Below are 57134 nucleotides of genomic sequence, written 5' to 3'. Positions count from 1 at the left end.
GTATAGCTGGTGCTCCAGCTTTGGCTTCCAGTATAAGTTGATACAACCGAAGCACCTGACGGCCATTCACATGGCGGCCGCTGTCCGTATCCGCCCGATGCACGATGACTAGATCCTCTTTGGGAAGGATTGTAACGCATTGCCCGCCTACTCCTCTAGCCTCGTACATGCCAAGCTCGCGCCACTTGGCATCGAGGGGTATCCACCATAAGTAGCCGTATCCGGCGCCTAATGGTTCCATAATCGAATGGGGCGAAGTGCTTTCCCGAATCCAGTCATCAGGAATCAGCTGCTGATCGCCGAAGCGACCTCCTTGCAGGTAAAGAAGCCCGAAACGGGCTAAATCTCTGGCCGAGAGGCGATAATGCCTCGCGCCATGGATGGAGAACTGCCCCTGCTTAACCATTTGCGTATGCAGCGCGGGAGAGAAATCCTCCATGTGAAGCGGTATCGCAAGACGTTGTTCAAACTCTTCAAACACCGTGGAATCCACAGCCCGCTCGAATATCGACTCCAGAGCATTAAAATCCCAGTTGTTATAGTACCAGAACGTATCCGGAGCATGACTGCCTCTTGCTGGGCGGTTATTCTTCATTGCTGCCGTTTCGGAAGCCGCCTCATGATAAATACCGGAGCGTGCCTTCAATAAATGGACAACCTTGGCTTGCCTTTCTTGTTCGGTTAAAGGCGGTGCGTCGTCAATTCTGAGCTCAGACAATGTTCGGTTGATGTCTATATTACTCAGCTTCGTATGAATTCCGTACAAGGCGCTTAAAAGGCTTTTGCGAAGCGAGTGGCAGCGATAGGGAACCGTCACATTCCCCCAGGCAGCGGCAACAGCGCCTCGATCGACGATCAGAAGCGCAGCGGATCCTATTTCGTCGAATACCTGTTTGGCCTCTTGAAGCTTCTCCGCCGACCAACCGGCTTCAGCCGGATCGGCATAAGTGAGCCATGGTCCTCCCATCTGTGTACTACGGGCTTGTTTCCATATGGACATCCGATAACACGTCCTTCCAGTAATTTCCTTTATAATAACATAGTTAGGCCCAAGAGACGCATCCGTCTTAGCATGAAGAGCAGCTTTAACAATAAAAATACAAGGTGAAGGGTTGAAAATTTTACCAATATCCCTCATGATGAAAAGGGTTTCATTTTTTTATTGCATCATCCTTCTTTAAGCCACGATGTCCCGTTCGAAAAAAAAGTTCCAAATTGCTCATTCCATTTAGAGAAAGAGGTAGATCATCTATGGAGACAAAGCCAGTGAGATTCGGAATTATGGCCGACGTCCATCAGGACTTTATGTACAAGGCCGAGGATCGTTTGAGAACCTTTATCGAGCATATGAACCGGGAACGAGTCGATTTTATCATTCAGTTGGGTGATTTCTGCTATCCGCTTCCGGAGAATCGATCCTTTGTGAATACGTGGGAGCAATTCGAAGGGCCAAGATACCATGTGCTCGGCAATCATGACATGGACAAGTGCAGCAAAAGAACGATCATGGATTTCATCGGGATGGAACGGAGCTACTATTCGTTTGACAGCGGCGATTATCATTTCGTCGTGCTCGACGGGAATAACCTCTTTCTCGAAGGCAGGTACATCGACTATGAATTCTGCAACTACCATAGGCACCCGGAGGCAAACAATTATTTGACCCCTGAGCAGCTGGAATGGCTTCGCGGCGACCTGGCTGCAACGGATAAAACAACCGTTATTTTCAGTCATCAAAACCTGGAATCCAGCTACACGGACGTGAACTACGGCGTACATAACAGTGAGGATTTCCGGTCTATCGTGAAGGAAGCGAATAGGGCCGCCGGATTCAACAAAGTGATCGCTTGTATGAATGGTCATAACCATTTGGATGGCGTGAAGGTGATTGACGACCTGTATTTTATCCATATTAACAGCATGTCTTATTTTTGGATGGGCAAGCCCTATCAGCATACGGTGTATTCGGAGGAAATCTCCGAGCAGCATCCGATACTGACGATGTGTGCTCCTTATGAAGAGCCTTTGTATGCGATTGTTACTTTGGAGGATGGGAGGATCAAGATAGAAGGCAGGGAAACCGGCTTCGTTAGCGCATCTCCCTTGGAGTGCGGACACTCCAATTCATATGGTGGTCATATCGTGACGGCACGGATTGCCGATCGTGTATTGAAATATTAGCTTGACGACCAGAAGGAGAAACCGGCGGGCGGGTGCAGACGGCACTTGTCCTTTCTTCATTCAAACAGAGGAAGAGGTTTGGAGTATGTTTAAGCGAGTCGATGTAGCCATCGCGCTAATCCGGGACGATACAGGCGAACAGGTGGTTATGGTCAAAAATAAACACAACAGCGAGGCGTACTGGAGCTTGCCCGGAGGCGCCGTGGAGCCGGAAGAGACGCTGGAGCAGGCTGTCAAGCGGGAGACGAAAGAGGAGTCGGGTCTCGACATCCAAATCGAGGGCCTTTACTCGGTGAGGGAAGTGTTTTTTAAAGAGGCTGGAGATCATGCCTTGCTATTTACCTTTGAAGCGTCCATAGTCGGGGGAGAGCTACAGTCGTCCGACCCCGATGAGGAAATTATGGAGGTCAGGTGGGTGCCTGTGGAGACAGCCAATGAATGGTTTGCCAAGCTTCCGGTCCGGATGACGATAAGCCGGGAGCACGAGATGCCCAGATACTCCTTTCATGGAACCGTTTAATGAAATAAGCAGAATAATCCACCCTCGGACGAATCGGTCCTTCATTTTTATAAGCAATGGAAAATAGGATAAATCAAGGATAGACAACGCTTACATGGCCACCTTGTATGCATTTGTGAAAAACATAAATTTTTACAGCTGTCCGGCTTCCTGGCCGGGCATTTTTTATTGTACTGGCGCGGTTTTGAATTGACAATGAACAAGACAATTTCACTCTAATCGTAAAAAAACACAACCTTCCGTAATTAAGACCGTTGGGGCCAAAGTCGAAAATAAGTTAAGATAAGGGGGAAGTTAAAATAGAGATAAACATCAGGAGAGAAGGAATACTATGAAAAAAGCAGTAAGTATGGTCATGGTTACGGCGCTTGCGGCAGGTTCCATAGCAGGATGCTCTACCAAAGGGGAAGAAGCGAAAGATTCGGCAGGAAAATCCGGGGATAAGGGTCCATTAAAATTTTCTATCGCGTATCCGATCACTTCGGGCGACGGCTATGCGCAGCGTTCCCCTGATCTAAACAAGGACAAGTGGGTTCAAAGATTGAACAAGCTGACGAACACGGAATTGGACGTCCGTCTGATTCAGCGTGAAAAAATGAGCATGATGTTCGCCGGCAACGATCTTCCGGATGTGCTTGGAAGCTTGGATATGCCGACAGGCAAGGATATGTCAGGCTCTGTAGAAGCCGGCGTATTTATGCCGCTGGACGATCTGCTGAAGGAATATGCGCCTACGGTGTATAAAAAGGTCCCAAAAGCGGCATGGGATTCCGTATCGTATAAAGGCAAAATCTACGCGATTCCGAGCTATTTGACGAATCCGTCCCGCCGCGGTACATATATCCGCACCGATTTGCTGGAGAAGACAGGACTGCCGGTGCCGACTACCGTCGACGAGTTCTTGAATGTCCTGCGCGCCTTCAAAAAGCTGGGCGTAGAAAATCCTTACCAAATGCGCGAAAACTTCAAGTATGCCGACGTGATTCTGGGCGCATATGATGTGCTTCCTTACAAGGACCAGTTCGAAAAACAAGGCGACCAAATCGTGCCGAAGTTCTTTGATGTAGAGAATATGCAGAAGGCTCTGCAGGTATATAAAACGATGTATGACGAAGGCTTGATGCCTAAAGATTTTGCTACGATTTCCTCCACGGATTACAGCAAAAACATCAACGCCGGTAAATCGGGCATCTGGTCGGCGAATGTAGGTACCGGCTTGAAGGATTTCAGAACGAATCTGAAAGCGGTAGATCCTAATGCGAAGGTGGATGTCATTCCTTCTCCTAAAGGACCGGAAGGAAAAGGCGGGTACTTCCTGTACTCCCCAATGGTCAGCGCTTACTACATCAACAAAAACGTAGATAAAGAGAAAGCCATCGGCATCATGAAGTTTGTGGAATGGATGGCGAGCGATGAAGCGGACAAGTTCTTTAGCCTTGGTGTAGAAGGCGAGAACTACACGGTCGAGAACGGCAAAATCAACTACAAAGCTCCGACGAATAAAGAGGAGACTCAAGAAGAAGCATTCCGCACGACCTTGAGACTGGCGTCCGACTCTACTTATAACAAGCTGCAACTAAGTGTCAGCCAGGACGGGCAAGATATTTTGAAAGCCTTTGATACGGTCTTGTCCAAAGAAGGCTTGCCTGGTATCGGATTCAATCCGGACCTCAAAGCATTCTCCAAATATCCGGATTTGACGCCGCTTGGCGATACAGGTCCAAAGCTGATTATCGATCACATGGTGAAAATGATTTACGGCAAGGAGCCGATCTCCGATTGGCCGAAGGTTATCGAAGAGTACAAGGCTAAGGGCGGCAACGAAATCATCAAGGAAGCTACCGAAAGATACAACAACAAAGACGGCATCACTATTTTCAGCAATCAACAGCAATAAGACGGGAAAAAGCTTGGTTCAGTTATGTGAATCAGGCTTTTTGCGTCTTGTGAAGATAGTCGTAAAACAACAAAAACCACCGGCAGCGGTGGTTGATCTTATGTGATATAAGCAAATAAAAGCCTGTTTTTGACAGATTTTAAGCAAGGGGTGCTATCTCGAGTTCCTATAATAATAGTATAACTGATTCGAAAAGATAAGTCTATATTTTTCCTGCAAAACCTTATATTGTTATAGAAGCCGGCCGGCACAAATATGAAATGGCGAGAGGTAGAAGGATGGCGCTTTCCAAAATTAGAACGGCAGCAACAACATTACATTCTTATAGGAGGGTTGTAGTATGCAAATTTTGATGATACGTCATGGAGAATCGGAAGCGGATATACTGAAGGTACACGAAGGGCGGGCGGATTTCCCGCTAACCGAGCTGGGGCGCAGGCAGGTTCAGCTTATGGCGGAGAAAGTTAGTAAGCTGTATCCTCCTGAGTTTATCTGGGCGAGCACATTAAGAAGAGCGAGCGAAACGGCGGGGGTGTTAGCGAACACCGTTGGATGTCCGGTTCAATATGAGGATGAGCTCATGGAGTATAATAACGGCGTTTTAGCCGGGTTGTCTTATGAAGAGGGGAAAAAATATGCACGGCCAAAGGCAGCACATGAGCGGATTGAAAACGGAGAATCGGATATCGAGTTTCGAATGCGGATCGAGGTCATTTTTTCCAAAATTTTGAACTCCTCCCCGTACGAGAGAATCGCCATCGTAGCCCATGGCGGGGTTATCAACAATCTGCTGCGCTCGTTCTTAAAAATGCCGGTTACCAAAGAGTTCGGATTCAGCAATGGAGACACGGCCATTCATCTTGTGGAAATGACTGCCGGCAGCAGAAAAGTCCATTTCTTGAATGATACTTCACATCTTGATGGGCTGATGAAAAGCATCTGACCCGGTAACGGAGGGGTGCGTCGGGCACGCTAAAGCAGGCTTGTATCCTATGACTCGAAAAGTAAGCGTACCCATTATGAAAGTTTTGTAAAATGGTTATTTTGTGCGTGCAATAGGCTCGGAACTGTGCTACGATACCTTGAGTTTAATGGAACGGAACGAAAAAGAGAAGGTGACATCATGGATTCCATTCAAGGGAAACAGCACGGGGGAAGTACCGAGCAGTTCAATTTATTTTTTCTCACATGGCCGATATTTTTGGAAGTTTTTCTGTTTATGCTCATGGGGATCGCCGATACGTTTATGCTTAGCGCCATTTCGGATAATGCCGTTTCGGGAGTCGGGGCCGCGAATCAGTACTTAGGCATTGCCATCCTCATACTGGAGGTTATCGGGAACGGCGCCTCCATTGTAGTGGCGCAATATATTGGCTCCCGCAAGCTGATCGAAGCCGCCAAAATATCGGCTCATGCCGTAACGCTCAACCTGCTTGTAGGCTTGGTGATCAGCCTCGGGTTTATTCTGTTCAACGGCGCCATGCTTAAGACCTTGAATTTAAGCGGGGATATCCTGGTTCACGCGCAGAGCTATCTGCATATCGTGGGCGGCGGCATTTTCCTGCAGGCTATCATTAATTCATTGGCCGCGATCATTCGGGTTCACGGATTTACCAAGCAAGCGATGCTCGTATCACTCGGTATGAACCTGGTGCATATAGCCGGGAACTACACGCTGATTTTCGGTCATTTCGGGTTTCCGCAGCTGGGCGTTCAAGGCGCGGCTATTTCGTCCATAGGAAGCCGTGCGGTGGCGGTCCTCGTCTTTCTGTGGCTGCTCTACCGGGTGACGGAGGTACGGGTAGAATTGAAATATTATTTTACCCTATCGCTTCAATATATTCGGAATATATTGAAAATCGGGATTCCCTCCGCGATGGAGCAAGTAATGTATCACGGCTGCCAGACGATCTTTTTGTTTTATGCGACCTTCCTGGGGGCCGAAGCGTTAGCGGCTAGACAATACGCCTCCAATATCTCCATGTTTATTTACTTGTTCGCCATTGCTATCGGCATGGGTACATCGATTATCGTCGGCAGACTGGTAGGGGCGAACCGGCAGGATGAAGCCTACAAAAGGGTGCTGTCCAGCGCGCGTTGGGCAAGTGCGGCCACCCTGCTCATGGTAGCGCTAGTGATGGTGTTCCGGAAACCTCTGATGGGATTGTTCACGGTAGACCCGGAGATCATTCGTCTGGGTGCGAACGTACTGCTGCTGAGCATTGTATTGGAAACAGGGCGTACGATCAATATAGTGCTGATCAACTCGCTTCGCGCTGCGGGAGATGCCAAGTACCCTCTGTGGGTCGGGATCTTTACAATGGTGGGGATGAGCCTGTCGCTAGGCTATCTGTTCGTCTTCAAGCTGAATATGGGCTTGGCGGGCATTTGGCTGGCGATCGCCTCTGACGAATGGTCCCGCGCGATCATTATGTATTTTCGCTGGAAGAGCCGCGCTTGGGAGAAGCATGGGCTCGTACGGCATGAATATAAAGAGCAATCAGCCGGTGTCTAACCACCCGCTGCATGTAAAAAGGAGCCGCTTAGGCTCCTTTTTTGTTGAAAAATCCGATCATACGGAAAAGTGCAAAAGGTTATAGGTGGGGTATTCCCTTACTTACGAAGTAAGTTTTCTTTTGGAAAACTCTAAAGCGTTAGCCTTTGTTCTCGGGAAATTCCTGCACTAAAGTTTATAATCAAAGTTTCCCGAGAACAACAGCGACCAGAAGGGAATACCCCACCGGGGTACCAATGCAATTTTTCTGATTTTCAGGTTTTTCATCAAACTCAAGAGCCATTCAGGCTCCTTGTTACTCATAAACCATAACCCAATACTTCTCTTCTCCCGGAGCTCCTTCTTCCACAAGCTTCTTCCAGCCGTTGCGCTCGTAGAACTTCAATGCTTTCTCGTTTTTGGATACGCATTTTAGCTTCATGGGCCTTCCCAGGATTTCGGCAGCGGCCATCAGCAACTGACCTCCTGCGCCATGACCGGAACAATCGGGATGCACAAAAAGATTATGAATAAAATGATCCGGTAAGTACAACGATATAAATCCCATGATTCGATCATGACCTTCAGCTACCAGGATGAGCTCATCCTGCGTGCTTGTATCGAAGTCCTCCAAGCGCATAGCTTCGGTATGGTCCCACCAAAAGCTGCTTCGCCGCGCTTCCAGATACAGTGTTCTTAATTCAGGATAATCGGATTCATTCGCTGTACGAATATTCAATCGCTCACGCTCTCTTTCCTTTACTTTCATCTACAGTATACGATACTCCGTTTGATTTTTGCGAATGGGATTAGTCCTCGGCGCCCTTCGCTACGTTCGTCTGCAGTGAAGCTCCCTGCTTCTCGGCGCGATAAAGTAAGGAACAAATGATGGCGATAGCCGCAACAACCGTCATTCCCCAGAAAATATTGGTGTAAGCAAGGGGGAGAGGCAGGCTTTTTTGCATGGTGAGCGAGGTTCCTGTGACAGCAACGCTGAAGGCTCCGCTAAAAAATTGCAGCAGCTGGAACAGTCCCATTCCCGCGCCGATATGCTCTTTGGGCACGATACGCGATATTTCATTGGATACGCTGGTGGTCAGGGCCGAGAAGCTGACGCTGAGCAGCATGTAAGTCACTACGATGGCATAGACGGAATGAACGGCCAGCAGGGCGAACAATGCGGCCGCTGCGATGAGCAGCCAAGGAGCATAACGGAACAGCATGGAGTTGCCGAAGCGGTCGATCATTTTGCCAATCCAGGTAGAGGCCAGCATCGACAGCACCGCTCCCGGAAATAATACGAGACCGGATTGCCCTGGAGTCAAGGCATACAGATGAGCCAGAATTTGCGGCACTAAAAATAAAGTGACGAAGCTGCTCATATAGGCCATAATTCCGATGGCATTAAGATTCATAAAAGATTTGTTGCCGAACAGGGAGGGCTGAACGAATGGATTATTCGTACGGCGGATCCGCATCCAGAACAGTACCAGGGCGAGCACTCCCGCAGCCAGCATCCACCAGGAACGGTTGGTTAAGAACAGCAGAGAGCCTGTGGTACCGATAGCGATCAGCACGGCTCCCGCAATGTCGAAGGAGCCTCTTTGCGGCTGCTCATTGGGCAGCAGCTTGTAAAATACAGGGGTCAACAGCAGGGTGACTGCTGTAACGAGAAACAAATCGTTCCACCCCAAATATTGGGTAATGGAGCCGCCGATCACAGGGCCTAGACCCAGACCGAGCGAGCTCGCCGACATGACAATCGACATCGATTTGCCGCGTCTCGATAAAGGAATATAGCGGGTCAGCAGAACAATTCCTAACGCCGGTACGGAAGCAGCCCCGGAGGCTTGAATCAGGCGCGCCATAAGCAGCAGAACAAAATGATGGCTAAAGAAGCCTAACACAGAAGCGCCTCCAAGGGACAGCAGCCCTATCGTGAACAGCTTGCGGATGGGCACGAAATCGGATAACCGCGAATAAGTGATGGACGAAATGGCAAACACAATGGAGTATCCCGTGACAATCCAGGAAGCCGCAACAGGAGACAGGCTGAAATCGATGGTGATCTTGGGAAGAGCCAGATTGAACATCATCGTGTTCATGACAACGAGAATGACGGTAAAACCGAGAAGAGGGATGACCCAGCTTTCCTTGAAGCTGTTTCCCACTCCGGCATCGGAGCTTGCATGGGGAGTTGCAGATTGACTATTCATAAAGCCCTCCTTAGGGTAACGGAATGTTTGTTCAATATTTCGATTGTTATCGAACAATAGAAATATATCATGAGATGTGCTATAATTCAATAAGGTCAGTGTAAATTTTTTGAAAAATATAAGGGGGATTGTCTATGAAGATTTTATTTCATCCCGCCGTTGACGATATTCATTTGAGCTCCGTCTTATATGCATTAAGCGATCCGGTCCGTTTGAGTCTGGTCAGCATGGTCGCCCGGCAGGGCGCTCAGCCGTGCAGTTCATACGAGCTTCCTGTAGCCAAGTCTACGGCTTCTCACCATATTCGAACTCTGCGTGAAGCGGGGGTAGTTCGAGTGCAGGTTCAGGGTACTCAGCATATTGTAGATCTTCGGAGGGAAGATTTGGAGGTGCGGTTCCCCGGGCTGCTGGATGCGATCTTGAATGCGGCACATTAACAGATTGTCGTAGAGGAACACCCCTCTCCTGATAAAGGGGAGGGGTGTTTGGCGCGGCTGGAGCTTGGCTGGCCTTCCTGCTGCAGCCAGCTCTGCAGCTTGGCCCGATAGGAGGATAGGAGCAGCCTTGGGCGAAAAAATAGCAAGGTCCGGCTTTGCAGCTCCACAGCTTCTGTAAGGCGCGGGAAAAAGGTAATGGCTAAAGTCGTGAAGGGCTTTACTTTTTGAAAAGCCGGTGTATAATACTAGAAACATACACATTTTCCCGTAAGAGAGCAGGGGACGTCAAATCACTTAGGTGGTTTTGCGTCCCTTTTTGCCGTTCAAATTAAACAATAAGGGACGATACCTATGCTGTTTACCCCTGGAGATCGTTATGTCATTATTAACGCGGGTGATTTCGGAATATCCGATAGCGCCAATCAGGCTATTATGGAGATGTTTCACTCTGGGGCCATTACGTCCGCATCGATCATGATGACGGGAGAGAGGGCTCGGGCTGCCGCGGCATTTTGCAGAAGGCATCCGTCAGTTCGGGTCGGGATTATTAGACAAACCATCGAGCAGCAGCATTTGCGCTTGATTTCGTGGAAGGACATTCGGGATGGGCGGCGATTCGGGGAATAGTAAGGCGACTGTGGAAAACAAAAAAGACAGTCCGCTTTCAGCTTGCCTGCAGCGGCTGCCTGTCGATGCACTAATACCTTTGGCCATTTTTATAAAAAGCGGAGCATCGTTCTAACCTCATGAACGCACATAAAAACGCTTGCAGGATTGACGATGAACCATCCCAAGCCGGTAAGCAACACACATATACATGTTGTGCGGGTAAGACTAAGCAATGGGTCCATGATGCGCAAAGTTCTCCCCCTCCGTTCATCTTCAGCTGTTACAGCATATGCACGGCTTGAGAAGTTTGTCCGTGGAAAGGGGGACCTTTGGAATCAATTTTTTAAGCCGAATCAGCTGCCGGACCATAAGGCTTTTGCAAGCAAGGTGTAGGAATGAAGCCGCTTCTTGTAATCCTTGATCATAGTGACCACGATAAATTCATCAACGCCGTAGAGGTGTGACAGCTCCTCCAGCTGCATCTTGACTTTCTGCGGAGTACCGACCAGCCATTTTCGGACTGAGGATGACGAGGAGCCTTCTTCTCCATTGTTTTGCTGCCCAAAGGGAGCCATACCCGCAGCCGCTAGCTGCTCGGCATCTTCTTCGGTTTCGGCGCAGACGACCCCGATGGCCGCGATCGCTCGAGGAAGCGGGCTAAGACGCGACGGAACGAAAGCCTCGCGGTACGCGTCGAGCACCTCCTTGCCGTTCACATCGCTCATGAACTGCCCGAATACATATCCGGCTCCTATCTCAGCCGCATAAGCGGCGCTCTTACGGTTCGTTCCGAGCATCCACAGTTCGGGCGGCACTTGGGGAATAGGGCGCGCGGTAACCTTCTGCCCGTCCAGCTCGAAGCTGTCCTCAAGCAGCCTGACGAGCTCCTGCAATGTATCGGGCAGCTGCCGGACATGCTCGAGGAAGTTGCCGCTTAGCGCAATGCTGACATGAGCCGAACCGCCGGGTGCGCGGCCGATGCCTAGATCCACCCGCCCCGGGTAAAGGCTTGCGAGCAGGTGGAATGATTCCGCTACCTTGAGCGGCTTATAGTGAGGCAGCAGCAGGGCGCCCGAACCGATACGGATGCGCTCTGTCCGCGCCCCGACGTGGGCTAACAGCACCTCCGGCGAGGTGCAGGCCAGATGCGGCATATCGTGATGCTCCGCAACCCAATAGCGGGTATAGCCCAGCCGTTCGACTGTCTGAGCCAGCTCTACAGCTTGGGATAACGCATAGGCTGCGTCTGCTCCATCCAGAACAGGAACCAAATCCAATACACTGAGCTTCAAAGACTTCATACCTTCTCCTTTCCGTATCCTTTCCTTTATTCAATCGGAAATATTCATTCTTCACCGTAGCTTGATACCTGCTTCAACCAATTTAAGCCACTATGGATCGGTTTGCTCTCATTAACTTATCAGTCAACCCGGTAAATCCGAATGCTGCCCAGCCTCAACCCCTTCAGGCGGACCGAACAAGGTATCCATCAAGGATAGAAAACCCCCGGTAAGGAATGTAACGGAACCTTGCCCCTGCGTGAAGGATGCGGGCGGGTCAGAAATCGTCGGCAGCCGGGATGCTTTTTTTTCGACATAAAAAAAGCGAAAGGCCGTAAACAGGGTACCTTACAGGAGCGATAATAGCAGTGGCCGGAAGGGCCCCCCACCGGGTACCGAGGCAAACTTACAGATTTTCAATTTTCTCTTTAGATCAGCCTCTGTGTATCGGGTTATCCCATTGTATCATAACCATCCGTCATACTCATCAGAGATGCGCTTGGAGAGAAGAGGGGTTGACAAACAGGAAAATGTAACCTATTGTATTAAGTGTACTACACGTACTAATACACATAAATTTCGGTTGATTTGAAAAAGGGGTGAGAAACCTTGCCAATACATATCGATGAGCGCAGCACGACCCCCATTTGGGAACAGATCGTTCAGCAAGTTAAGGAGCTTATATTGAAAAAGGTGCTCCGTCCGAACGACAAGCTGATGTCCGTTCGCGAGCTTGCTTCCGCTCTGCTGATTAACCCGAATACGGTAAGCAAGGCGTATCAGGAGCTGGAACGGCAGAGTATTATTGAAACCCGAAGGGGAAAAGGAACTTTCGTCACGGAGGCTTTGTCCTCCGGTCAAGGAAATGAGCAGAAGATCAAGGAAATCCGGGAGTCGCTGAAGCTGCTTGTCATGGAGTCATCCTATATCGGCGTCAGCCGTGACACGCTCGTTCAATGGATTGACGGCTATTTGAAGGAATGGGGAGGCGAAGACGATGTTAACCGTCCGCAATCTAAGTAAACATATCGATGGCAAGCCCATTATTAGCGGGGTTCATTTTGAAATCAAGCAAGGGACGATTACAGGGCTGATCGGCCGTAACGGCGTAGGGAAGACGACTTTGCTAAGACTTTTGGCGGGTATTTTAGACCCGGATGAAGGGGAAGTGCTGCTGGATGGAGCTAACCTTACGGCCCATCCGGAGGTTAAACAATCCCTATACTATGTACCCGATTCCATGAGCATGTACAACAGCTACAATGTCAAGGAGTTGGTCCGTTTGCACCGCTATATGTACGATTCGTTCGACGAGCAGGCGTTGTATGGTTGGATGGATCGGTTTCAGCTGCCGGCGAACCGGTCGATACGCAGCTTTTCCAAAGGGATGAAAGCTCTGCTGTTCATGATCATAGCCTTGTCTACGCGAGCAAAGCTGATCTTGCTGGACGAGCCGACAAACGGCCTGGATGTTATCGTGAAGAAGCAGATTATGCAGCTGCTCATAGAGGAAGTATCCGAGCGGGAGACGGCTCTATTGATCTCCTCCCATCACTTGCAGGAGCTGGAGAAGGTAGCCGACGTCATTATGATGATGAAGGAGACGGAGATCGAATCCGTCATCCGAATCGGAGAGCTGAAGGAGACGTACAAAAAAGTCCAGGTCGCCTTTGCCGACACTATGCGTAATCCTCTCTCATCATTACCCGATGTGGAAGTATTGTCGCAGGTCGGACGGGTAGCTACGCTGCTGCTGAAGAACGATACGGCAGGAACAATGATGGCATTGAAGAACAGCGAGCCGCTGCTGCTTGATGAGCTGCCGGTAACTATAGAAGACTTATTCATTACGAAGCTGGGAGGGGATCGGCATGCTTCATAAGGGATTATGGTTTCAAAATTACAAGCAATCCAAATACATCCTTTTGGCGTTCTGGCTCACAGCCGTGTTGAGCGGCGTTCAATTTTACAATCATGCCGGTAATGTGGCATCGCACCTTCAATTTTACATGGAGATTGGGAAGAACCATCAGGATGAGTATCAATACAATTTCTATGCTAACGTGGAAATGATCTCCGCTATACAGCTGCTGCTGTGCGTCGGGCTAGCGGCAGTTTTGGTCGGCCTCGGCCGAACGAATCAGACGCTGGAGCTCGCCTATGCGATGCCTGTGAAAAGAGAGTATATATTCTTAACCAAATGGCTGCTTGGAGTGGTTCACATTATCGGAGCGACTACGGCTGGATTCTTGATCCAACTGGCCGTAATCCATACGACCGTTTTGAGCACATTTTTGCCGGATCGTTTGATGGGAATCTATTATTTGCACCAGCTTTTCACTCTTTGCGCGGTGTTCAGCCTGTCCCTATGGATCGGATTTGTCGGAGGGAACGTTATCTCTCAAATCGCTTTCTGTATCATCCTTCCGCTGGTTCCATACGGCTTATATGGTTGTATGAAGGGACTCGTTTCGATGCATTATTTTGCGATGGGCATTATGAGTACAAGGGAAGACTGGCTGTTCCTTCGGGAAATGAGCCTTCTGTTCGAGCACATTTCCTTTCCGATCAAGCTGCTGAATGTGAATTCGTTATTCGCGTTGGCGAACTTTACGGCCGGGAACGACGAATCCTATTTGCGGGAAGTACGCCAGCTGTACCTCGGGGTCCATTCCTTTATCGTCCCTGTACTGGTTACGGCGGCAAGTGTATGGGGAATGCAACGGATGGCGAGGACATCGAGAAACGAAAACAACGGAAAGCTGCTGTTAAACGAACGCTTGCGTCCCTATTTGGTAGCCGGTGGTATGGTATGCGTCTTCCTGTTCGGAGGGACGCTTCTGGAGGGAATGCTGGGTGATCACTATTATGGAAGGGAAGGCCAGCATGCACAGAAGTATGTGCAAAATTTAATCATTTTCTACACTTCCGGCGCCGTCTCGGCGGCCGTGGCAGCCTTTATTGTCCGCAAATGGCTCGGGGGTAAAGGACTGCCGGGCAGAAGACGGACCAGCGCAGGTTAAACAGATAACTGAGATATGAAAAGGGAGCATAAGGGACCTGCTGCGGCAGGTTCCTTATTGGTTATTATCGAAAAAACGCGGGTTCTTACCCGTCTGAAGCTTGCCGGTGCTGATCATCCACTCGAAGCCCTGCTCCACAATGCCTATCAAATATTCAGCGGCTTTGGGGTCATGTTCATGCAGCGCACGCAAGGATAGGGCGAGCTGCTCGATCCGGGCGCCTGCGTCATTTTCGATATACGGCTCGACCTCGTTGGTTTCGATCAGCTGAAATTCGTTTTGCAGCTTGTTGATGATTTCCAGCTGAAGCGTCCTTGTTTTGCCGGATTCAAGATTGCTTAAATAATCGGGAGATACACCGAGCTCCCTTGCAAAATCCATAATGTCCACGCCGCGCTGCTGCCGGATGGTTTTGATGTACAGGCCAATCTCATTCATCCCATCACCGCTCCTTCGTAAGGGTATATGTCCAGTATGGACCGGATAGCTGATGCATAACCGTTGGGATTCGTAGAGGTGCGGAGTAACAGCAGTATTCCGATTGCTGGTACTATGCTATTGACCTTCACGTTACGTTAAGCTTTATGATGATGGCGAACCGGTTCCACTACGATAAGGAGGATTCGATATGCCAAATCATTCTGTTATTTATGAGCAGCAAGCAGACCAGTACCACTTGATGATTTCCAAGCAAAAGCCGCTCCTTCCCACCATCGAAGAGCTGATCAGCCTGGAGGGCCTGGATATTCTGGATATGGGTGCAGGCTCCGGCAGATTTACGGTTGAATTGGCTGCCAAAGCCAAATCCATCGTTGCTGCCGATGCTTCGGAAGCTATGTTAAAGGTTGCAGCCGAACGTCTGAAGGAAGCGGGCTTCACTCATTGGAGAACGATCGCCGCAGATCACAGGCTGCTTCCGCTAGCGGACGACAGCGTCGATTTCATCATTGCAGGCTGGACGGTCTGCTACCTTACGAATGCCGATGTTCCCGATGCCATGGTCAATTTGAGGAAGATCCTAGCCGAGATGAGGCGGGTGCTGCGGCCTAACGGCACCATTCTTATCTTGGAAACGATGGGTACAGGGGAAGAACAGCCTAACCCGCCGGAGTTTTTGAAAGCATATTATGACGCGCTCGTTCAGGATTACGGATTTAACCACAAATGGATTCGGACGGATTATACCTTTGAGAATCTTCAGCAGGCGGAGCAGCTTGCGGGATTTTTCTTCGGGGATGCCATGGCGAAGCGGGTGGTTGAACGGAACTGGATTCAGCTGCCGGAATGTGCGGGAATGTGGTGGCTAAAAACTTAGCAATCCATAAGAAGCCTGGAAGAGATATGTATCCTATAATAAGCTTGTACCGATAAAGCTGAACTTTGAAAGGTGGAAGATATTGTGGGACAAGTGAGACCTTTTCTTTTATCTGAGGATGCAAGAGCGCAAGCGGAGTTTTACACCCATTCCCTTGGCGGGGAAATCGTATCGGTCATGACGCACGAACAAGCAACGGGGGCACAGCACGAGCATAAGGACAAGGTCATCCATTTATGTCTGGTTGTTGCCGGCGGAAGCTCTATTTTTATGGCCGATTCCTTGGAGCCTTTTACTAAGGGGGCGGGCATTTTACTCAATGTATCGTACAAAACAGAATCGGAAGCTGGTGAGGCATTTGCCAAGCTTGCAGCGGGCGGTCAAGTGAAGCAGCCTTTTGCGCTGCAGCCTTTCGGCCTGTATTACGGAGAGCTTACAGATCGATACGGCGTCGCGTGGATGGTTACATCCGAGCCTAACGAGTAACCATATTTATCTAACACCTTGCAATAACCCATATGGCCGCCGCCAAAAACGGCGGTCTTTTGGTTCTGTCGATCAGATGAACGGTTCATATTTGAAAAATGAAGGGTTCAAAGTCCAGCGCTTCAGCTGGATTTTTGAACCCCGTTTCTATGACATTATTAATTTCGGGACTATCGGAACGTCATAGCCATCCCGCTTTGCGGGGCATTTTATAGATGAGAGCCCCCGCTTGCGTCAATCAATTGACCGGTCACCCAGCGGCTGTCCGATGAGGCCAGGAAGGCGGCAATATTCGCGACATCCTCAGGCTCACCCCAACGGTTGAAGGTGGAGAGGCCGGCGGCAAACTTCTGTCCTTCGAGACTCTGCAAGGTATCGGCATTCATCTCTGTATTGATAAAACCAGGGAGGATGGCGTTCACTGTAATGAGGCGTTTTCCAAGCTGCTGAGCCAGGACGCTTGTCAAAGTATTGACCGCCCCCTTCGAGATGCTGTAGGCGAAGACATTAGGGAGAGCCATCTTAGTAACAAACGATGAAATATTAATGATTCGACCCTCATCCCTGAGACGCGGCAGGGCCTGCTGAATAACAAAAAGCGGTGCCTTTACATTAATGTTCATCACTTCATCGAAGGATTGCTCCGTCGTGTCTTCAATGGTTACCATTTGTCCGATTCCGGCATTATTGACAAGAATATCGAATCGATTCTCCCCTGTTCGCTTGTAAAGGGCTTCATCCATTGCGTCATATAAATCCGTTACGCCTTTAAGAGAATGAAAATCCGCGTGGACTGTAAATGCGGAGCCTCCATGATTTTGAATCTGGCGGACGACTTCCTCCGCTTGACTTTGTCTTTTTCCATAATGAACTGCGACTAATGCGCCTTCCTCTGCGAGACGTAACGCGATGCCGCGGCCGATTCCCCGGCTTGCACCGGTGACTAATGCGATTTTACCTTGTAGCTTACTCATGCTATCTCATCTCCTTGTTTGATTTCATGTTAGTTATATCACAAGGGGATGTTCGAAATGTTGCGCTCTCATTCAGGGTGCAGTTACATACAAGCAAATCAGAAATTATCGCGATAACACTTGAACCTTACGTAACGTAATGATTTATACTGAAATTACCCGCTGGAAGGCCATAATTCGAAAGGGAGGCATAAGTATGAGCATAGGTGAGAATGAAGCAGTGGCTTCACGCGAATATGATGTACCAAGGGAGCTGGTGTTTCGAGCTTGGACAACCCCGGATTTGTTAGCTCAATGGTGGGGGCCGGAAGGATTTACGAATACGTTTCACGAGTGTGATATTAGACCCGGGGGAACATGGAGGTTCACCATGCACGGCCCGAATGGAGCAGATTATCCCAATCATTGCGTCTTTGTTGAGATTGTGCCGTTCGAGCAGGTCGTGCTGGATCATGTATCCGGTCCTGAATTTCGGGTAACGGCTTCCTTTGAGGATCTGGGAGGCAGAACCAAGGTGACTTTTCGCCAGACTTTCAAGAAGGCGGAGGTGTTCGAACAGGTTAAGGCTTACTGTGTTGAGGGGAATGAACAGAACCTGGACCGGTTGGGCAGGGTGCTGACGGAAATAGCTTTTTAGTTTTACCAAGAAATGTCGTCGTTCATGCTCCTTGTAGGGGGTGACGGCGATATTTTTTTTTGATGCGGAGGGAAGCAGTGTGTGCAACAAGCCGCGGGATAGGGCGTTTATTAGGCGAATGGGTTTGCATAAATGAAACTTCGTGTTATCATTTCCGTAAATATCAGGTGACTTATACATAAAGAAGTGAGGATGAAAGCTTTGAAATTCATGAAGTCTATTTTGTTTGTATTCCTAAGCTGTTTGCTGCTTCTGGCCGGATGCGGAGTGAGCAAGGAAACACCGCAATCAGAGGATTATACGACGTTTGCAAGTGTCGCCAAGTACATTCAAGCCCATAACAAATTGCCGGATAATTTTATTACCAAGAACGAAGCGACCAAGCGGGGCTGGGATCCTCAGAAAGGGAACTTGAATAAAGTCGCGCCTGGTAAAAGCATAGGCGGCGATGTCTTCCAAAACCGTGAAAATAAATTGCCCTCGAAAAAGGGGAGAATATGGTACGAAGCCGATATCAATTACAAATCAGGCCACAGGGGAAAAGACCGCATCCTATTTTCCAACGACGGCTTAATCTATAAGACCGAGGATCATTACGAAACGTTTCAGCAAATCAAGTAAACACAGGGGGGATAGCCTTGCGCGAAATCATACTGGATGGCCGGAAATTTGATTCTAAAGACCAGCTGCATGCTGTCTTAAAAGAAGCCCTGTCGCTGCCGCACTATTACGGCAACAATTTGGACGCCTTATGGGATTGTCTGACCGGATGGGTTGAACTGCCGCTAACGCTTCGCTGGCAGCATTTTCAGGAGAGCGAGAAGAAGCTTGGGGAGTATACTGGGCTTTTGCTGCAGGTATTTCAAGATGCGGAGAAGGAGCTTGAAGGTTTTCATTTGCGGATCGAGTAAAAGCTTAATGAATAAGACGGAGGGGTATATCATAGACATGAGAGAGCCTCTATCGAGGCCTTTCTAAGACGTGCGACCGCGTCTAGAGGTAGGTTTTATCGCCAAATAAAATTTTCACATCCGATGACCTCGGAGTCTTATAAATTCTGTGGTAAAAAAAGGACAAGAGCAGAAGCTGCACTTGTCCTTTTATTAATTTAGAGCTTGTGTGGAAGCTGCAATAGACTGCACCGGTCAAAATTAGCTTACAATGATATCTGAGAATTTTGAACATACTGGATGTCATCCCTTTTGGTATAATAAGGAAGAAGACGTGAGAGATGAAAAGGTGAAAACCATGAGCTATGCCGATTCTGTGCAAAGGGCGATCGACTATATCGAGGATCGTCTGGACCAGGAGCTGGATCTTACCTGCATTGCCGAGGAAGCTTATCTGTCGGTCGCTCAGCTGTACCGGGTGTTTTATGCGCTTACCGGACATCCCGTCAAGGACTATATTCGCAAACGAAGAATAAGCGTTGCCGCCCATCAGTTGAGAAATACGAACCGGACGGTCGAGGAGCTCGCATGGGAGAGCGGATTCGAATCCTACCATTCATTTGCCAAGGTATTCAAAAAGATCGTAGGGTTGACTCCCGCCAGCTATCGAAAGGCCGAGCTGTTCTTCAGCTTCGAACCGATCAGGCTGCATGAACAAATCTCGTACACGGAGGATAGGGAGCAAACGGAGCGGTTCCCCGATGTCAAAGTGATTCGATTGCTGCCAGGTAAAATGTACAGCTATCTGCATATAGCCGATCATGAGGAGGGAATGGAAAACGAGGCGTTCCGGATCGTTGGACGGCAGCTGAGCGCCAATGAGGTAACGAGAGACGTCAAGTCGAAGCTTCGCATTTTCGGTCACAATGTAGAGCTTACCGGCAAAGGACCGCGAAAATACGGCTACAAGGTGTTGATAGCGGATACAGCCAAACAGATTATAGATGATGCGTTTACCGTGGAGCCCTTCGCCGGAGGCTTGTACGCCGTCAGAAGGATTCCTGCTGCATGCCCGAAGACCGTTCAGGATGCGTGGGACAGATTATTGTCCGAATGGCTGCCGAAGAGCACGTTTGACATCGGTACACATCAATATATCGAGGAGTTCATTGCCTACAACGATAAAGTGACGAGAATGAACCTGTTCCTCCCCGTGCAGCGGAAGCTTCACCTTGAACCGATAGAGATCGTTGAGCTGGGAGAAATCAAAGCATTCTTTTGCAGGGGAGATGGGGCAGAAGCTCAAAAGGATGCGGAAATGCAGTTGATAGATTGGCATACTAACGTGTCCCATGCGCGCTGGCGGAAGGGCCATGGTAAATATTATATGTCCTATCATTATGGAGCCAAGGATTCAGAGGATTATTGGTGGGAGAACGGGATTTTGTCTGTTGGACCCGAAGCTCCGGCGCTGGAGGGACTAAAGGAAAAACGGCTGGGCTCCGGTACATATGCCTGCTGCGTGTCCAAGACGTACGGCTTGTTGACCGGGGTCTTGGATAAGATGCATCGTTGGATTATCGCCAATGACAGCTACAGATTGGATGAAGAGCGGCAATGGTTCGCCGAATATCATCTCATCGAGGGAAGCGATCTGGAGCGGGATACCGTGGTCAAAGTGTACATTCCCATCTCGAAAGGAGGGGGCTCGCTATGAAGCATTCAGCCAGGAATCCCGGGCGGCTGCAGCCCATGAATAGGATTCTGGAGGGCAGGCGCCCGGACAGCTATAAGCCGGAACGGGTTCCGGCGGCGCTTAGCATTGTGTATCGATCAACCCAAAGAGAGGTGTCAACCGAAGCGATGGAGGATATGAAGCCTTATATCGTTAAGCACGATGAATTGAAATTAATCGGCATTCCTTGCATAAGCCTGCAGGATATGAGCGGCAAATACCGCCATGCCAAAGAAGCGCTGTTATCTTCTGCAAAGCATCTGCCATCCGTCAAAAATCCTTCTGTCCATTATGGCATTTGGCCAAAGGCTTCTACACAGCAGCAGTCGGATATGCATGCCTATATTCTCTGTGTTGAGGTGGATTCCTTCGAGGATGTTCCGGAGTGGTATTTCCGGACCACATTGCCTCCTCAAACCTGCGTAGTCGTACCCAACCGAGACGGTGATTTTGACGCGGCGAGCCAGGCTGTGGAACACTATCTTAGTGAAGCCCGCCTGGAAACAGGCGCAGATGACCGGAAGTACATTATTTGTGAACGATACAGCTATGAAAAAGAGGGGTTCTCCCGGTACTCGCTTCCTATTCATTCAGGCCTGGAGGATTGATCATGAATACAAATCCAATGCGCAAGGAGCCGCCGGAAGGTTATCAGCCGGTGCGGGTTCCGCAAGCGTTAACTACGATTATTGGAGGGAAAACGATGAATCAACAGTACTCATCGGAAGCAGGTTCCGTACGTAATAGTCCGGTTAAGAACAAGGTCGGAAGCGTCTTTATCCCGGTCCGCGATATGGAAAGAGCCCGCAGCTGGTATTGTCGGGTTCTTGGGCTGAATGAGGCGGATTGTACGAGTATGGCCGGTCATTTATGCACCTTACCCATGCAAGGAACGGGCATTATTCTGGATACGATGCCCATGTGGGGAGGGAATCAGCCTGGTGGGGCGCCATCTATCGAGACTCCCGCTTTTATGCTGTTGACGGATGATTTGCAGGGCTCTTACGATTATATGAAAAAGCTCGGCGTCGAGCTTGTAACGGCAATCGAGCATAATCATTGGTTCGTCGTTAAGGACCCGGACGGCAATAAGCTGATGATCTGCCGGGAATAGGGCAATACACCGGCAATCTAAAGAGCAGACCGCGGGTTGCGCAGTCTGCTCTAAGATTTAATGCTGTTTATTCAGATAGATATCCCTTTTTAAACACTGTGTACCATTCCTCCAGCTTTTCACCCTCATACACGCCGAGCTTCTCCAGAATATGTCTGGAGAACTCCAAGGCAGCGGTTCCGTTGGCTGTTATGATATTGCCGTCGCTGACGGATTGGACTGTCTGATAATAGCTTTCGCCGCGGTAGTTGGGCGCTCCTTCCTTCAAGAAACCCAAAGTATTGCCGGTATGCTTGATATTGTCCAGGAATCCGTGGGTGGCCAGGAACGTCGTCGCATCACAAATGGCTGCCACCGGAATGTCTTTGTCGATGCAGTTCCGTACCAGCCGGGCGGCCTGTTGATTTTTGGCCTCTCTCCATCCAGTACCTCCCGGAATAATCAGCATCGCCAATTTGTCCTGAGATGGTTCATCGTTCAGCTCATAATCGGGCAGCACCCGAAGTCCCCCCATGGAAACCTTGGGGTCTTTGTCAATAGCGATCGTTCTTACCTGAAACCTATTTTCCGGATTATTCAATTCCGTTGAAACGTAGCTCGCCTCCCAATCGGCGAAGCCATCAGTAATAAATATCCACACTTCCTTCAATGCAGATCCCTCCTTGGATAGTTTTTACATCCTTATAATCTATTATAAAGCAGATATGCTGACAGAAACGGTCAGTGAAGTTGGTATAGTCTAGTGGAGAAAATTCAGTAGGGCTGATTGATTCATCTTGTTTTTATTGAAATCACCCTTGGGATAGTCAGCCTGAATCATGCAGAACCCCGCCTATTTTGTTATGATGGAAGAAAAACGAATAGCCCGTAAAGGTGGGACTATGATGCTGTCGCCGAATAATAAATTATGGTATGGAAGACCTGCAGATCCGTTTCACATCGAATTTTCGAATCGGACGGGATATGTCACCATGAATCGTTATCATATCCATCATCACTATGAAATTCTGTACTTGTTTTCGGGGGCCAGGGGATTCTTCATCAAGGATCGCTCCTACACGGTCCGGCAAGGTGATCTGGTGATCATTGGCTCCAACGAAATTCACAAATCATTTGACATCGGCGTTCCCGATTACGAAAGGGCCGTTGCCTACTATGATTCGCGATACTTCGAGAGCTTTAAGCGACAGGATGCCGCCCCGCTGCTGTCACTGTTTCGAGGCTACCCGGTCCTTCGGTTATCGATTCAGGAACGAATGCTGATGGAGGGCCTATTTAGCGAGTTCGCTCAGGAAATGACAAACAAGCCTCCCGCCTTCGAGTTGCGGCTTCAACAGCTATCTGCCGAGCTGCTGCTGCATGTGTTCCGGTTTATTGAAAAAAGAAACGCAACCCCCATCGAGCAAGACTCCACAATAAAGAAGAAGATCCTTGAGATTGTCCAATATATGAACAAGCATTACGATCAGCCGATCAGTTTAACGTCCGTGTCCGGGCAATTTTACATAAGTCCTAGCTATTTAAGTAAAATGTTCAAAAATGTAACCGGTTTCATGTTTACAGATTACGTCAATACCGTCAGAGTGAAGGAAGCGCAGCGGCTGCTGCGCGAAACGGATATGAAGATCATCGACATCTCTACCGCTGCCGGCTTTGGTAACGTATCCCATTTTGGCAAGGTGTTCAAGCAGATTGCCTCCGTATCCCCCCGTGATTATCGGCAAGGCTATCGCTAGAATAGTGATTCGTTCGGAGCCGGTGGTACATTGGAAAACCATGCGATTATAACCAACAAGCCTGAGGCCCCCTTGGGAAACCTCAGTCTGTTGAAAAAACCTGTTTTACGTGAAATATTCTCCATATGGAGGTGGAGGATGCTTTGGAGGAGTTTACGTCCGCCTTTGAAACCCGTGAAAATACCGCTTAATATAATCCGATTCGCGGGTTTCAACAGCGGCTGGACTGACAGTACTATGAAATGATCTTCAGTCCAACCGCTGCGGTAAGCACCATAGCTATGAACAGCATACGCTTCCACTCCCTGGATTCCCCATAAACGAACATCCCCAAAAGGGCGCTGCCTGCGGTTCCGATCCCTGTCCACACGGCATAGGCTGTCCCCATCGAGATAGTCTTCATGGAAAAGGACAGGAACAGGAAGCTTAACAGAAAGCCGCCGATAAGAATAAAGTAAGAGGCAATAGATTTGCTTTTGTGGATGCGGTTAATTCCCGACACCCCGATGATTTCGCAGCAGCCTGCCAAAATAAGTGCGATCCAATCCATCTTTATTGCACCTCCTCAGACTTTTTCCCCGCTGTTACCATCTTCAGTCCGACAACCCCGGCGATTAGCAGCAGGATAAGAAGCAGCTTGGTTATGCTGAACGGTTCCCCGAACACCAGCATCTCGGTAATGACGGTGCCCGTCGTCCCTATTCCGGTAAAGACCGCGTATGTCGTACCGACAGGCAGTTTCGACGAGGCTCGGATGAGCAAGTCCATGCTGATCAGGATGGCGATGATTGTACCGGTCCAGTCCCACAGATGGTGAGAGTGCTTCAAGCCGATAACCCATGCAATTTCGAATAATCCGGCAATAAAGACCATAGCCCAATTTCGATTCATGATAAACATCCTCCTTTTGAATGGTTTAGAGTGCGGCAGGAACAACAGGTTGATCCCCAGTCCCTGAATCAAACGACAAAAAGCCCGGGATGATATCGTCCATGATATCCTCCCGGGCTTTTATCCCTCCGTGTCCACAGGAAAGTCCTGTGTGTTTTCTCTCGGACCAGACCGAGCTTCTATGAAGAAGCCGCGGAACCCTAGAAAACCTCGGTTATTCGTTTGTCTGAGTCATTACGGCTTATCATAACGTATTCCCTGCTTTTTTTCAAGATACAAAACGTTCCGGAGACTGGATTATAGTGGAGGCGGGGCCGCCGCTGTCGGACAAAACCAGAAGTCTCTGCTATAATGGTAGCAGAATCTAGAATGAGGTGACTAGAATGATCAAGCTGGTAGCATTCGATGTGGACGGTACTTTGCGGGACCGCGATTATTTGCCAGAGTCTACCCGGGCGGCTTTATTGAAGCTGAAGGAACAAGGGATCGCGCTCGCATTATGTACAGGCCGCAGCGAATTCGAGATGGAATCGCTTCGCGAAGAACTGGGCATTGAATGGGCTGTCACATGTAATGGCAGTCATATCGGATATAAAGGAAAGACGGTATTCGGCAATCCTTTTCCTAAGGAAACCGTGCGGACGTGGCTTCAAGAGGCCGAGCGCAAAAGCCATACGCTGCTGCTGTACGGCTCGGAGCTGATGTTCATGAACCGCGAGAATGACGCGTATTTTCGCCAGGCGCAGCAGGAGATCGGCTTCATGGAACCGGTGCAGCTCCAATCGGTTGAGGAAGTCCCCGATATTTATCAATGCATCGTGTTCTGTAATGAGCAGGAGGAAGCCGCTTATATCGGTGAAGACCGGAGTCAGCTGTATATCCACCGGTGGAGACCGTGGGCTGTTGATATTAACCCGAACGGCATGAACAAAGCGGTAGGTCTTCGCAAGCTGATCGACCATCTAGGATTGACGACGGAGGAAGTCGCTGCATTCGGCGACGGCCACAATGACTTTGAGATGATCGAAGCGGTCGGCAGCGGTATCGCCATGGGGAATGCGACGGAAGAATTGAAGGTAAAGGCGCGCTATGTAACCAAGTCGTTGAACGAGGGCGGCATTGCTTATGCCGTGGACAAGTGGATTTTATCCGGTGTAAACTAATTTTTTTATAAAACAGGCTGCTGTGAAGCAGCCTGTTTTTGCTGTCCTTCTATTGCTCCTGCAAGCTGCTTAAAGCAACGGTCTGCTCATTCTCAGGCTGATCGAGCGGATAGATCCTCGCCGTTTCGTTCTGTTCATCCACATGCTGAATGTAGATGGGAACACCATCGCAGGTCACATGGACCATATCAGGCGAGCTCGCAATTTCTTGTGCACGTTGTTTGTTCACTGGATTATCCTCCACGTATCAGTGTGTAATTCCTGGTATTTATATGGACCAGAAGTTAGTATGCGTCGGTGAAGGGTGCGTTATACCGTCTTCGGAAAGAATAACCATAATGGTTTTTTCCGGTAACACCGTCCCGGGTCCATGATACAATGTGCAGGTGTCACAGGCTTAAGGGCATACAGATCATTAAGAGCGCATCAGGATACAGGAAGAACAAGGGTTGAAAAACAATGTTTGGATGAAGCAACCTTTTGTATTCCGATGACGTATAAGAGTATGCGTTAAGTGCAGCTTGTGCTTATTGGCTCCTGGCAGATGGTTTTTTAGTAAAGACTAGGGAAGGATGAGAAGATAGATGTCATCGGCTCCACAAGGTATGGGCGGGTTATTCCGCAACCGTTTCGTACAAGCGATTTTATTGTCCGGGTTGTTTTTGCAGATTGGAATATGGGTACGGAATTTTTCCGTTCTTTTGTTTGTTATGGATCAAACAGGTGGCGATTCATTTGCGGTCTCCATGATTTCGGTAGCGGAGTTTGCTCCGATCTTTATTTTTTCTTTCATCGGAGGGACGTTCGCTGACCGCTGGAAACCGAAGCGTACAATGGTTTGGTGTGACATTTTGAGCGCCATATCCGTATTTGCCGTGCTTTTGACGCTGGTATTCGCGACATGGAAGGCGGTATTTTTCGCAACGCTGGTCTCGGCTATTTTGTCCCAGTTCTCGCAGCCTTCAGGGATGCGCTTGTTCAAGATTCACGTTCCCGCCGAATTGATACAAGCAGGGATGTCCATTTATCAGACGATGTTCGCGTTATTCATGGTGCTGGGGCCGATACTCGGAACGTTTGTCTACCAGCATTACGGTATTCAAGTCGCCATCGCCATTATGGGCGTAGCATTCCTGCTGTCGGCAGCTGTGCTGATGTTCCTGCCTCCGGATCGTGGGATTAATGAAGAGGATAAACCGGCAACAAAGCTTGGCGAGGAGATGGCAGCGGGCTTTCGGTATGTATTATCCAAAAAAGTACTGTCTACGCTAGGGGGCTGTTTCTTGTCAGCCGGCCTTGCGCTTGGATTGATACAGCCGTTGGGTGTGTTCCTCGTTACGGAGCGTTTGGGGCTGCCTAAAGAAAATATTCAATGGTTGATGACTGCCAATGGGGTGGCGATGATCATAGGCGGCGGATTAGCTATGGGGTTGTCCAAAAAGTTTGCTCCGCAAACGATGTTGATTATCGGTATGGTCGTCAGTGCCATCGGGATGGTCATAACAGGACTTTCAACGTCGTTATGGGTAACCTTAATGGCGCAGTTCATTTCCGGGCTCGTTCTTCCGGCGATTCAGATCGGGATTAATACGATGATTCTAAGCAATACGGATGAATCCTATGTAGGACGGGTGAATGGAATTCTGAATCCTCTGTTTATGGGAGGAATGGTAGTGACAATGAGTCTTGCAGGCTGGCTCAAAGAGATGTTCCATATCGTAGCGATGTATGAAGCGGCTGCGGTGCTGTTTGTGATCGGTGTCATCGTCATGCTTCCTCTGTATCGGAAAGAAGTGCGTCAGACCGGCTCTGCCGGCGAAGCCTCTTAAGTAAACTGTTTGGATTCAGGCTTTCAAGGACCGCCCCAAGGGGCGGTCCTTTTCCATCATGGCCCCGCATTGCAGGTATCAGATGGAAGGTAGGGCCTCGCGGCCTGCCTGGCGATTAAAGATTGTCTTTACGGAAATAAGGCTGTACGCTTCCTACAAATTCATCTTTTTCACAGCAAGTGTACGAATGCTGATAAACCGGGTAACAGTGATGGCGGTTAATAACCTCTATCGGGTGAATCACCTGTACCAGCTGCGGATGATAAAAATTTCTTATGACTCTGCGAGGATCCGTTACAATCGGATCGGCAGGCGGACAACAAAAATTACGATGTGAACGACTCATTTTCTTATCAGCTCCTCTCTTGATCTGAGATATTATACGACATTGGCGGAGATGCGGCTTGTGCCTTTGCCTAATTGCTGATAAACAAAAAAATGCAGGTACCGGGTACCTGCAAAAAAGATCAATACTGATAATAATTCTCATTATTATTGGCTATACTAAGAAAGGAAACGGGAAAGAACACAAAAAAAGAAAGGCACCCTGGAAGGATGCCTATAGTCAAAATTAAAGCTTGGATTCAAACGTCTTGCAATCCGTTTCATGAGAATCGCGGGCTTTGCTTGCTTGGTTGCTGACAACATAAATGGATGAAGCATTGCATTCATTGCCTGCGGCCCAGTACTTACAGGCGCTCACTTCGCATTTCACGTCTCTTGCCATAGCATTTCACCCCCCTTCCTCACTAGGATGGTCAAGGGGGCTGCTTTTTTATACCCAGGTCCGGTTTATGCAGCCGGACTATTTTTGTTCTTGAGCTGGTAAAAACGGATAATTGTCGCTGCCCTCAGGAACAATACCTATCGAAACATAAGGATATGGAGGCGCTGCAGATGATCATTGTTCACGCTGCTATGAAGGTAAACCCCGCAAAGGAAGAGGAGTTTCTGCGAGAGGTCCAATCGCTTATCACTGCATCACGACAGGAAAGCGGGAATCTATCGTATCATCTGTATAAAGATACCGAAGAAGAACATTCCTTTATCATGGTTGAAATATGGAAGGACCAGGAAGCCGTGATGCATCATAATGTCAGCGAGCATTTTACGTCATTTGTCGGTACTGCCAAGCAATATTTAACGTCACCTCTGGACATCAAGGCTTTTAACGGAGAGCCCATAAAGGGATAATGATATCTAGGTAGATTGAAGTAAAAAAAAGAGAAAAGCATCCGCCTGGATTCCGGGGCCGATGCTTATATTTATTTACTGGCTACGATTGCAACACCTTCTTGATTATTGAATCACTCCCTCGCTCTTTGCTTCCGTTAAACGGCCGTATACGAGACATACCAGAAGCTCCCGCCGACAAAGATTCGGAGATCGGCCGCATAAGGCTTGAATATATCGCTCAGCTCGTTGTAGTCATAATAGTTTTTGAGCACTTCATGCTTGGAGCCATCCGCCAGCTCTCTCAGCTTATACGTGTCCTCGCTATGCTCCTTAACGATCAGCTCGCCGCCTCTTCCGGGAACATACACGTTGTCCGCCATGAAGACTTTGGCCCCCGGAGCGAGCTTCCGATGGAACCCTGTTAAAAACTGATCGATTTTGTTCTTCGGCACATGCGAAAACCAGAAGTTCGCCAGCCCGAAATCAAATTGCCCCTCAATAGGCTCCAGATGATAGGCGTTGCCTTCCAGGAATGTGACTTTGCCGGGAGGCAGGTGCTTGGCTCTGGCAATCTGAATGGCCTCTGGACGAATGTCGACGCCTACCAATCTTTCGGCCGATTCAGCTATCACTTGAGACCAATAGCCGGTTCCGCAGGCGATCTCCAGAACGCTTCGATCCTTGGTTAGAGACGCAAGGGTTGAACGAAGCAGGGCAAGCTCCTGCTGATAATTCGGATCGTCCCTTCGGTAGATACGTTCATACTCATCGGCCCTTGCGCCGTAATAGTCCCGCATCTTGGTGTCGTCCGCTTTTGCAGCTGCGAGCTTATCGGCCCATGTCTCACTGCGCTTGGACGACACGAGATCGCCAAAGATGCTGCCTCCGTAGGATTGATAGTTGGACAGCAGGCCGTGTGTTGCCATAACGATAAGCTGTGTCATGGATAGTCCCGTATCGTTGGCCATAGCTTCCAACTCCGATTTCACCTTGTCAGGCAAGTATACGGAAAGCCGTTTGGTTTTATCCTCTGCCATTGTTCAACCTCCCTTAATCTTCAAAATAAAATAACATAAAATGTATGTTATTACAACATAAATTTTATGTTATTTATTCTTATTCATCAATTCGGAAGACGCCGGCAGGATCTCCATTTCAATCAGCTGCTTCATCATTTTCGAGCTGCTGTGGCTGCTTCGAATCATTAGGATTCCTCCCCAGGTTAGTCTGCTTATCCATCTTCTCCAGTATTTTTCGCAAAGTCGTATTGATGTTCAATAACGCCATGAAAACGAAGCCCAGCATAATAAAGGTAATGATTTCACCTGTATAAACAGATACACACGCCAGGAAAATAGCATAAAGCACATACATGACATTGTTGTACCCCTTTCGGAGGAAATTCAAGATAAGCACATCCTTTCAATGATAATTTGGTTTATTTTACCATAAACATTGGACTGACTTCACTAAAGGTTTGTTTACGTTCGTTTAACATTTTTCGTGAATTTTGATATGCGGAAAACATTTCTTCTCATTCCAGCAAATCTTTCCTTCCTATAATGAACCATGTATTCATCGAACATTTTGAATCGTATAAACGGAGGGGAATTTTTTTGAAAAAGGTGTTCAAGCAAATAGTCGTATCCGGAATGGCGCTATCCCTGCTTCCGGCATTAACCGTAGGCTCAGCTTTTGCTGCTGACACGGCTGCTCCTGCTCAAGCGGCCAAATCGAAAAATGTTATCGTTTTGATCGGCGATGGAATGGGTCCTGCCCAAGTATCGGCGGCTAGAGATTATTCCCGTCACTTTTTGAACAAAAATCATTTGGAGCTGGATTCCTACTACGTGGGTCAAGCCACCACATATGCAGACCGCGGTGAAGACGGCGGCGTGATGGTGTCCGGAGAGGTTACGGACTCGGCATCAGCCGGTACCGCCTTTGCTACGGGACATAAAACCTATAACGCGGGGATCAGCGTATCGAATGAAGACGTCTCCAAGCCTTTCGCTTCCGTTATCGAGGCTTCGGAGAAGGTCGGCAAGTCGACCGGCCTGGTGACAACCGCAAGAATTACCCATGCTACTCCTGCGGTGTACGCTTCCCACGTAAGAAATAGAGATAATGAGAGCGCTATTGCTTCTCAATATTTGACAGACCAAGAAGTGGATGTGCTGTTCGGCGGCGGTAAGCAGTTTTTCCTGAGCAAGGAAGAGAAGGGTAAGCGTACAGACAAAACGATCATCCCGGACTTCGAGGCGAAGGGCTATAAAGTCGTGTATGACAAGCAGGGCCTGGAAGGTCTGAATGCCAAGGACGGCAAAGCGCTCGGCCTGTTCGGCAATTCCCATGTCGACTATGTGCTCGACCGCAATGAGTCGGTACCTAGCTTGGCAGATATGGCTTCCAAAGCGATCGAGATTTTATCCCAAAACCCTAAAGGCTTCACGATGATGATCGAGGGGGGACGGATCGACCATGCCGGTCATGCGAACGATCTTCCGTCTGTCGTGCAGGAAGCGCTGGATTTTGACGCTGCGGTTAAGGTTGCCATGGATTTCGCGAAAAAAGACGGCAACACTTCCGTTGTGATCACGGCTGACCATGAAACCGGCGGATTGTCCCTATCCCGTGACGGTGTATATGAAATTAACGTAGATGCATGGAATAAAGAAAAGCAATCGTCCGAAGTGTTCGCACCTAAGCTGAAAGCAGCCAAAAGCATCGAAGAAATTAAACAACTGGTATTCGAAAACACGGGCTTTAACGATTTGACCGACGAAGAGGCGGCTTACATCATGGCTGGCGACGGTACCTCCTACGCTCAAGAAGGGGCATACAATGCAGTCATGGCTAAAAGATTCATGGTCGGCTTTACCGGTCACGGCCACTCTGCAGTAGACGTTGGCGTATGGGCCTACGGACCGATTGCCGATATGGTAAAAGGCCAAATCGACAATACGGACATCGCCAAGGCGGTTGCCAAGGTAGCTAACGTGGACATTGACGGAACTACGACCGAAATACAGGCTCAATACGTATACCCTAAGTTTAAAGTTACCCGTGACAATACGGTGCTGTATCCGGCTAGAGCATTGTCCGAAGCATTGGGCGTCAACGTATCCTGGGATGAAGCGTCCAAATCGGTCGTGCTGACCAAAGACGCTAACAAGGTCTCCATCAACGTAGAAACATTGGAAACAGCTAGCAACGGTTCGGCAAGCAGCTTCAAGGCCAATATGGATAACGGACTGCTGTGGCTGTCTCTGGATGCATTCCAGCAATTAACGGACAAGCAGCTGACTTGGGACGCTTTGTCCGAGCGCATCAGCTTGAAGTAATTATGGTTGTGGAGGATAGGCAGGGGACCCGTTTCCCCTGCCTATTTTACCCTATAGGGGAAGCTTAGCTTCAATACAGTAAAGGGGTTGAAGGTCCAGATGATCACTTTGACGAATGTGCGTAAATCTTTTCTTTTGGACGGAGTGGAATCTCCTATTTTGCATATTCCTCATTGGTTCGTGGATAAAGGCCAGCGAATCGCACTAATCGGCCCGAGCGGCAGCGGCAAGAGCACCTTGCTGCATTTGCTGGGGGGCGTTCTTGCTCCGGACAGCGGGGAAATGACCATAGCCAACCACCCTCTGCATCGTTATTCCGAAGCGCAAAGGGACCAGTACCGGGCCAAGCAGGTAGGGTATATTTTTCAAGACTTTCATCTCATTTCATCTCTGACCGCGAAGCAAAATGTGGAGCTGGTGCTGCCGAGGGAGTGGAGCAAGCAGGAGCGGGAGTCCCAGGTGAATGACTGGTTTGAGAGAGTGGGATTATCTCACAGGAAGCAGCATTTGCCCTCCCAGCTGTCCAGAGGCCAGCAGCAGCGGGTGGCAATCATCCGTGCATTGATTCATCGGCCTCCTTTTATATTGGCGGATGAGCCGACAGGAAGCCTGGACTGGGAAGCGGCCGGCTCCATCATGCAGCTGCTGCTGTCCTTATGCGAGGAGGAAGGGTCAACGCTCGTGACGGTGACGCATGATTTGCACTTGGCGGAGCTGTACCCGGTTCAGGTCCATATGGGCGAAATCAATATGCTGCTTCGTCCCGGACAGGGACGGCCGTTCAATGGGGAAGGAGGGGAGCCGATTGAGTCTGCTTCACTTGCTATGGCGTAATATGCTGCATCGCAAGACGCTGTCGCTGCTGACGATGTTTTCCGTCGCGATGACGGTTGCGCTTCTGGTGTTCCTGATTCTTTGCAGCCAGGGCGTGGAGCAGGGGGCGGAAAAAGGCTACGGACCGTTCGAGCTGACCGTCGGGGCCAAAGGCAGCCAGACGCAGCTGGCCATGAACACGTATTATCATGTAGGTGCGCCGACGGGCAACATTCCCTATGAGGTGTTTGAACAACTTCAAAAGGAGGAGCAGGCGGAAGCGGCTTACGCAATGACGACCGGAGATAACCTAAACGGCTACCCGATTGTCGGTATTGATGCCCGGTATTTCCTGACCCGTTACGGCGATAAGAAGCTGGAAGCAGGCACAGTGTACGGAAAAACGGGGGAAGCAGTCATCGGCTCCCATGTCGCCAAAACGTTCGGTCTTCATGTCGGGGACACATTCCACGGCGGTCACGGTCTGGTCCATGAAGCGGAGCATGAAGGAGACGAGGACGAAGAGTCCCATGAGGAGCATGAAGCGCATCACAGCTTTGCTTACAAGATCGTCGGCATCTTGCCTCCGCTTCATACCTCGGATGACCGGGCCGTATTTACTACGCTGGATTACGCTTGGGCGGTGCACGAAAGCCAGCAGGGGGCGCATAAGGATGTTACGGCCGTGCTGATCAAGCCCAAGACGCTGCTTGGCGCACAGACCCTAAAAAACAAATACGACCGGATCGACAACGTTCAGGCGATTTATACGAGCAAGGCGGTGGCGGATGTTGTGAATATGGTGGATAAAGGCTCGCAGGTGATCAGCATTGTGACGCTATTGTGCGTTGTGCTGGCAGCCATTTCGATCCTGCTTTCTTTAATGGCGGCGGTCAACGAGCGCAAGAAGGATGTCGGCCTGCTCCGGCTTATCGGCAAATCCAAATCGTTCGTATGGATGTCGCTCCTGGGAGAAGGACTTCTGTTGACGGCAATAGGGCTTGTTATCGGGCTGGTGCTCGGCCACGCAGGCAGCTATGCGGGCAGGGATCTGTTGTTTGATTTCTCGGGAATTGCGTTGGATGTATGGAGCGTGTCCGCCTCCGAATGGCTGCTGATGCTGGGGACGTTGGCGGTAGGAGCAGCGGCTTCCTTGGGACCGGCGTTAAAAATGTACCGTGTCGATCCGTTGCAGCTGTTCCGTTCGTGAGCGCCGACAACGGTCCATGATCAGGTTGAGGGAGAGATAGGAAAGGAGAGATCTATAATGGAAGTGAACGAAGGTGGCGTGAAAGTGCAGAATCACGCCATGGCTAGGGGCGCGCGCGGACGCAAGCGCGCCGGGGCGAAGGCCGCGGCCGCCGTGCTGGTCGCGGCGGCGATGCTGGCCGGCTGCGGCTCGAAGCCGGCAGCGGACCCGTCGGCGGCGTCCTTCTCCGCCGCCGCGCCCGCCCCTTCTGCGGTGCCTGCCGCAGAAGGCAAACCCGCGGACTCGGGCGCTGCGCCGAGTCCGGCTGCCCCGGCCGCCACGCCAGCGGCGGCCGAAGCAGCACCGCCCCCCGCGCCGCAGGCGGGGGGCGAAGCGAGCCCATCCCCGGCGCCGCAGGGGATGGCTGCTCCCGCAGCGGCCGAGGCAGCGCCTGCCGCAAGCGCAACCCTGGCTCCCGCGCAGCAGGAGCCGAAGGTCGCCGCCGCCGCGCAGCAGCCAGCGGCGGAGCCCGCGCCCACGCCGGGGGCTGAGCCAGCCCCGGCTGTGGAGCCGACACCGGCGGCGGTCGAGTCGCCGCCAGCCGCCACGCCGACGCCGGCGCCTGCCTCCAAGCCGGCGTCGAACGAGCTCAAGTGGTCGGAGTTCTTCGACGACGACAAGCAGACGACACCGTCCAACAAGTTCTGGGACTTGAACGGCAAGACGGTGCAGATCAAGGGCTTTATGGGCGAAGTATTGTCCTTCGACAAGCATTGGTTCCTGCTTATCCCGCAGCCTGGAGCGGAATGTCCGTTCGATAACGGCGACGAGACGTATTGGAACAAAATTATGATTGTATTCGTTCCGAAGGATACGAAGCTGCGCTATACGTCCGGGCCGCTGCAAATAACAGGCAGACTTGATGTCGGTATTAAAATCGACGAGTCCGGCTACAAAACGATGTTCCGGCTGTATGACGCCAAATTCGAAAAAATCAAAGAATAACTATGCCGCAGCTGCAGCCTTCGAGGAGCGTTTCCTTGAAGGTTGTTTTTTTTGCAAATTGAAGCCAAAGTCTTTGTGGAGCAGTTGGTTGAAAGCACTTGTTTTGTGCGAGCGATGCAAAATAGGAGAGGGGTTATGCCACGAAGAGGAGGCCCACCGGATTATATCGACAGTAGTTCAAGCTTTGAACTTTCTCCAACAGACTCCCCCATGGTGGGGATTTTGTTGTGTTTGACGGTTGGGTTCTGGTCCTGACTCTTCATTTGCAAAAAAATAATATTGGCGTGCTCTTAAACAAAACAGGGAAATGGTATAATGGCTCATAAGCTGATTACTTTATCGTTGGAGGTATTCTCAAGTGTCATTAGTCGGAGAGGAACGGAAGGACTTTATTCTTAACTTGCTGAATCTGGAAGGAAAGGTCAAAACCGGAGATCTGGTAGATAAACTGAAGGTTTCCTCCGAGACGATTCGCAGATATTTGGAGGAGCTTGAGGAAGAGAATAAGCTGAAGCGGGTATACGGCGGAGCGGTGAAATACAATTTGCACCGGGAGGAAGCGTCCCATATCCATCGGGAGGTAACCCTTGCCGAGGAAAAGAGACTGATTGGACGAGCCGCCGCGACCTTGGTAGAGGATAACGACGTCATTTTCATCGATGACGGCTCGACGACGCTGCAAATGATACCGTATTTGCAAAATAAGAAGCATATTACGGTGCTGACCAACTCCATTGCTGCACTTACTTTGCTGATTGAATATAAGAACAAGGATTTGTATTCGGGCAGCATTTATTTTATCGGCGGCAAGGTCGATTCCAAGCAGTTCCGAACGACCGGCACGACAGCCGAGAACACTGTGGAATCCTTTTATGCGGATAAAGCATTCATTACGATCGACGGCATTTTGATGGGCAAAGGCATTACAAGCTTCGACGAGGAACGCGGTCGGCTTGCGAAGAAGCTGATCGAGCATTCCAAGCAAAGCATCGTCCTGACGGATCATTCCAAATTCGGCAATGTGCGGTTCTACAAAATGGCTGATTTGAAAGAGATCGACATTATCATTAGCGATGTGAAGGCTCCAAGGGAATGGGAGAGCTATTTATCGGAAAAAGGCGTGGCGTGGATTCACGCGGAATAGCTTTGAAATAGTAGCAGCAAGGCTGCCGGCACAAGCCGGCAGCCTTGCTGTGCCTAATGGCCGACTTTCCCGGACCAGAAGGCTCTCAGCTTTACCAGCCGATAAACCAGCCACGTTACAGACGCAACCAGCATTATGTCGAAGCAGACGTTGAACAGGAACAGATGCTTTCCTATATCCGCCATACCGTCACCTACAACCGGCACCATAAACCCGATTATGCCTACGAAGCCTATCAGCATCATAAGCTCCGTTCGGATTCGGGCGATTCGGTTCTTGCGGCGAATGTATTCATAAATCGCGACAGCGTAATAGGCAGCGTAGAACAGGGCTATAGACAGCAGGGAATTCGGCATATGTGTATTCTTGAATTGACTCCAACTGCTGAACCGATAGTCCAGCGCTCCCGGCGGCTTGTTCTCCTGCTTCAAATAATTTCCCAGATAGTACGGCCGGATGCTCATACTGTTGTTCGCCGCAAATTCCAATTTATCTATGAACCGGGAGGTATGCTGAAGATAAAACAACAGTACATCCTTGTGCGATATCCGGTCGTAAAAATCCGGCTTCATGGAAGGAGCGTCCTGCTTGATCGGCGTATCCGTCTGAAAATAGTTCGTACCGGCCAGCACAGACAAATGCTCGGGTAGACCGAGCGCTTTAAGATCTCCTTTGACATCGGGAGACGCGTTCAAAATTCCATAGAACACGGTCTGGTACATATTGATGTTTTTCAGCCCCTTGGGGGCAGCCATATACATTCCTGCCGAAATGACGATCAGAGAAACCGACAGCCAGATCGTTAGACGGCGCCAGCCCGGATCATGACGGAGCGTCAGGAAGCGAAGGCCCAGCATCCCTAACAGAACCCCTACAGGGGCGTTCTGGATTTTGGAGCACGTCAGGAAGAAGAATGAGACGAAGCTCAGCCAGAGCAGCTTCCTCGAAGGCTGCTCCTGATTCAGTAGGGCCAGGCTAAGACCAGCTGACAGAAGCAGGAACACCAGCGAGACAGGCTCGCCATACAGCGAATGGAAATAGGCGATATAAGCGATATCGTAGAATACATACAACAGGGCGGCGGCAAGCACTATGCCGACGAAAGCGGACTTATACTTATTGTGTCTGACAATGGTATAGGTCGCAGCGAGCAGCAGGAGAGCAAACAAGGTACCAAGCACACGAATATCAAACGACGCCGGCGAGACAACCAATCCTATCAGACATGCCGCAGCAACCAGAATGATTTGGGTGGATGCGTAAAAGCCTCGGAACCATTGCTCATACGCAAAATACCGGTGGGCAAAGGAGAAAAAGCGTTCGTCATCAGACTCCCCTGGGACTCCGTAATCGAGTCCTATGGTCCCCATCACCCGCAGAAAATCCCCGTTATCCGCAACGCCGATAAACGGCCCGGTATACAGCAAATAAAGGAGAATACATAAGCCTGCCAGAACGGCGCACCATTCGCAGGTTACCCATCTTTTCATGCTTTATTCGACACTTCCTTTAATTGTGCCTAGAGGGCGGAGTGGCTTCCTTTCTCCGCTTCATCTTGGGCATTGTTCTTTGTGGCAGCTTTGGCCTTCATAATGCCGTTGGCCGCGGAACCAAGCTCTTGCTCGATTAAGTAAAGCGATCTACGCTTAACCTCCTTATAGATTTTGCCAATATATTCCCCAATCAAACCAAGGGATATTAATAGGATTCCCCCGATCAACCAGAACGGGAGCATGAACGAAGTCCAGCCGGAGACTACAGTTCAGAACATTTGGAGAACAAGGAGTAAATAGTAAGGTTCCGTGCCTCCTATATCGATGACGAATCTTTGACAGGTTTACTGCAAAAATATGAAACAATTGTTGCATTTTCTTTTCTTGGATAGTAATCTGAAATCAACGGAAGGGGGAGCCGATATTGAAGTCGGTTTGTTCATGGATTGTTTTGTCTTATAAAGTGCCGTCCGAGCCGTCAACCCTTCGAGTCCGGGTGTGGCGTACCTTGAAGGCGCTTGGAGTCGTTTATCTTCAGCAGTCCGTTTGCGCAGCACCGGATACGGTTGAGGTGAGGAAAAAAATTCAAACGCTGACAAAGCTCATCGAAGCAAGTGAGGGAGAGGCGCTCCTGCTGGAGGTCCGTCAGTTTTCCGCGTTAACGGAGGAGGAGCTCATCGGGATGTTTAACCGGCAGCGTACGGCGGAATATGAGGAATTTCTGGAGGGCTGCCGTCACTTTGTACAAGAAATAGAGACAGAAACCCTCAAAGGAAAGTTCGCCTACCATGAAGTGGAGGAGAACGAGGCGGAGCTGGGAAAGCTGAAGAGATGGCATAAAAAAATAGCCAAAAGAGATTTCTTCTCCTGTGCCGCTTCTGTGGAAGCAGTGAAGATGCTGGATAAATGCGAACGAACCTTTGCCGCATTTGTGCAGACCGTTTATGCTACGGAAGGCCATGCCGAAGGGGAAATAGGCAAACAATAGCTGCGGGAGGCAAAGGGGAATGGATATGGGAGAAGCCAGAGTGTTAGGGAAGTTGAAACAGAAGGCAAGGCAGATCAAGCTTCATCTATTCGTCCTGTGGTTAGCCTACAAGGATCCGAGGGTTCCTTGGTATGCCAAGTGGTTTGCGGCATTGGTACTGGCCTACGCTTTCAGTCCGATAGATTTGATTCCGGACTTTATTCCTATCCTGGGCTATGTGGATGATTTGATACTGGTTCCGCTAGGCATTGTTCTCGCGCTCCGGATGATCCCGGTGCCTGTTCTTGAGGAATGCAAGGAAAAGGCGGAAGAAATAAGAAAGCATGGCAAGCCGAAAAATTGGTGGACGGGGGCGCTGTTCCTTTGCGTGTGGGCTCTGGTTCTCCTATGGATAGGAAAATACGGCTACAGCTTGTTCTTAGCCCGATAGCCGCCCGGACAAGGCTTGATCTCGAAAATCGTCAAAAAAACTTGATTCATGGCGAACTTTTCCTTATGATAATGTAAAATCATGAATTGTCCATCCGTCCGCGGATTGAAGTGAGGGAACATGCTGCAAAAGAAAACACATAGACCGAGATCAGCGGTACATTCCATTGTCATCGCTTATTTCATCGTTATTTTTATCGTCACGGTGCTCCTGGTGCTGCCGATCAGCCTGAAGCCCGGGGTGACGCTCTCTTTCATGGATTCCTTGTTTATCGCGGCAAGCGCTGTGAGTGTTACCGGGCTGACTACGGTAAATACAGCGGATACGTTCAGTCATTTCGGGACGGTAGTGCTGATGATCGCTTTCCAATTGGGCGGTATCGGGGTTATGGCAATGGGCAGCTTCTATTGGATCTTGTTCGGCAAGCCGATAGGGCTATCCCAGCGCAAGCTGATGATGATTGACCAGAACCGGTATCATTTGTCAGGAATGGTCCAGCTGATGAAGCTTATTATCGGCATGACGCTGCTATTTGAAGGGATTGGCGCGATCTTATTCGGGTTTTACTTCTACTTCAGAGGTTACTATGCTTCGCTGGCGACAGCGTTGTATCACGGATTGTTCCATTCCGTTTCGTCCTATACGAATGCGGGCTTCGATCTGTTCGGCAATTCGCTGCTCGATTACTCCAATGACGTGTATGTACAGCTGATTACTATGCTGCTTATCGTTCTCGGGGCCATCGGCTTCCCGGTATTGGCCGAGGTGAAGGAATACCTGTTTGGCGGGCACAAGAAGTTCCGCTTTACCTTATACACGAAGGTGACAACGACGACCTTCGCCATCTTGCTGCTTTTGGGTGCCGCGGGCGTATGCATAACGGAGGGCTCGAATTATTTTGCGGGGATGCCTTGGTACGAGATGGTGCTGCATTCCGTGTTTACTTCAGTGACCTCGCGCAGCGCAGGGCTTGCGACCATGAATCCGGCGGATATGACGGAGGCGAGCCAATTGCTGGTCTCGATGCTTATGTTTATCGGGGCGAGCCCGTCGAGCATGGGGGGAGGCGTACGAACGACGACGGTAGCTATCATCGTGCTTATGATTATAACGTTTATGCGCGGAGAAGAGGAAATTCGGGTGTTCGGGCGTTCGGTACGCCGCGACGACATTATCAGAAGCTTCGTGTATTTTATAACAGGCCTGCTGCTGTCCGTCACAGGGGTGTTTATCATCCTTATATCGGAATCGCACCGCATCAATCTGGTATCCGTTATCTTCGAGATCTGCTCCGCATTCGGGACCTGCGGGTTATCAACGGGAATCACGAGCGACCTATCCGGGGTGAGCAAGCTGACGCTGATTGTTTTAATGTATATAGGAAGAATAGGCATGACCTTGTTCCTGACGACCTTCACTCCGACCAAAGCCAAAGCGGACGTCCATTATCCGGAGGAGAAGTTGATTATAGGGTAGAGGCTCGTGCGAAGCCTGTTTGAAGCGGATAGAACAGTTACGGGAAGGACAAAAGTGTCCTTCCTTTTTTTGACTTCTATTTCCGGGGCTCCCCGCAAAACAGCTGAATCAGCTTCGAAGCCAAGGCTTCAATTTATGGGGTAACAGATGCGGTAGAAACGAAGTGAATGGAAGGGGGGCGGTGTGTTTTATGTTTATGTTCTGCATTCCGTTTGTTTGGAATTGAACTGCAGCAGGAGCAGAAGAACGTCCAGTTCCTGGCTAAGAGCAATCACTTCTTGATCGCAAAAATTGTTCTTTACGTTTACGAGCTCTACCAGCCTCGCCCTGAGTATCTCCACTTGTTCTGCCAAGTCCATGATCAATAAATCCCCTAACCTTCAAAAATCTTACATCCATTTTATCATGACTGCTGTGAATAGGAAATCCGGTTTATGGAGTACATCCATTTAACTGTTTTTCCATAACTAGGATATCGGCATTTGGATGCAAAAATTTTATTAAAAAACTCACATTTGCTAAGATTTTGATATAATCAATCCGTTTCCCTTGTTTCCAATCGATGATTCATGACTATAATGCAAAAATAAAAACAGCTTGGCACCCCGGAAAGGGTACCAAGCTGTTCGGTCTATAAGGGCTTAGGAAGTGCGTCTTCGTGTCAAATGAATGAATGTAATGGCAAGCGCCAGAACGAGGACGGTCCCTTTAATGATATCGAAGGCGTAATAAGGCAGATTGAGCATGGTCAGCCCGTTCAGCAGAACCCCGATCAGCACGGCCCCGAAGAACGTACCGATCACGTTGGGCTTTCCGGCCCCGAAGACGGAGAAGCCGACGAACACGGCCGCCACGGATTCCATGAGAAGCGGGGACCCTGCGTCAATCTGTCCGGAGCCGACGCGTGCAGCGAACAGGATGCCGCCGATAGCCGCGAAGATGCCGGAGAGCACGTAGGCCAATGTCCGCACGCGGCTGACGGAAATACCGGAGAGGCGTGCTGCTTCCTTGTTGCCGCCAGTTACATACAATTGACGGCCCCAACGGGTGTAGGTTAAAAATATATGAACGACGATAACAGCGACGATCATCAGTACCACCGGTACCGGAAGCCCGAACAGCTTGCCTTGGCCGATCCAGAGGAAGGATTCGGTAAATTTGCCGGGAGCCTTCGTGCCATCCTGCATCTGCATGTTGTTATAGATGGAGAAGCCTTTGGTGTACGTCTTATGCACGCCGCCGATGATGTACATGACGGCCAGCGTGGCGAGCAAGTCGGGGATCCGCACCTTGACGATCAGCAGGGCGTTCAGTAGCCCGATGACGACGCCGATCAGCAGAGGCACCGTCAATACGACAACCAGCGGAAGCTGGTACCATACCATCATCGATGCGACCACGACGGTCGTTAGTGACACGGTGGAGCCGACCGAGAGATCGAATCCGTCCACGATCTGCGAGAATGTCACGCCGATCGCGACGAAGGTCACAATAGAGATCGACCGGAGAATGTCGGCCATATTATCATAGGATAAGAAATTTTCGTTGACGACGGAGAACACGACGATAACCGCCGCAATAATGATTAACGCTCCATATTTATAGGAATAATCGAGCAGCTTGTCTTTCACTGTACCACAGCCTCCCCTGCACTGGCATAATACAAAATTTGCTCCTGCGTAGCTTCATCGCGCCGCAATTCTTTGACAATCTGCCCGTAGCTCATGACAAGAATCCGATCGGCAATCCCTAATATTTCGGGTATTTCACACGATAAGTACAGAATCCCCTTACCTTCCTGGGCAAGCCGGCCGATGAGGCGGAAGATATCGCTCTTGGCGCCGACGTCGACCCCTTTGGTCGGCTCGTCGAACAAGTAGACCTGCGCTTCGGTCGGCAGCCATTTGCCTACGGCAACCTTCTGCTGGTTGCCTCCGCTTAAATATTGAACCGCCTGCTCCATATTCGGCGGTTGAATGCCCAGCTGCCGTATCATTTCGGCGGCATTGGCGACCTCCTTGGCCCGTTGTACGAAGCCAAGGGAGCTGAAGAGCTTCAGCAGCGGTAAAGACAGGTTATGCTTGATGCTTTGCTCCACCAGAATGCCCTGCTTGCGGCGTTCCTCCGGGATGAGGGCGATGCCTTCCCGGACGGCTGCGGTAGGGTTGGACAGCCTGACCGGCTTGCCCTGAATCCGAATTTCCCCGCGGTCCATCGGATCGGCGCCGAACAGGACGCGGGACAGCTCGGTTTTCCCCGCGCCGACCAGTCCTACGACGCCGACGATTTCGCCCCGGTGAACGGTCAAGTTGACGCCGCGGACTTTGGTCGAGAACGTAATGTCCTTGGCCTCAAGCAGCGGCTCGCCGATGGCGACCTGTACCTTGGGGAATTCCTCCTCGAACGTTCTCCCGAGCATTTGCTCGATGACCGCCTGCGCGTTCGTCTCCGCCGCAGGCACGGTGCTGATACGCTGACCGTCCCGCATCACCGTTACCCGGTCGCTGATGCGGAATACCTCGTTCAGGCGGTGCGAAATAAAAATGCAGCCTACGCCTTCCGATTTGAGACGCTCCATAATGCGGAACAGCTGATCGGCCTCTTCATTGCTGAGAGGAGCCGTCGGTTCGTCGAAAATTATGAATTTGGCTTTTTGCGCCAAGGCGCGGGCAATAAGGACAAGCTGCTTCTGCGCAATACTGAGCTCGGCGACTTGGCGGCGGACATCGATAGCAAGACCGATTTCGCGCAATATGCGATCGGCTTCCTTATTCAGGCTGCCCCAATGTACCCAGCCGCTGCCGGTCCGCCGGGTCATCCGGTCGAGCATAATATTCTCGGCTATGGTCAATCTCGACACCAATGCGGTATCCACCTCTTGGTAGACGCATTGAATCCCGCTGTTCATCGCGTCGCTCGGTCCTTGAATGGCAAGAGGCTTCCCGTCGATGGATATTTGCCCTTCATCCGGGATGTAGGCACCGGCGAGCACTTTAATCAGCGTGCTTTTCCCGGCTCCATTGGCACCGAGCAGTGCATGAATCTCGCCGCCGTGCACCTCAAAGTCCACCTGCTGGAGCGCCTTAACGCCGGGAAACGATTTGGATATCCGGTTCATTTGCAGTAAGGCGGTGGATAGGGACATCGTTCATCACACTCCTTATTTCAATGGAAAATCCCATCGGGAGGTTCCGATGGGATCAATGGCTCATTACCGAATTACTTCGCGGCAGGCTGCTTCTCAGCTTGCTTCAGCCAATCGGTGTAACCTTGCTGACTGTTGCCCCAGCCCTTCACATGCTCGCTAAGCTGAGCAGTAGAGATTTGGCTGCTTGGCAATTGATCGCGGGATACGAACACTGGGTCCAGTACGATTTTGTCCGGCGTTTGGTCGCCGTGCAGCTTCTGGTACAGGTAGCGGACTTGAATGCGGCCGATATCCTTAGGATCTACGGCTGCGGAAGCTACCCAAGGGCTTTTGGTATCTTGAATCATTTGCAAGTCTTCATCGCTCATATCGATGCCGTATACTTTAATTTCGGTACGTCCGGCTTGCTGGATTGCGCGGGAAGCGCCTTTCGCGAATTCATCCCATGCAGCCCATACTGCAGTAATATCGCCTTTGTTCGGATATTTTTTCAAGATCGCTTCCATTTGGGATTGCGTATCCAGTGCCGTGTTTTGAGAAGCGGCGCCGAATGCGGCGATCTCTTTGATATCCTTGTTTTTATCCATGAATTCTTTGTAAGCGACTTGTCTGCGCTCCATCGGAGCGAAGCCGGCTACCCAGATCTTGACGATGTTGCCTTTGCCGCCGATGTCTTTGCTCATTTTATCCAGAGTCACTTCGGCCATTTTTTGGTCGCCTTGCTCGAGTACGGTTATGCCTGGCTTCTGGATGTCGGCATCAAACGCGACAACCGGAATTTTTTTATCCAATGCCTTCTGCACGCCTTGATCCAATGCTTCGGCTGTGCCGTGGTCGATCAGAATACCGTCGAACTTCTGGTTGATCGCAGCGTCCAGATGCGAAGACATTTTAGCCAAGTCGCCGTCAGCTGTGAATACAGTAACCTTGCCGCCGAGCTTTTCTACTTGTTCCTTCACGCCCTCTATGTACTGCGCGGAGAATGTACCCAGATTGATTTGCATAATCAATGCTATTTTTTTATTCTCTAACGAGCTTCCGCCAGCACTGGCATTAGATCCGTTATCTGCAGGCTTCGCTTCCGGTTTGGCCCCGCATGCCGCCAAGCTGATGGCAAGAATCAGGACGAGCACGAGAGCTATACTTTGTTTCAAACGCTTCACGATGAGTTGCCTCCCCCGAATAATTAATTATTTATAATTCCAATAAGAATACTTGGTAAACATATTTTATCACCACGCTATGAAAATAGCAATGATTTTTGCAGGTTTCGACATATTGCGACTCAGCTAGTCCATATGTTATCACAGCAGCCACAGAATGAGAATAACCAATTTTTTTAGGAGCAGGCTCATTTCAGCCGAAGCGCCATTTTTCATAAAAAAGATTTCCAATCTAGTGACAACAATGTGACAAAACAACTAGAATAGAATTATAGAAAGGTGTCTCTCAAGGAGGGATCCATTTGATGTTTTGGAGAACGATTCGATCTAGACGTCGCAGTGTCGTGCTGACATGGCTGCTTTCTTATTTGGCTGTGCTGCTGCTGCCTGTCCTTATTAGCATTATCGTGTATAACTCTTCGAGCAAAACATTGGAAAGTGAGATCCACCAGGCTAACGACGCCCTGTTGAAGCAGGTACGAGAGATTATGGATAACCAGTTTCAGTCGATGGAGCGGCTGAGCTTTGAGATGACCTGGAACGTCAAGGTGGAGGACTTGCTGTATTCGAACAAATACCGGTTTCCGAACGATCAGCGGTACGACATGTTTCAAGTGACCCAGGATTTGAAGCTGTACAAATCGTCGTATCCTTCCATCGACTATTTCTACATTTATTATGCGGCGGATGATGTCTTGCTGCTGCCCACGTTTACGAGGGATTTGGGCTTGGGCTATGAGCTTATGCATAAAGGCGGGACCTTGACATATGATCAATGGCTCCGGATTTTGCAGCAAAAAAACTATAAAGGCTTTATTCCGATGTCCTGGAACGGAGAGGACGGCAAATTAAGGAAAGCGGTTGCATTCGTCAGCTCCTATGCGACAGACCCCGGGGAGCATCCGATTGGGGCTAATGTCATCTTACTAGATCAGGCGCGCATTCTTGGGGCTATTGCGAATATGCAGTTTTACCGCGAGGGTCAGGTGCTAATTCTTAATAAAGATAACCAGGTGCTTGTGTCGAGCACGAACGATACGCTGCCGGATGCGTTCCCCTACTCCCAGCTGGAGGGCAATACGGGACTGTTTTATTTCAATAATAAGGATGGGGAGAAGATGGAAGGCTTCTATATCCATTCCGCCCGGTCCGAATTGAAGTATGTATCCATTGTCCCAAGCAAGCTGTATTGGAAAAAGGCGGAGCAGGTCCGTAACTTGACTTATATGAGCATTCTGATCAGCTTGCTCGGAGGGATTACGCTGACCTATTTCTTCCTGCGCAAAAATTATGTGCCTGTTCGCCAGCTGGTGCAAGCCTTTGCCGGGAAAAGCGCGGTGTCCATGAGTGAAGGGGGCAACGAGTTTCATTATATTGAGCAATCGATACAGAACACTTTAAGAGAGATGGATAAATTCACGGCTCAGATGAGGCAGCAGCGCCAAGTGCTCAAGTCGAATTTTATCGTGAAGCTGCTCAAGGGCAAGCTGGACAGCCAGGTACCGGTCGATGAGGCATTGACCGCCTATCATATGCAGCCTCTGTCGGACAGCTATGCGGTCATGCTCTTGTATGTCAAGGAAAGAGGGCCGTTCTTCGAACGCATTCAGGGGATGGAAACCGGAGATAAGCATATGCTGCTCCAGTTTATTGTAGCGAATGTCGTAGAAGAGCTGGTGAACCGGCAGCACCGCGGCTATGTGGCGGAAATCGACGAGACGTTCGCTTGCCTGATCAATTTCAATCCGAAAGATGATAACGGGCGATTGGAGCAGCTGTTCCAGATTGTGGGCGAAGCACAGGCGTTTCTGCTGGAGCGTTATCAGATTCATATGACTTTATCGATCAGCGGCATCCACGGTTCTCTCAATGGAATAGCGCAGGCCTACTCGGAAGCGCTGGATGCGATGGAATATAAGCTGGTGATGGGCAACAGCGATATCCTGGCTTACCCGATGCTCCGCCAAGAGACCGGGCAGGACGATAATGCCGGCTACTACTATCCGCTCTCGGTCGAGCAGCAGTGGATGAATGCAATGAAAATTGGCGATCTTAGCCGGGCTAAGCAGACGCTGGAGGAGATTATCGAGCGCAACTTCTACCGTCAGCCCGCGCTGTCCATACCGCTTGCCAAGTGTCTGATGTTTAATTTGGCCAGCACGATGATCAAAACGACGCAGGAAATCGGCAGCGGCCAGGGGCCTTTCTTACGCAACAACCCTGTGTCCGTTGAACGGCTGCTAAGCTGTGAAACGGTAAAAGAAATGCAGGTCGAGCTCATCGGCATGCTGGAGAAGGTGTGCAAGTACACGTCCGACAAGCGGCAGCAAAATATACAGCAGGCTCGTCAGGAGGCGCTCAGGGAGCTGGTCGACAGCGTGGTTGCATTTATCGAAGAGCATTATCACGACGTGAACCTGAACATCACCATGATCGGCGATCATTTGGATATGAAGCCGGCCTACGTGTCCAAGCTGTTCAAGGATCAGACAGGCGGCGGCTTGCTCGATTACATTAACAAGGTTCGTATCGAGAAGGCAAAGGCCATGATTGTGGAGCAGAAGAAAAGCATAAGCGACGTCTCCGTACTCGTCGGCTTTAATGATCCGAATGCGTTTATCCGCACGTTTAAAAAATACGAAGGCATCACTCCGGGCAAATTTAAGGAAACCTGGAGCGCCTAAAGCTTGCTTTGAAAGCGGCCGTTTCGTTAATTCAGCGCGTGAACGGCCGCTTTTTGGATAAATTGAAGATTGATTTGGCCATTTTGCAGATCGTCTGGTCACTATTGAGGATGAAAATAGAGAAATTGCATATATCTATTTGTAAGCGTTGCCATTATGATCGGGTTAGGAATTGCAGCACATACCTAATCGAGAAATGGGAGGTCACTAGCGATGAAGAAAAGAAGGAAACTCATCCCTATTGTAACGATCGCCACCATGATGGGCAGCTTGATTGCAGCCTGCTCCAATCAATCTTCCGCACCAACGGACACAGGCAAGCAGCCTCAAGGAGGAACCACAGCTCCAGCGTCTGCAACGACGTATCCGATAAAAACGGACAAAACCTTAACCTACTGGGCCGAAATCAACGGAAACACAGTGGGGATCAAATCCGCCCTGGGCGATATCCCATTCTTTCAGGAATGGCAAAAAAGAACCGGCGTGCCGATGAAGTTCTCTTCACCCGTGGTGAACCAGGCGAAGGAAGGCTTGAACGTTCTCCTCGCTTCAGGAGAGCTGCCGGATATGATTGAATACAACTGGCTTGATTTTCCCGGAGGTCCGGAGAAGGCCATTAAAGACGGTTATATATTGAAGCTCAATGATTTGATCGATAAGAACGCCCCGAACCTGAAGAAATATTTGAAGGAGCACCCGGACGTCGACAAGATGGTCAAGACGGATAACGGCAACTATTTCGCCTTCCCGTTCATCCGCGGCGACGAATATTTGAAGGTATTCCAAGGACCGATCGTCCGCAAAGACTGGCTCGATGAGCTGGGCTTGGAGGTTCCGACCACCATTGACGAATGGTATACGGTGCTGAAGGCGTTCAAGGAGAAAAAAGGCGCTGCCGCCCCGCTGTCCTTCTTCAGCGTACCGCGGCCGCTTGAGCAAATTTACAACGGAGCCTTTATCGGTGCCTTCGGCATCAACCGTTTGTTCTATTCGGATAACGGGCAAATCAAGTTCGGTCCCGCCCAGCCGGAATACAAGGAATTCCTTGCTACCTTCCGCAAGTGGTACGCAGAAGGCTTGATCGACAAAAATATCGCGACGGTGGACAGCAAGACGCTGGATGCCAATCTCGCTTCCAATGCTACCGGGGCCACCATCGGCAACACCGGCGGCGGTATCGGCAAATGGATGCCTATCCTGACGGCCAAAGATCCTAAAGCGAATCTGGTGGCCGCCCCGTATCCAGTATTGAAAAAGGGCGATGTCCCTCGCTTCGGGCAAAAAGACCCTGCCTTCGCTCCAGGCGGCATGGTTGCCATTACGGCCAATTCCAAGAACGCGGAGCTGGCCGCTAAGCTGCTCGATTATGGCTATAGCGACGAGGGCCATATGTTCTTCAACTTCGGAACCGAAGGTGTCAGCTACAAGATGGAGAACGGCTATCCGAAGTATACCGATCTGCTGATGAAAAACCCAGATAAGCTGGCTCCTTCCCAAGCCATGTCCCTGTACATCCGCGGCAACTACAACGGGCCGTTTGTTCAGGATAAGCGCTATATTGAGCAATATTTGACTTTGCAGCAGCAAAAGGACGCCATTCCTGTCTGGTCCAAAACCGATGTAGACAAATATGCGCTGCCTCCGATTACGGCTACGCCTCAAGAAAGCACGGAGCTGGCTAAAATCATGACGGACGTGAACACGCTGGTAGATGAAATGACGCTCAAGATCATTCTTGGCAACGAGCCGCTCGAAAACTTCGATAAGTATATGGCGAAGCTCAAAACGCTGAACCTGGACCGTGCCATCGAAATCGAGAAGGCCGCCTTGGATCGCTATAACAAACGTTAATAGGCCAATCGCAGCGGGGCGGGGCTAGTGCAGTCCCTCCCTGCTGTGAACCGGCTTTCCGGCTATTCCTGTCATGGTTTCTATTGAGGTTACGGACTTTGAGGAAGGAGGGGAATGATATGGCCAAGACGATGGCTGTACAAACGACCGAATCTGCCGCTATGCGCCGCCGGAGCTTTTCCTCCCGGGTTGTCAGGGATTTTTTGCTCAATAAATATTTGTATTTGATGATGGTGCCTGTTATCGTCTACTACGCTATTTTTCATTACGCACCGATGTACGGGGCCATCATTGCCTTTAAGGACTATACCCCGATGAAAGGCATTCTGGGAAGCCCGTGGGTCGGCCTGGACAATTTCAAGGATTTTTTCAGCAGCTATTATTTTTGGCGTATTTTGAAAAATACCCTGATTATCAGCCTATACTCCTTATGCTTTGAGTTCCCTGCTCCTATTATTTTGGCTATTCTCATCAATGAGGTCCGCAATGCGGCATTCAAGCGGGTTGTCCAATCCATTACGTACATGCCTTATTTCATATCAATGATCGTCATCTGCGGAATGATCAAGGATTTCACGAACAGCGGGGGCGTCATCAACTCAATATTCACCTTTTTCGGCGGAGACGGTCAAGCGATGCTGCAGAAGCCGGAGATGTTCCGGGGCATCTATATCGTTTCGGAGATTTGGCAGAAAATCGGCTGGGAATCCATCATCTATATTGCTGCATTAATGAGCATCGACCAGGAGCAGTATGAGGCGGCACGGATAGACGGCGCCGGGCGATGGAAGCAGATCCTGCACATTACGCTGCCGGGCATTTTACCGACCATTACGATCCTGTTCATTCTTCGTATGGGCAATATGCTGAACGTAGGGTTCGAGAAAATTATTTTGCTGTACAATCCGGTTACTTATGACACGGCGGACGTTATTAATACGTTCGTATACCGGAAGGGCTTGCTTGAATTCGGCTGGAGCTACAGTTCGGCGGTAGGCTTGTTCAACTCGGTCTTTAATTTGGTGTTATTGATCTCCGCGAACTGGATCAGCCGCAAGGTCAATGAAAACAGCCTTTGGTGAGGAGGAACCGCTATGAAACGGGATAACGACCTTTCGGAACGCATTTTTGACTGGTGCATCCATATCGTGCTGCTGCTGCTGGTTGTCGTTGCACTGTATCCTCTGCTGCATGTTGCCTTCTCGTCCTTTAGCGACGCTAACCAGATCATCGCTCACCGGGGCGTGCTATGGAAGCCTCTAGGCTTTAGCGTAGAAGCTTACAAGAGCGTGTTCGATAATCCGGATATATTAAAAGGGTACGGCAATACGCTGTTTATCGTTATCGTCGGAGTCATCATCAATTTGTTCGTGACCTCCCTCGGCGCCTACGTGCTCTCCCGCAAAAATGTGATGTGGAACAAGGTCTTCATCTTCGTGATAGTTCTTACGATGTTTTTTAACGGCGGGATGATCCCGTTGTATCTGATTGTCAAAAATGTCGGTCTCATGAACTCCCTATGGGCGACGATCATACCGTTTGCGGTAAACACCTTCAACCTGATCATCATGCGCACCGCCTTCATGTCCGTACCAGACAGCCTGGAGGAGTCGGCCAAGATCGACGGGGCGAATCATTTTACCATCCTGTTCAAAATTATTATTCCGTTATCCATGCCGGTCATCGCCGTTATGATCCTGTATTATGCGGTGGAAAAATGGAACGGCTGGTTCTGGGCCTCGTTATTTTTGAAGGATCGTGAACTGTATCCGCTGCAGCTGATTCTCCGGGAAATACTGCTCGCCAATTCGACGGACAGCATGGCCTCGGGTGCTGCGGCAGCCGACAGGTTCCAGATTGGCGAGACCATCAAGTATGCGACCATCATGGTAGCCACGGTGCCGATCTTGTGCGTATACCCCTTTGTGCAAAAATACTTTGTCAAAGGCGTCATGGTGGGTGCTTTGAAGGGTTAATTCATCTGCCGGCATGACGGCATGGACTGCAGCTTATTCAGAAGCGGCAGTCGGAGGTTTTGGAAAAAAGATCGTACGATAGTCCACGGCGGGATCCCTCCCTCCTGGGCGGTACGGTCTATTTTTACATTAAAGGGTTTATAAATTTCAGGGCTCTCCGCAAAGTACCTGAATCCGCTTCGAAGACAAGGCCCCACTTTGTGGGGTGAGTCTGTCGAGAAACCTAGTTTTGCGAGAACTTTGCTAAATATGGAGGTGGGGTATTCCTCGGAAGAGTTTACGTCCGCCTTTGAAACCCGTGAAAATACCACTAAATCTGATCCCTTTCACGGGTTTCAACAGCGGCTGGAGGGGCATACCCCACCGTAGTATATTAGCAATAGTTCAAGCCTTATAGGTTTCTCGACAATCTGGTCCCACTTTGTGGGTTCTTTTTTCGTTTTTTGAGAGTTGCAGCAACCTTTTGCCAATCCTCTTCGTCAGAAGGGTAACTCCGGAGTTGAAAAAGGAAATAATAGGCTTACAACTTAGTGTGATACAAAAGAAAGGTGGCTTCATTATGAAAAAATTCGTTACTCTTATGACTTCAGCCGCTATCCTGTGCAGTCTGTCTGCCGGTTCGGTCTATGCCTTTACCGATCTTGATTCTGCCGAGCAGGAGCCGGTTACCGCGCTTAAAGACAGGGGAATTGTAAGCGGTGTGGACAGCCAGCACTTCGTGCCCCGCGGGCAGATCAGCTATGCACAGAGCATCAGTATGCTTGTTAAAGGGCTGAAGCTTTCGCTCGATCACGTCAAATTTGTGAAAAAGCCGGAAGCCTCCGACTATTTCAAGAACGTACCTAACGATGCCTGGTATGCCGAGGCGTTTATTATAGCCAAGGTGAACGGTCTGGACATTCCTGAAGATGTGGATCCGAACGCCCCGATTACCAGGGAAAAGTACGCCAATCTGCTGAACGATGCGATGGATGCGAAGGCTCAGCTTCCGCTTATCAAAATGGCGGTTATCCTTGCGGATGAGGACGATGTCGCACTCGAGTACAGGGTGGACATGCAGCGAATTTATCTGCTCAAAATTGCCAAGTTAGGTGAAGACCGCAAGGCGTATCCGAAGCGGGAGATGACACGCGGAGAAGCAGCGACCTGGCTGTATAACGGCATCAAATTAGTGGAAGCTCACACCTCCAAGCCGAATCCGCCTCAGCAAGCGGATATTACGGTTGACGTTCAGAAGGTGAACGAAGAGGTGAATAAGGTGATCCTGTCCCGCGAGATGCCGAACCCGGGGTACGGATTGAACATTACGGGCATCCGTTTCGAAGCGGATGATACTGCCGTGATTCAGTATGAAGTGGTGAATCCGAAGCCGGGCATGATGTATCCGCAGGTGATTACGAATGCGAAGGCGGAAACCTTCGTCGCTTCCAAATACAAGCCTGTGGCTGAGCTTGTAGGCGGGTCCGTTTCGGGCGCGGCTGGAGACTCTGCCGCATCGGAGGCTGCTACGCCGGAAGCTGCCGCTGTGCAGATTCAATAACCATCCATTTGCTTTGAAATCGCTTATGGGAACTTTGTTTCCTTTTCCGTGACAGGCAGTGCTTCTCGTCGGACGGGACGGATGCGGACTAACCCGACAGTCGCGACGGGTACCCTCTCTTTAACATCCGTGCAGCCGGCCGGCGTCCGTTCCAGAAGCACCGCTCTACTAATCAGGACCTGTGCGTAAATTTTACCCTATGTTGTGTATTGCTCCGGGGCATCAAGCTCTCGGGGAAGGACGCAGGCATAGGGTATTTTGTTTAGGAGATGCTAAGATGTGGTAAGAAAACTATATCGGGCTTTTTCAAGGACGAGCGGCCGTGTTCAATGGTTGGTTTTATCGGCAGAATAGCATTTTCAAGCCCCGATGACCTTGGGTCTTATAGATGCTATTGTGGTAAAATAAACCTGCACGGGCTGGACATAACTACGCGGTTAATGAGAGGAGCTGCTATGATGGATAAACAATATGTGGAGTTGAACGGGCTTCGAATGGCCTATAGGGAGAAAGGGCAGGGACAGGCTGTAGTGCTGCTGCACGGCTTTTGCGGGAGCTCGGCTTACTGGGACAAGCTGCTTCCGCTGCTCCCAGAGAGCAGCCGATTCATTGTGCCTGACCTGCGCGGTCATGGGGATTCGGGAGCGCCGGACGGAGTGTATTCGATGGAGACTCTGGCGGACGATATTGCCCAGCTGGTTCAGCAGCTTGGCCTGGGCAAGGCCATTCTGCTTGGCCATTCACTCGGTGGATACGCCGCCTTGGCGGTTGCCGAGCATTATCCGGAGCTGCTGGCCGGCTTCGGCTTGATTCATTCGACGGCTTTTCCTGACAGCGAGGAAGCGAAGCAGGGACGTTTGAAAAGCCAGGAGACGATCAAGGAGAAAGGACTTCCGGTATTCATCGACGGCTTGATACCGAAGCTGTTCGCACCGGCGCATCTGCAATCGATGTCGGATGAGGTGCAGGAGGCGATTCGCATCGGCTGCGGCACAAGCCCTGAGGGCGCTGTCAACACGCTGGAAGGCATGCGCTTGCGGCCGGACCGCAACCGGGTTCTGGAGACGGCGCGCGTCCCCGTGCTGCTTGTTGCAGGCAAGCACGATCAGATCGTGCCGGTCGAGCGCACGTTCACGGTCAGCGGCGATAGGTTCACTCAATGCCTGATCGAGGACGCCGGCCACATGAGCATGATGGAATCGCCGCAAAAGCTGGCCGATGCCATCAGCAGCTTCGCCGCAAGGGTGAAGTAGCAGAAAGAGTCACTGGACATCGCTTAGAGCAGCGATACCGGTGACTCTTTGTTTGATCGGGCCTGCCTGCAGCGCTGGCAGCAAGACGAACCGGCTCAAGCAGTTCGTCGTCCGAAGCCAACTCGCCGTTATGGCAGTCGTTAAGGCTGCTCCAACGGCTCTACGCCGATGGTGATCCCTGTATCGCCGGGATCCTTCATGCCGATCCGGGTGATATACCAGCCTTCCCCAAGGTCCGGGGTCTGCTTAAACTTCTGAATAGTGACGACAGCCGAGCCCTGCTCGTCATACTCTGTGGCTACGACCCGGTAATCAAACGAGTATTGAACCGTATCCTCATCCGGCGCCGACGATTCCAAATTCTCGATAGCTCCCATATGGGGACTGGACCCTCCGGTTACCCAATAAAACGATTCAAACTCACTTTTGGTGCGCTCCTTTAATTCCGGAGAGAACACGGCGTACTGCAGAGCGCCGTTTCGGGTCCGGATACCTTTGATCCAAGTGTTCAAAGCCTCTTCAGGTGTATCGGCAAGCAGCCCATCCTGCAGCCGGCTTACCTGTATGGCAAGTCTTGCTGCATCGGGAAGCGTTACCCGAACCTCCTGTGATTGGGAATCGTAGGACGCTGACCCTCTAAACTCTTTTGCAATCAGCTCGATGGGGGCCAATACCTTGCCGTCCTCCACTTTTAGGCCAAGCACAGTCGGAACATAAGGAATGTCATTAATATACAAGCTAAGCTTGGATTCGGCGTACGCGGAACCTGCTATAACGGCTGCAGCGACAAGAGAACAAATTGCTATTTTCGGAATGAGCTTCATGGTATGTTTTTACCTCCAATTATCTTAGTAAAGAAAAGACGATGCAAAGTGAGAGAAGGTTGTAAATTTTTACTATAATTCGCGAAGATTTCTGAACGAGACTTGAATTATTTCCTAGGCAATTAGTGAAAGGAAGCTGTGAAACTGCAGAGGCTGGCGGTAACGGGAGTAACGCTATTGCTTGTAGCTGCTGTTTTTTTTCTTGCCATATTCAGTTTTATAATTATAATCAACACAAGAGAACTGTTATCCGATAACGCACTAATGGATAAAATTACGGTTAGCCTGAACGCAAGCGAAAGCGCAAACAAATTGCCCCGGATGTACGTGAAGCATTCAGACCTATTTGAATAGTCGGCAGGATAGAACGAAAAGCTAATGGTTTTCGTAAGAATGCAAAGTCAATTTAGTCTCGAAATTTCATACGGTCTCGTCATCCGTATTTCATGTATACAAGATCTTGTCACCGGAACGGGCATGACCTACAACCAGAACATAAGAAGGTGCTTGTAATGCATAAGCTCAGGCTTACATTGAACTCAAATCAGCGGTTTTTGCTTCGAAATGTATCGATTATTGTACTCGGCTTATTTATTAACCAGCTTTTGCAGACCGTGGGGAGCATTGTATTAGCCCGCGTGTTGAACGATCCCAGTCAGTTCGGGGAAATTAATCTGCTTCTGCAAATATTCGGCATGGTAACCTTATTCCTTAATGTGGGCTTTAACGCCGCTTTGGTTTACGGCTTTTCTACGGACAGGCAGGAAGCCGTTCGCAATAAATTTCGGCTGGCGATGGTCGGAAGCGTGTTTTTCGGCATCGTCATCAGCGTGATTTTGTCCGCTCTGTCCCCTTTTCTTGCGCATACGTATCAGCTGCCTTCCCTGAAGGGAGCGCTGATTATCAGCTCGCTGATGCTCGTATTCAATTCGGTCATCAACGTGGGGGTAGCGTCCTTTTCCGGTAACAGGGACTTCGGGACACAGGCATTCTTTATGGTTATAACGACCATTTTCTCCACGATGGGGATGGTGCTAGGCGTACTGGTGCCGATAGGCCATCATTTTTTGTGGGGGGTGGCATTCTGGATGGGCGTCGGCTCTGTGCTGACGGCTCTTTGCATTTGCTGGAAAGCGGAGAAGGTGCATCATCCCAAATGGCTGGGTGCCGTAACAATGGATCCCATGCGGGACATGCTGAAGTACGGCGTTCCGCTATGGGCGGGCAATATCGCCAAAGCGTTCCAGCAGCCTTTTCTCGTCATGGTCGTCGGGGCGAGCTCCGTCGTTGCGGTAGGCCATCTGGCCAACGCCTTTCGGATAACCGGTTTTATCGGAATTGTCACCTGGGCGTTCATGATCGTGACGTTTCCCTTCGTTGCCGAAAGCTCCCGTGATTTGGAGGAAAGCAGACGGAGAGGCACATTGTGCGTGCGTTACAACAACATTATTTTGTATCCTTTGACGCTGGCCATTTGCTTGTATCCCGACGAAATCAACGGGTTCCTGTTCGGCTTGAGCTATACGACCGGGGATTCGGGAATGTATATTCGGTTGTTGGCGTTAGGCGTATTCTTCTCCTCCGTCGGCCGTCTGGGCGGTAATATATTGGCAGGTATGGGGAAGACACGGGCTAATTTCTGGGTAATGATCGTTGCGGGAATTTTCGTCATTGCCATCGTGCCGTTCGTCGCTGCAAGCAGCCCTGTGCTCGCGGTATGGATCTATACGGGCGGCTGGGCCGTATCGGCCATCTCAATGATATGGTTCTTCTTTGTAGAAGGATTTCCGCTGCACTGGTGGAAGGCCTACGGGGAGCCTTTGATACCGACGCTGGCTATGGGAGCCTTCATGGAGATCGGGCGATTTACAGGGCCTTTGTACGTATGGTTTATCATAGCAGGTGTTGCGTCGCTTATTCTGTTGACCTATTTGATAGAAAACGATTGGCTGCATCAGCGAAAGCCGGTTGTCCAATGGAGCTCAGCCGAACGGGATGAGCAGGGCAAATTTCATAATGGGTAGGATATATGTTGAAAGCTTGATGGTGACAGCAAGCGTAGCATACTACCCAAATAAAACAGCGTTCCGGTTATCGGGCGTTGTTTTTTATTTTGGGCGTGCCCAGCTAAGCACGCATCTTCTATCCGGTGAAAGTCCGGTCGCGGGAGGGGCCAAGCCCCCGCGTAGCTTGGATTCTTATGTATGGCG

The 57134-nt window shown here is 50.1% G+C and carries 56 protein-coding genes, 1 pseudogene and 1 riboswitch (1 of these 58 running past the window's edge); of the genes and pseudogenes, 37 read left to right on the top strand and 20 right to left on the bottom strand.

Going from position 1 to position 57134, the window contains the following annotated elements; translation table 11 throughout:
* A protein-coding gene (locus GGC63_RS30065; protein ID WP_192705422.1) for a serine hydrolase domain-containing protein crosses the window boundary here: on the bottom strand, nucleotides 1-1000 show its 5' portion. The gene continues 500 nt to the left of window position 1, outside the view; only the first 1000 of its 1500 coding nucleotides appear in the window; the start codon lies at nucleotides 998-1000; its stop codon lies off the left edge, out of view.
* 251 nt (nucleotides 1001-1251) lie between these two features.
* Between GGC63_RS30065 and GGC63_RS30060 the strand changes: the two genes are divergently transcribed.
* The 5 genes from GGC63_RS30060 to GGC63_RS30040 all read left to right on the top strand — a co-directional run bounded on the left by GGC63_RS30060 (nucleotide 1252) and on the right by GGC63_RS30040 (nucleotide 7113).
* Complete coding sequence (locus tag GGC63_RS30060) at nucleotides 1252-2181, top strand: metallophosphoesterase family protein (protein ID WP_192705421.1); 930 nt, start codon at nucleotides 1252-1254, stop codon at nucleotides 2179-2181.
* Between the two features lie 85 nt (nucleotides 2182-2266).
* On the top strand, nucleotides 2267-2701 hold the full coding sequence (locus GGC63_RS30055) for an NUDIX domain-containing protein (RefSeq protein ID WP_192705420.1): 435 nt from the start codon (nucleotides 2267-2269) through the stop codon (nucleotides 2699-2701).
* Between the two features lie 331 nt (nucleotides 2702-3032).
* Entirely contained in the window at nucleotides 3033-4598 is a 1566-nt protein-coding gene (locus GGC63_RS30050) for an extracellular solute-binding protein (RefSeq protein WP_192705419.1), read from the top strand.
* A 340-nt stretch (nucleotides 4599-4938) separates the two neighbouring features.
* A complete protein-coding gene (locus GGC63_RS30045) occupies nucleotides 4939-5541 on the top strand; it encodes a histidine phosphatase family protein (protein ID WP_192705418.1) in 603 nt (200 codons plus the stop codon).
* Nucleotides 5542-5721: 180 nt separating this feature from the next.
* Nucleotides 5722-7113: an MATE family efflux transporter gene (locus GGC63_RS30040; RefSeq protein ID WP_192705417.1), complete on the top strand. Its 1392-nt coding sequence runs from the start codon at nucleotides 5722-5724 to the stop codon at nucleotides 7111-7113.
* A gap of 295 nt (nucleotides 7114-7408) precedes the next feature.
* Here GGC63_RS30040 and GGC63_RS30035 read toward each other — a convergent pair whose 3' ends face one another.
* Both GGC63_RS30035 and GGC63_RS30030 read right to left on the bottom strand, forming a co-directional pair.
* Nucleotides 7409-7861, bottom strand: coding sequence for a GNAT family N-acetyltransferase (locus GGC63_RS30035; protein WP_412973904.1), 453 nt, complete (start codon nucleotides 7859-7861; stop codon nucleotides 7409-7411).
* A 40-nt stretch (nucleotides 7862-7901) separates the two neighbouring features.
* Nucleotides 7902-9308 carry an MFS transporter gene (locus GGC63_RS30030; protein ID WP_192705415.1) on the bottom strand — a complete coding sequence of 469 codons (1407 nt, stop codon included), beginning with the start codon at nucleotides 9306-9308 and terminating at the stop codon, nucleotides 7902-7904.
* A 134-nt stretch (nucleotides 9309-9442) separates the two neighbouring features.
* Here GGC63_RS30030 and GGC63_RS30025 point away from each other — a divergent pair, with 134 nt between their 5' ends.
* Nucleotides 9443-9745, top strand: coding sequence for an ArsR/SmtB family transcription factor (locus tag GGC63_RS30025; RefSeq protein ID WP_192705414.1), 303 nt, complete (start codon nucleotides 9443-9445; stop codon nucleotides 9743-9745).
* A gap of 351 nt (nucleotides 9746-10096) precedes the next feature.
* Entirely contained in the window at nucleotides 10097-10372 is a 276-nt protein-coding gene (locus GGC63_RS30020) for a ChbG/HpnK family deacetylase (RefSeq protein WP_192705413.1), read from the top strand.
* A 335-nt stretch (nucleotides 10373-10707) separates the two neighbouring features.
* Here the strand turns inward: GGC63_RS30020 and GGC63_RS30015 are convergent, their stop codons facing one another.
* The gene (locus tag GGC63_RS30015; protein WP_192705412.1) at nucleotides 10708-11655 is read right to left on the bottom strand and encodes an LLM class flavin-dependent oxidoreductase; all 948 of its coding nucleotides are present in this window, start codon (nucleotides 11653-11655) and stop codon (nucleotides 10708-10710) included.
* A 588-nt stretch (nucleotides 11656-12243) separates the two neighbouring features.
* Between GGC63_RS30015 and GGC63_RS30010 the strand changes: the two genes are divergently transcribed.
* The 3 genes from GGC63_RS30010 to GGC63_RS30000 are packed head-to-tail and all read left to right on the top strand — an operon-like array spanning nucleotide 12244 to nucleotide 14657.
* On the top strand, nucleotides 12244-12657 hold the full coding sequence (locus GGC63_RS30010; RefSeq protein WP_192705411.1) for a GntR family transcriptional regulator: 414 nt from the start codon (nucleotides 12244-12246) through the stop codon (nucleotides 12655-12657).
* The gene (locus GGC63_RS30005) at nucleotides 12632-13516 is read left to right on the top strand and encodes an ABC transporter ATP-binding protein (RefSeq protein WP_192705410.1); all 885 of its coding nucleotides are present in this window, start codon (nucleotides 12632-12634) and stop codon (nucleotides 13514-13516) included. Before GGC63_RS30010 ends, GGC63_RS30005 begins: the two co-directional genes overlap by 26 nt.
* A complete protein-coding gene (locus GGC63_RS30000; protein ID WP_192705409.1) occupies nucleotides 13506-14657 on the top strand; it encodes a hypothetical protein in 1152 nt (383 codons plus the stop codon). The genes GGC63_RS30005 and GGC63_RS30000 overlap by 11 nt, the downstream gene beginning before the upstream one ends.
* Nucleotides 14658-14711: 54 nt before the next feature.
* On the opposite strand, the gene GGC63_RS29995 is transcribed toward GGC63_RS30000, so the two are convergent.
* The gene (locus GGC63_RS29995; protein ID WP_192705408.1) at nucleotides 14712-15095 is read right to left on the bottom strand and encodes a helix-turn-helix domain-containing protein; all 384 of its coding nucleotides are present in this window, start codon (nucleotides 15093-15095) and stop codon (nucleotides 14712-14714) included.
* Between the two features lie 190 nt (nucleotides 15096-15285).
* On the opposite strand from GGC63_RS29995, the gene GGC63_RS29990 reads away from it, so the two are divergent.
* Both GGC63_RS29990 and GGC63_RS29985 read left to right on the top strand, forming a co-directional pair.
* Nucleotides 15286-15972 (top strand): class I SAM-dependent methyltransferase, encoded by a 687-nt coding sequence (locus GGC63_RS29990; RefSeq protein WP_192705407.1) that lies wholly within the window; start codon nucleotides 15286-15288, stop codon nucleotides 15970-15972.
* An 84-nt stretch (nucleotides 15973-16056) separates the two neighbouring features.
* Nucleotides 16057-16458, top strand: coding sequence for a VOC family protein (locus GGC63_RS29985; protein WP_192705406.1), 402 nt, complete (start codon nucleotides 16057-16059; stop codon nucleotides 16456-16458).
* A 209-nt stretch (nucleotides 16459-16667) separates the two neighbouring features.
* Here GGC63_RS29985 and GGC63_RS29980 read toward each other — a convergent pair whose 3' ends face one another.
* Nucleotides 16668-17432, bottom strand: a complete 765-nt coding sequence (locus tag GGC63_RS29980; RefSeq protein ID WP_192705405.1) for an SDR family oxidoreductase — start codon at nucleotides 17430-17432, stop codon at nucleotides 16668-16670.
* Between the two features lie 196 nt (nucleotides 17433-17628).
* Between GGC63_RS29980 and GGC63_RS29975 the strand changes: the two genes are divergently transcribed.
* The 6 genes from GGC63_RS29975 (at nucleotide 17629) to GGC63_RS29950 (ending at nucleotide 21808) form a co-directional block, all read left to right on the top strand.
* Nucleotides 17629-18069, top strand: coding sequence for an SRPBCC family protein (locus GGC63_RS29975; RefSeq protein ID WP_192705404.1), 441 nt, complete (start codon nucleotides 17629-17631; stop codon nucleotides 18067-18069).
* Nucleotides 18070-18261: 192 nt separating this feature from the next.
* Nucleotides 18262-18690 (top strand): ribonuclease domain-containing protein, encoded by a 429-nt coding sequence (locus GGC63_RS29970; protein WP_192705403.1) that lies wholly within the window; start codon nucleotides 18262-18264, stop codon nucleotides 18688-18690.
* A 17-nt stretch (nucleotides 18691-18707) separates the two neighbouring features.
* Nucleotides 18708-18980 (top strand): barstar family protein, encoded by a 273-nt coding sequence (locus tag GGC63_RS29965; RefSeq protein ID WP_192705402.1) that lies wholly within the window; start codon nucleotides 18708-18710, stop codon nucleotides 18978-18980.
* A gap of 313 nt (nucleotides 18981-19293) precedes the next feature.
* A complete protein-coding gene (locus GGC63_RS29960; RefSeq protein ID WP_192705401.1) occupies nucleotides 19294-20676 on the top strand; it encodes a helix-turn-helix domain-containing protein in 1383 nt (460 codons plus the stop codon).
* Nucleotides 20673-21302 (top strand): effector binding domain-containing protein, encoded by a 630-nt coding sequence (locus tag GGC63_RS29955; RefSeq protein ID WP_225948596.1) that lies wholly within the window; start codon nucleotides 20673-20675, stop codon nucleotides 21300-21302. Before GGC63_RS29960 ends, GGC63_RS29955 begins: the two co-directional genes overlap by 4 nt.
* A 2-nt stretch (nucleotides 21303-21304) precedes the next feature.
* Nucleotides 21305-21808, top strand: a complete 504-nt coding sequence (locus tag GGC63_RS29950) for a VOC family protein (protein WP_192705400.1) — start codon at nucleotides 21305-21307, stop codon at nucleotides 21806-21808.
* A gap of 67 nt (nucleotides 21809-21875) precedes the next feature.
* On the opposite strand, the gene GGC63_RS29945 is transcribed toward GGC63_RS29950, so the two are convergent.
* A complete protein-coding gene (locus GGC63_RS29945; RefSeq protein ID WP_192705399.1) occupies nucleotides 21876-22457 on the bottom strand; it encodes a type 1 glutamine amidotransferase family protein in 582 nt (193 codons plus the stop codon).
* A gap of 322 nt (nucleotides 22458-22779) precedes the next feature.
* On the opposite strand from GGC63_RS29945, the gene GGC63_RS29940 reads away from it, so the two are divergent.
* Complete coding sequence (locus tag GGC63_RS29940; RefSeq protein WP_179136275.1) at nucleotides 22780-23544, top strand: helix-turn-helix transcriptional regulator; 765 nt, start codon at nucleotides 22780-22782, stop codon at nucleotides 23542-23544.
* Between the two features lie 235 nt (nucleotides 23545-23779).
* Here the strand turns inward: GGC63_RS29940 and GGC63_RS29935 are convergent, their stop codons facing one another.
* Both GGC63_RS29935 and GGC63_RS29930 read right to left on the bottom strand, forming a co-directional pair.
* The gene (locus GGC63_RS29935; RefSeq protein WP_192705398.1) at nucleotides 23780-24094 is read right to left on the bottom strand and encodes a DMT family transporter; all 315 of its coding nucleotides are present in this window, start codon (nucleotides 24092-24094) and stop codon (nucleotides 23780-23782) included.
* A 2-nt stretch (nucleotides 24095-24096) separates the two neighbouring features.
* Nucleotides 24097-24435, bottom strand: a complete 339-nt coding sequence (locus tag GGC63_RS29930; protein WP_079914345.1) for a DMT family transporter — start codon at nucleotides 24433-24435, stop codon at nucleotides 24097-24099.
* A 107-nt stretch (nucleotides 24436-24542) separates the two neighbouring features.
* A riboswitch (guanidine-I (ykkC/yxkD leader) is annotated at nucleotides 24543-24650 on the bottom strand.
* A gap of 168 nt (nucleotides 24651-24818) precedes the next feature.
* Between GGC63_RS29930 and GGC63_RS29925 the strand changes: the two genes are divergently transcribed.
* Nucleotides 24819-25598, top strand: coding sequence for a Cof-type HAD-IIB family hydrolase (locus GGC63_RS29925; RefSeq protein WP_192705397.1), 780 nt, complete (start codon nucleotides 24819-24821; stop codon nucleotides 25596-25598).
* 49 nt (nucleotides 25599-25647) lie between these two features.
* Here the strand turns inward: GGC63_RS29925 and GGC63_RS29920 are convergent, their stop codons facing one another.
* Nucleotides 25648-25827, bottom strand: a complete 180-nt coding sequence (locus GGC63_RS29920) for a small acid-soluble spore protein H (protein ID WP_079914347.1) — start codon at nucleotides 25825-25827, stop codon at nucleotides 25648-25650.
* A gap of 355 nt (nucleotides 25828-26182) precedes the next feature.
* On the opposite strand from GGC63_RS29920, the gene GGC63_RS29915 reads away from it, so the two are divergent.
* Entirely contained in the window at nucleotides 26183-27427 is a 1245-nt protein-coding gene (locus GGC63_RS29915; protein WP_192705396.1) for an MFS transporter, read from the top strand.
* A gap of 115 nt (nucleotides 27428-27542) precedes the next feature.
* Here the strand turns inward: GGC63_RS29915 and GGC63_RS29910 are convergent, their stop codons facing one another.
* A complete protein-coding gene (locus GGC63_RS29910; RefSeq protein WP_144028068.1) occupies nucleotides 27543-27773 on the bottom strand; it encodes a hypothetical protein in 231 nt (76 codons plus the stop codon).
* A gap of 225 nt (nucleotides 27774-27998) precedes the next feature.
* Nucleotides 27999-28154 (bottom strand): DUF1540 domain-containing protein, encoded by a 156-nt coding sequence (locus tag GGC63_RS29905; protein WP_079914351.1) that lies wholly within the window; start codon nucleotides 28152-28154, stop codon nucleotides 27999-28001.
* A gap of 170 nt (nucleotides 28155-28324) precedes the next feature.
* Here GGC63_RS29905 and GGC63_RS29900 point away from each other — a divergent pair, with 170 nt between their 5' ends.
* The gene (locus tag GGC63_RS29900; protein ID WP_192705395.1) at nucleotides 28325-28621 is read left to right on the top strand and encodes a putative quinol monooxygenase; all 297 of its coding nucleotides are present in this window, start codon (nucleotides 28325-28327) and stop codon (nucleotides 28619-28621) included.
* Nucleotides 28622-28758: 137 nt separating this feature from the next.
* Here GGC63_RS29900 and GGC63_RS29895 read toward each other — a convergent pair whose 3' ends face one another.
* Entirely contained in the window at nucleotides 28759-29640 is an 882-nt protein-coding gene (locus tag GGC63_RS29895; protein WP_192705394.1) for a class I SAM-dependent methyltransferase, read from the bottom strand.
* A 615-nt stretch (nucleotides 29641-30255) separates the two neighbouring features.
* Here GGC63_RS29895 and GGC63_RS29890 point away from each other — a divergent pair.
* The 5 genes from GGC63_RS29890 (at nucleotide 30256) to GGC63_RS29870 (ending at nucleotide 36098) form a co-directional block, all read left to right on the top strand.
* A complete protein-coding gene (locus GGC63_RS29890) occupies nucleotides 30256-31947 on the top strand; it encodes an alkaline phosphatase (RefSeq protein ID WP_225948611.1) in 1692 nt (563 codons plus the stop codon).
* A 99-nt stretch (nucleotides 31948-32046) separates the two neighbouring features.
* A complete protein-coding gene (locus GGC63_RS29885; RefSeq protein ID WP_192705392.1) occupies nucleotides 32047-32781 on the top strand; it encodes an ABC transporter ATP-binding protein in 735 nt (244 codons plus the stop codon).
* Nucleotides 32753-33970, top strand: a complete 1218-nt coding sequence (locus tag GGC63_RS29880) for an ABC transporter permease (RefSeq protein WP_192705391.1) — start codon at nucleotides 32753-32755, stop codon at nucleotides 33968-33970. Before GGC63_RS29885 ends, GGC63_RS29880 begins: the two co-directional genes overlap by 29 nt.
* 399 nt (nucleotides 33971-34369) lie before the next feature.
* Nucleotides 34370-34954, top strand: coding sequence for a hypothetical protein (locus GGC63_RS29875; RefSeq protein WP_225948595.1), 585 nt, complete (start codon nucleotides 34370-34372; stop codon nucleotides 34952-34954).
* 358 nt (nucleotides 34955-35312) lie between these two features.
* Nucleotides 35313-36098, top strand: coding sequence for a DeoR/GlpR family DNA-binding transcription regulator (locus GGC63_RS29870; protein WP_192705390.1), 786 nt, complete (start codon nucleotides 35313-35315; stop codon nucleotides 36096-36098).
* Nucleotides 36099-36151: 53 nt separating this feature from the next.
* On the opposite strand, the gene GGC63_RS29865 is transcribed toward GGC63_RS29870, so the two are convergent.
* Both GGC63_RS29865 and GGC63_RS34705 read right to left on the bottom strand, forming a co-directional pair.
* On the bottom strand, nucleotides 36152-37588 hold the full coding sequence (locus GGC63_RS29865) for a hypothetical protein (RefSeq protein ID WP_192705389.1): 1437 nt from the start codon (nucleotides 37586-37588) through the stop codon (nucleotides 36152-36154).
* A 29-nt stretch (nucleotides 37589-37617) separates the two neighbouring features.
* A pseudogene (locus tag GGC63_RS34705) lies at nucleotides 37618-37854 on the bottom strand (hypothetical protein); the annotation flags it as partial.
* Between the two features lie 161 nt (nucleotides 37855-38015).
* Here GGC63_RS34705 and GGC63_RS29860 point away from each other — a divergent pair.
* The 3 genes from GGC63_RS29860 to GGC63_RS29850 all read left to right on the top strand — a co-directional run bounded on the left by GGC63_RS29860 (nucleotide 38016) and on the right by GGC63_RS29850 (nucleotide 40485).
* Nucleotides 38016-38579 carry a Chromate resistance protein ChrB gene (locus GGC63_RS29860; RefSeq protein WP_192705388.1) on the top strand — a complete coding sequence of 188 codons (564 nt, stop codon included), beginning with the start codon at nucleotides 38016-38018 and terminating at the stop codon, nucleotides 38577-38579.
* A 25-nt stretch (nucleotides 38580-38604) separates the two neighbouring features.
* The gene (locus tag GGC63_RS29855) at nucleotides 38605-39009 is read left to right on the top strand and encodes a YkvA family protein (RefSeq protein ID WP_192705510.1); all 405 of its coding nucleotides are present in this window, start codon (nucleotides 38605-38607) and stop codon (nucleotides 39007-39009) included.
* Between the two features lie 120 nt (nucleotides 39010-39129).
* Nucleotides 39130-40485: a TrkH family potassium uptake protein gene (locus GGC63_RS29850; RefSeq protein ID WP_192705387.1), complete on the top strand. Its 1356-nt coding sequence runs from the start codon at nucleotides 39130-39132 to the stop codon at nucleotides 40483-40485.
* A 194-nt stretch (nucleotides 40486-40679) separates the two neighbouring features.
* Here GGC63_RS29850 and GGC63_RS29845 read toward each other — a convergent pair whose 3' ends face one another.
* From GGC63_RS29845 to GGC63_RS29830, 4 genes are all read right to left on the bottom strand, one after another.
* A complete protein-coding gene (locus GGC63_RS29845; protein WP_192705386.1) occupies nucleotides 40680-40844 on the bottom strand; it encodes an aspartyl-phosphate phosphatase Spo0E family protein in 165 nt (54 codons plus the stop codon).
* Between the two features lie 282 nt (nucleotides 40845-41126).
* Nucleotides 41127-42116, bottom strand: a complete 990-nt coding sequence (locus GGC63_RS29840) for an ABC transporter permease (protein WP_079914363.1) — start codon at nucleotides 42114-42116, stop codon at nucleotides 41127-41129.
* Nucleotides 42113-43630 (bottom strand): sugar ABC transporter ATP-binding protein, encoded by a 1518-nt coding sequence (locus GGC63_RS29835; protein WP_192705385.1) that lies wholly within the window; start codon nucleotides 43628-43630, stop codon nucleotides 42113-42115. The genes GGC63_RS29840 and GGC63_RS29835 overlap by 4 nt, the downstream gene beginning before the upstream one ends.
* Before the next feature lie 74 nt (nucleotides 43631-43704).
* Nucleotides 43705-44796, bottom strand: coding sequence for a sugar ABC transporter substrate-binding protein (locus tag GGC63_RS29830; protein ID WP_079914365.1), 1092 nt, complete (start codon nucleotides 44794-44796; stop codon nucleotides 43705-43707).
* A 305-nt stretch (nucleotides 44797-45101) separates the two neighbouring features.
* Here GGC63_RS29830 and GGC63_RS29825 point away from each other — a divergent pair, with 305 nt between their 5' ends.
* From GGC63_RS29825 to GGC63_RS29800, 6 genes are all read left to right on the top strand, one after another.
* Complete coding sequence (locus GGC63_RS29825; RefSeq protein WP_225948607.1) at nucleotides 45102-47480, top strand: helix-turn-helix domain-containing protein; 2379 nt, start codon at nucleotides 45102-45104, stop codon at nucleotides 47478-47480.
* 213 nt (nucleotides 47481-47693) lie between these two features.
* Nucleotides 47694-49331 (top strand): extracellular solute-binding protein, encoded by a 1638-nt coding sequence (locus GGC63_RS29820; RefSeq protein WP_225948594.1) that lies wholly within the window; start codon nucleotides 47694-47696, stop codon nucleotides 49329-49331.
* 119 nt (nucleotides 49332-49450) lie between these two features.
* Entirely contained in the window at nucleotides 49451-50413 is a 963-nt protein-coding gene (locus GGC63_RS29815; RefSeq protein WP_192705383.1) for an ABC transporter permease subunit, read from the top strand.
* A 12-nt stretch (nucleotides 50414-50425) separates the two neighbouring features.
* Complete coding sequence (locus GGC63_RS29810) at nucleotides 50426-51307, top strand: carbohydrate ABC transporter permease (protein ID WP_079914368.1); 882 nt, start codon at nucleotides 50426-50428, stop codon at nucleotides 51305-51307.
* A 559-nt stretch (nucleotides 51308-51866) separates the two neighbouring features.
* Nucleotides 51867-52847 carry an S-layer homology domain-containing protein gene (locus GGC63_RS29805; RefSeq protein WP_192705382.1) on the top strand — a complete coding sequence of 327 codons (981 nt, stop codon included), beginning with the start codon at nucleotides 51867-51869 and terminating at the stop codon, nucleotides 52845-52847.
* Between the two features lie 458 nt (nucleotides 52848-53305).
* The gene (locus GGC63_RS29800; protein ID WP_192705508.1) at nucleotides 53306-54100 is read left to right on the top strand and encodes an alpha/beta fold hydrolase; all 795 of its coding nucleotides are present in this window, start codon (nucleotides 53306-53308) and stop codon (nucleotides 54098-54100) included.
* Between the two features lie 140 nt (nucleotides 54101-54240).
* Here GGC63_RS29800 and GGC63_RS29795 read toward each other — a convergent pair whose 3' ends face one another.
* Nucleotides 54241-54924: a hypothetical protein gene (locus GGC63_RS29795; protein WP_192705381.1), complete on the bottom strand. Its 684-nt coding sequence runs from the start codon at nucleotides 54922-54924 to the stop codon at nucleotides 54241-54243.
* Between the two features lie 512 nt (nucleotides 54925-55436).
* Here GGC63_RS29795 and GGC63_RS29790 point away from each other — a divergent pair.
* Nucleotides 55437-56948: an oligosaccharide flippase family protein gene (locus GGC63_RS29790; protein ID WP_192705380.1), complete on the top strand. Its 1512-nt coding sequence runs from the start codon at nucleotides 55437-55439 to the stop codon at nucleotides 56946-56948.
* The last annotated feature ends 186 nt before the right edge of the window (nucleotides 56949-57134 follow it).

Origin of the sequence: Paenibacillus sp. OAS669, from assembly GCF_014873645.1 — a bacterium.
GTDB classification, from domain to species: domain Bacteria; phylum Bacillota; class Bacilli; order Paenibacillales; family NBRC-103111; genus Paenibacillus_S; species Paenibacillus_S vulneris.
The sequence above is the reverse complement of the archived record's forward strand: the minus strand, read 5'-3'. Positions and strand labels throughout refer to the sequence as shown.

Excerpts from the sequence above, each read along its gene's own strand:
- GGC63_RS29790 (WP_192705380.1), top strand. The coding sequence starts at position 55,437 with ATGCATAAGCTCAGGCTTACATTGAACTCAAATCAGCGGTTTTTGCTT.
- GGC63_RS30005 (WP_192705410.1), top strand. The coding sequence starts at position 12,632 with ATGTTAACCGTCCGCAATCTAAGTAAACATATCGATGGCAAGCCCATT.
- GGC63_RS29935 (WP_192705398.1), bottom strand. The coding sequence starts at position 24,094 with ATGGATTGGATCGCACTTATTTTGGCAGGCTGCTGCGAAATCATCGGG.
- GGC63_RS29980 (WP_192705405.1), bottom strand. The coding sequence starts at position 17,432 with ATGAGTAAGCTACAAGGTAAAATCGCATTAGTCACCGGTGCAAGCCGG.
- GGC63_RS29940 (WP_179136275.1), top strand. The coding sequence starts at position 22,780 with ATGAATCGTTATCATATCCATCATCACTATGAAATTCTGTACTTGTTT.
- GGC63_RS30055 (WP_192705420.1), top strand. The coding sequence starts at position 2,267 with ATGTTTAAGCGAGTCGATGTAGCCATCGCGCTAATCCGGGACGATACA.
- GGC63_RS29995 (WP_192705408.1), bottom strand. The coding sequence starts at position 15,095 with ATGAATGAGATTGGCCTGTACATCAAAACCATCCGGCAGCAGCGCGGC.
- GGC63_RS30030 (WP_192705415.1), bottom strand. The coding sequence starts at position 9,308 with ATGAATAGTCAATCTGCAACTCCCCATGCAAGCTCCGATGCCGGAGTG.
- GGC63_RS29950 (WP_192705400.1), top strand. The coding sequence starts at position 21,305 with ATGAATACAAATCCAATGCGCAAGGAGCCGCCGGAAGGTTATCAGCCG.
- GGC63_RS29845 (WP_192705386.1), bottom strand. The coding sequence starts at position 40,844 with ATGGACTTGGCAGAACAAGTGGAGATACTCAGGGCGAGGCTGGTAGAG.
- GGC63_RS29930 (WP_079914345.1), bottom strand. The coding sequence starts at position 24,435 with ATGAATCGAAATTGGGCTATGGTCTTTATTGCCGGATTATTCGAAATT.
- GGC63_RS30060 (WP_192705421.1), top strand. The coding sequence starts at position 1,252 with ATGGAGACAAAGCCAGTGAGATTCGGAATTATGGCCGACGTCCATCAG.
- GGC63_RS30040 (WP_192705417.1), top strand. The coding sequence starts at position 5,722 with ATGGATTCCATTCAAGGGAAACAGCACGGGGGAAGTACCGAGCAGTTC.
- GGC63_RS29970 (WP_192705403.1), top strand. The coding sequence starts at position 18,262 with ATGAAAGCTTTGAAATTCATGAAGTCTATTTTGTTTGTATTCCTAAGC.
- GGC63_RS30020 (WP_192705413.1), top strand. The coding sequence starts at position 10,097 with ATGCTGTTTACCCCTGGAGATCGTTATGTCATTATTAACGCGGGTGAT.
- GGC63_RS29825 (WP_225948607.1), top strand. The coding sequence starts at position 45,102 with ATGTTTTGGAGAACGATTCGATCTAGACGTCGCAGTGTCGTGCTGACA.
- GGC63_RS29865 (WP_192705389.1), bottom strand. The coding sequence starts at position 37,588 with ATGAAAAGATGGGTAACCTGCGAATGGTGCGCCGTTCTGGCAGGCTTA.
- GGC63_RS29795 (WP_192705381.1), bottom strand. The coding sequence starts at position 54,924 with ATGAAGCTCATTCCGAAAATAGCAATTTGTTCTCTTGTCGCTGCAGCC.
- GGC63_RS29800 (WP_192705508.1), top strand. The coding sequence starts at position 53,306 with ATGGATAAACAATATGTGGAGTTGAACGGGCTTCGAATGGCCTATAGG.
- GGC63_RS29905 (WP_079914351.1), bottom strand. The coding sequence starts at position 28,154 with ATGGCAAGAGACGTGAAATGCGAAGTGAGCGCCTGTAAGTACTGGGCC.
- GGC63_RS29895 (WP_192705394.1), bottom strand. The coding sequence starts at position 29,640 with ATGGCAGAGGATAAAACCAAACGGCTTTCCGTATACTTGCCTGACAAG.
- GGC63_RS29910 (WP_144028068.1), bottom strand. The coding sequence starts at position 27,773 with ATGAGTCGTTCACATCGTAATTTTTGTTGTCCGCCTGCCGATCCGATT.
- GGC63_RS29810 (WP_079914368.1), top strand. The coding sequence starts at position 50,426 with ATGAAACGGGATAACGACCTTTCGGAACGCATTTTTGACTGGTGCATC.
- GGC63_RS30045 (WP_192705418.1), top strand. The coding sequence starts at position 4,939 with ATGCAAATTTTGATGATACGTCATGGAGAATCGGAAGCGGATATACTG.
- GGC63_RS29975 (WP_192705404.1), top strand. The coding sequence starts at position 17,629 with ATGAGCATAGGTGAGAATGAAGCAGTGGCTTCACGCGAATATGATGTA.
- GGC63_RS30035 (WP_412973904.1), bottom strand. The coding sequence starts at position 7,861 with ATGAAAGTAAAGGAAAGAGAGCGTGAGCGATTGAATATTCGTACAGCG.
- GGC63_RS29820 (WP_225948594.1), top strand. The coding sequence starts at position 47,694 with ATGAAGAAAAGAAGGAAACTCATCCCTATTGTAACGATCGCCACCATG.
- GGC63_RS29835 (WP_192705385.1), bottom strand. The coding sequence starts at position 43,630 with ATGTCCCTATCCACCGCCTTACTGCAAATGAACCGGATATCCAAATCG.
- GGC63_RS29815 (WP_192705383.1), top strand. The coding sequence starts at position 49,451 with ATGGCCAAGACGATGGCTGTACAAACGACCGAATCTGCCGCTATGCGC.
- GGC63_RS30050 (WP_192705419.1), top strand. The coding sequence starts at position 3,033 with ATGAAAAAAGCAGTAAGTATGGTCATGGTTACGGCGCTTGCGGCAGGT.
- GGC63_RS29885 (WP_192705392.1), top strand. The coding sequence starts at position 32,047 with ATGATCACTTTGACGAATGTGCGTAAATCTTTTCTTTTGGACGGAGTG.
- GGC63_RS29850 (WP_192705387.1), top strand. The coding sequence starts at position 39,130 with ATGCTGCAAAAGAAAACACATAGACCGAGATCAGCGGTACATTCCATT.
- GGC63_RS30025 (WP_192705414.1), top strand. The coding sequence starts at position 9,443 with ATGAAGATTTTATTTCATCCCGCCGTTGACGATATTCATTTGAGCTCC.
- GGC63_RS29915 (WP_192705396.1), top strand. The coding sequence starts at position 26,183 with ATGTCATCGGCTCCACAAGGTATGGGCGGGTTATTCCGCAACCGTTTC.
- GGC63_RS29990 (WP_192705407.1), top strand. The coding sequence starts at position 15,286 with ATGCCAAATCATTCTGTTATTTATGAGCAGCAAGCAGACCAGTACCAC.
- GGC63_RS29890 (WP_225948611.1), top strand. The coding sequence starts at position 30,256 with ATGGCGCTATCCCTGCTTCCGGCATTAACCGTAGGCTCAGCTTTTGCT.
- GGC63_RS29875 (WP_225948595.1), top strand. The coding sequence starts at position 34,370 with ATGGCTGCTCCCGCAGCGGCCGAGGCAGCGCCTGCCGCAAGCGCAACC.
- GGC63_RS29855 (WP_192705510.1), top strand. The coding sequence starts at position 38,605 with ATGGGAGAAGCCAGAGTGTTAGGGAAGTTGAAACAGAAGGCAAGGCAG.
- GGC63_RS30015 (WP_192705412.1), bottom strand. The coding sequence starts at position 11,655 with ATGAAGTCTTTGAAGCTCAGTGTATTGGATTTGGTTCCTGTTCTGGAT.
- GGC63_RS29925 (WP_192705397.1), top strand. The coding sequence starts at position 24,819 with ATGATCAAGCTGGTAGCATTCGATGTGGACGGTACTTTGCGGGACCGC.
- GGC63_RS29955 (WP_225948596.1), top strand. The coding sequence starts at position 20,673 with ATGAAGCATTCAGCCAGGAATCCCGGGCGGCTGCAGCCCATGAATAGG.
- GGC63_RS30000 (WP_192705409.1), top strand. The coding sequence starts at position 13,506 with ATGCTTCATAAGGGATTATGGTTTCAAAATTACAAGCAATCCAAATAC.
- GGC63_RS29805 (WP_192705382.1), top strand. The coding sequence starts at position 51,867 with ATGAAAAAATTCGTTACTCTTATGACTTCAGCCGCTATCCTGTGCAGT.
- GGC63_RS29900 (WP_192705395.1), top strand. The coding sequence starts at position 28,325 with ATGATCATTGTTCACGCTGCTATGAAGGTAAACCCCGCAAAGGAAGAG.